50 protein-coding genes (2 of these 50 cut by a window edge) are annotated in these 57,671 nt (G+C 53.7%); 33 read left to right on the top strand and 17 right to left on the bottom strand.

Going from position 1 to position 57,671, the window contains the following annotated elements; all coding sequences use genetic code 11:
- The 3 genes from ACYVHX_RS02965 to ACYVHX_RS02955 all read right to left on the bottom strand — a co-directional run.
- Nucleotides 1–900: the 5' portion of a RagB/SusD family nutrient uptake outer membrane protein gene (locus tag ACYVHX_RS02965; protein ID WP_460670100.1), read on the bottom strand. The gene continues 594 nt to the left of window position 1, outside the view; the window shows 900 of its 1,494 coding nt (coding positions 1–900); it begins with the start codon at nucleotides 898–900; its stop codon lies beyond the left edge, outside the window.
- Between the two features lie 11 nt (nucleotides 901–911).
- Nucleotides 912–3,965, bottom strand: a complete 3,054-nt coding sequence (locus tag ACYVHX_RS02960) for a SusC/RagA family TonB-linked outer membrane protein (RefSeq protein ID WP_460670417.1) — start codon at nucleotides 3,963–3,965, stop codon at nucleotides 912–914.
- A gap of 297 nt (nucleotides 3,966–4,262) precedes the next feature.
- Nucleotides 4,263–4,514 carry a hypothetical protein gene (locus ACYVHX_RS02955; RefSeq protein ID WP_460670099.1) on the bottom strand — a complete coding sequence of 84 codons (252 nt, stop codon included), beginning with the start codon at nucleotides 4,512–4,514 and terminating at the stop codon, nucleotides 4,263–4,265.
- Between the two features lie 364 nt (nucleotides 4,515–4,878).
- On the opposite strand from ACYVHX_RS02955, the gene ACYVHX_RS02950 reads away from it, so the two are divergent.
- The gene (locus tag ACYVHX_RS02950) at nucleotides 4,879–5,436 is read left to right on the top strand and encodes an RNA polymerase sigma factor (protein WP_460670098.1); all 558 of its coding nucleotides are present in this window, start codon (nucleotides 4,879–4,881) and stop codon (nucleotides 5,434–5,436) included.
- Nucleotides 5,437–5,481: 45 nt separating this feature from the next.
- Nucleotides 5,482–7,245, top strand: a complete 1,764-nt coding sequence (locus tag ACYVHX_RS02945; RefSeq protein ID WP_460670097.1) for a glycoside hydrolase family 9 protein — start codon at nucleotides 5,482–5,484, stop codon at nucleotides 7,243–7,245.
- Here ACYVHX_RS02945 and ACYVHX_RS02940 read toward each other — a convergent pair whose 3' ends face one another.
- Nucleotides 7,246–8,262: a zinc-binding alcohol dehydrogenase family protein gene (locus tag ACYVHX_RS02940; protein WP_460670096.1), complete on the bottom strand. Its 1,017-nt coding sequence runs from the start codon at nucleotides 8,260–8,262 to the stop codon at nucleotides 7,246–7,248.
- On the opposite strand from ACYVHX_RS02940, the gene ACYVHX_RS02935 reads away from it, so the two are divergent.
- Entirely contained in the window at nucleotides 8,261–8,479 is a 219-nt protein-coding gene (locus tag ACYVHX_RS02935; RefSeq protein ID WP_460670095.1) for a hypothetical protein, read from the top strand. The two genes, ACYVHX_RS02940 and ACYVHX_RS02935, sit on opposite strands and share 2 nt — an antisense overlap.
- A gap of 227 nt (nucleotides 8,480–8,706) precedes the next feature.
- Nucleotides 8,707–9,855, top strand: coding sequence for a fatty acid desaturase family protein (locus ACYVHX_RS02930; RefSeq protein ID WP_460670094.1), 1,149 nt, complete (start codon nucleotides 8,707–8,709; stop codon nucleotides 9,853–9,855).
- Between the two features lie 26 nt (nucleotides 9,856–9,881).
- Here ACYVHX_RS02930 and ACYVHX_RS02925 read toward each other — a convergent pair whose 3' ends face one another.
- Together ACYVHX_RS02925 and ACYVHX_RS02920 are read right to left on the bottom strand one after the other, a co-directional pair.
- Nucleotides 9,882–13,796 carry a putative Ig domain-containing protein gene (locus ACYVHX_RS02925; RefSeq protein ID WP_460670093.1) on the bottom strand — a complete coding sequence of 1,305 codons (3,915 nt, stop codon included), beginning with the start codon at nucleotides 13,794–13,796 and terminating at the stop codon, nucleotides 9,882–9,884.
- Nucleotides 13,706–14,977, bottom strand: a complete 1,272-nt coding sequence (locus ACYVHX_RS02920; RefSeq protein WP_460670092.1) for a putative Ig domain-containing protein — start codon at nucleotides 14,975–14,977, stop codon at nucleotides 13,706–13,708. The genes ACYVHX_RS02925 and ACYVHX_RS02920 overlap by 91 nt, the downstream gene beginning before the upstream one ends.
- A 234-nt stretch (nucleotides 14,978–15,211) precedes the next feature.
- Here ACYVHX_RS02920 and ACYVHX_RS02915 point away from each other — a divergent pair, with 234 nt between their 5' ends.
- Both ACYVHX_RS02915 and ACYVHX_RS02910 read left to right on the top strand, forming a co-directional pair.
- Nucleotides 15,212–16,495 carry a M20/M25/M40 family metallo-hydrolase gene (locus ACYVHX_RS02915; protein WP_460670091.1) on the top strand — a complete coding sequence of 428 codons (1,284 nt, stop codon included), beginning with the start codon at nucleotides 15,212–15,214 and terminating at the stop codon, nucleotides 16,493–16,495.
- A 196-nt stretch (nucleotides 16,496–16,691) separates the two neighbouring features.
- Nucleotides 16,692–17,441: a hypothetical protein gene (locus ACYVHX_RS02910; protein ID WP_460670090.1), complete on the top strand. Its 750-nt coding sequence runs from the start codon at nucleotides 16,692–16,694 to the stop codon at nucleotides 17,439–17,441.
- A gap of 83 nt (nucleotides 17,442–17,524) precedes the next feature.
- Here the strand turns inward: ACYVHX_RS02910 and ACYVHX_RS02905 are convergent, their stop codons facing one another.
- Complete coding sequence (locus tag ACYVHX_RS02905; protein WP_460670089.1) at nucleotides 17,525–18,598, bottom strand: ScyD/ScyE family protein; 1,074 nt, start codon at nucleotides 18,596–18,598, stop codon at nucleotides 17,525–17,527.
- Between the two features lie 735 nt (nucleotides 18,599–19,333).
- On the opposite strand from ACYVHX_RS02905, the gene ACYVHX_RS02900 reads away from it, so the two are divergent.
- The 4 genes from ACYVHX_RS02900 to ACYVHX_RS02885 all read left to right on the top strand — a co-directional run bounded on the left by ACYVHX_RS02900 (nucleotide 19,334) and on the right by ACYVHX_RS02885 (nucleotide 23,199).
- The gene (locus tag ACYVHX_RS02900; RefSeq protein ID WP_460670088.1) at nucleotides 19,334–19,981 is read left to right on the top strand and encodes a response regulator; all 648 of its coding nucleotides are present in this window, start codon (nucleotides 19,334–19,336) and stop codon (nucleotides 19,979–19,981) included.
- Nucleotides 19,982–20,105: 124 nt separating this feature from the next.
- Complete coding sequence (metF, locus tag ACYVHX_RS02895; RefSeq protein ID WP_460670087.1) at nucleotides 20,106–21,065, top strand: methylenetetrahydrofolate reductase [NAD(P)H]; 960 nt, start codon at nucleotides 20,106–20,108, stop codon at nucleotides 21,063–21,065.
- A gap of 70 nt (nucleotides 21,066–21,135) precedes the next feature.
- Nucleotides 21,136–22,653, top strand: coding sequence for a glycoside hydrolase family 32 protein (locus ACYVHX_RS02890; RefSeq protein WP_460670086.1), 1,518 nt, complete (start codon nucleotides 21,136–21,138; stop codon nucleotides 22,651–22,653).
- Nucleotides 22,654–22,767: 114 nt separating this feature from the next.
- Nucleotides 22,768–23,199, top strand: coding sequence for a nuclear transport factor 2 family protein (locus ACYVHX_RS02885; protein ID WP_460670085.1), 432 nt, complete (start codon nucleotides 22,768–22,770; stop codon nucleotides 23,197–23,199).
- Between the two features lie 163 nt (nucleotides 23,200–23,362).
- On the opposite strand, the gene ACYVHX_RS02880 is transcribed toward ACYVHX_RS02885, so the two are convergent.
- Complete coding sequence (locus ACYVHX_RS02880) at nucleotides 23,363–23,689, bottom strand: HesB/IscA family protein (RefSeq protein WP_460670084.1); 327 nt, start codon at nucleotides 23,687–23,689, stop codon at nucleotides 23,363–23,365.
- Between the two features lie 186 nt (nucleotides 23,690–23,875).
- Here ACYVHX_RS02880 and mce point away from each other — a divergent pair, with 186 nt between their 5' ends.
- On the top strand, nucleotides 23,876–24,280 hold the full coding sequence (gene mce, locus ACYVHX_RS02875; protein ID WP_460670083.1) for a methylmalonyl-CoA epimerase: 405 nt from the start codon (nucleotides 23,876–23,878) through the stop codon (nucleotides 24,278–24,280).
- Nucleotides 24,281–24,488: 208 nt separating this feature from the next.
- On the top strand, nucleotides 24,489–25,865 hold the full coding sequence (locus tag ACYVHX_RS02870; RefSeq protein ID WP_460670082.1) for a cystathionine beta-synthase: 1,377 nt from the start codon (nucleotides 24,489–24,491) through the stop codon (nucleotides 25,863–25,865).
- A gap of 43 nt (nucleotides 25,866–25,908) precedes the next feature.
- Here the strand turns inward: ACYVHX_RS02870 and rsgA are convergent, their stop codons facing one another.
- From rsgA to ACYVHX_RS02855, 3 genes are read right to left on the bottom strand one after another with little or no spacing between them, the layout of a single operon-like run.
- Complete coding sequence (gene rsgA, locus ACYVHX_RS02865) at nucleotides 25,909–26,835, bottom strand: ribosome small subunit-dependent GTPase A (protein WP_460670081.1); 927 nt, start codon at nucleotides 26,833–26,835, stop codon at nucleotides 25,909–25,911.
- A gap of 43 nt (nucleotides 26,836–26,878) precedes the next feature.
- The gene (locus ACYVHX_RS02860) at nucleotides 26,879–27,262 is read right to left on the bottom strand and encodes a GxxExxY protein (RefSeq protein ID WP_460670416.1); all 384 of its coding nucleotides are present in this window, start codon (nucleotides 27,260–27,262) and stop codon (nucleotides 26,879–26,881) included.
- A gap of 41 nt (nucleotides 27,263–27,303) precedes the next feature.
- A complete protein-coding gene (locus ACYVHX_RS02855; protein ID WP_460670080.1) occupies nucleotides 27,304–28,563 on the bottom strand; it encodes a 3-deoxy-D-manno-octulosonic acid transferase in 1,260 nt (419 codons plus the stop codon).
- Between the two features lie 55 nt (nucleotides 28,564–28,618).
- Here ACYVHX_RS02855 and ACYVHX_RS02850 point away from each other — a divergent pair, with 55 nt between their 5' ends.
- Together ACYVHX_RS02850 and ytxJ are read left to right on the top strand one after the other, a co-directional pair.
- Nucleotides 28,619–28,918 carry a phosphoribosylpyrophosphate synthetase gene (locus tag ACYVHX_RS02850; RefSeq protein WP_460670079.1) on the top strand — a complete coding sequence of 100 codons (300 nt, stop codon included), beginning with the start codon at nucleotides 28,619–28,621 and terminating at the stop codon, nucleotides 28,916–28,918.
- A 65-nt stretch (nucleotides 28,919–28,983) separates the two neighbouring features.
- Nucleotides 28,984–29,322 (top strand): bacillithiol system redox-active protein YtxJ, encoded by a 339-nt coding sequence (ytxJ, locus tag ACYVHX_RS02845; RefSeq protein ID WP_460670078.1) that lies wholly within the window; start codon nucleotides 28,984–28,986, stop codon nucleotides 29,320–29,322.
- Nucleotides 29,323–29,422: 100 nt separating this feature from the next.
- Here the strand turns inward: ytxJ and folB are convergent, their stop codons facing one another.
- The 3 genes from folB to ACYVHX_RS02830 all read right to left on the bottom strand — a co-directional run bounded on the left by folB (nucleotide 29,423) and on the right by ACYVHX_RS02830 (nucleotide 31,794).
- A complete protein-coding gene (folB, locus tag ACYVHX_RS02840; protein ID WP_460670077.1) occupies nucleotides 29,423–29,773 on the bottom strand; it encodes a dihydroneopterin aldolase in 351 nt (116 codons plus the stop codon).
- A 92-nt stretch (nucleotides 29,774–29,865) separates the two neighbouring features.
- Nucleotides 29,866–30,768 carry a DivIVA domain-containing protein gene (locus tag ACYVHX_RS02835; RefSeq protein ID WP_460670076.1) on the bottom strand — a complete coding sequence of 301 codons (903 nt, stop codon included), beginning with the start codon at nucleotides 30,766–30,768 and terminating at the stop codon, nucleotides 29,866–29,868.
- A gap of 123 nt (nucleotides 30,769–30,891) precedes the next feature.
- Nucleotides 30,892–31,794, bottom strand: a complete 903-nt coding sequence (locus tag ACYVHX_RS02830; protein WP_460670075.1) for a WD40 repeat domain-containing protein — start codon at nucleotides 31,792–31,794, stop codon at nucleotides 30,892–30,894.
- Nucleotides 31,795–31,927: 133 nt separating this feature from the next.
- Between ACYVHX_RS02830 and ACYVHX_RS02825 the strand changes: the two genes are divergently transcribed.
- A complete protein-coding gene (locus ACYVHX_RS02825) occupies nucleotides 31,928–32,557 on the top strand; it encodes a 4'-phosphopantetheinyl transferase family protein (RefSeq protein WP_460670074.1) in 630 nt (209 codons plus the stop codon).
- A gap of 14 nt (nucleotides 32,558–32,571) precedes the next feature.
- Here ACYVHX_RS02825 and ACYVHX_RS02820 read toward each other — a convergent pair whose 3' ends face one another.
- Nucleotides 32,572–32,772, bottom strand: a complete 201-nt coding sequence (locus tag ACYVHX_RS02820; protein ID WP_460670073.1) for a DUF4177 domain-containing protein — start codon at nucleotides 32,770–32,772, stop codon at nucleotides 32,572–32,574.
- 40 nt (nucleotides 32,773–32,812) lie between these two features.
- Entirely contained in the window at nucleotides 32,813–33,685 is an 873-nt protein-coding gene (locus ACYVHX_RS02815) for a transglutaminase-like domain-containing protein (protein WP_460670415.1), read from the bottom strand.
- A gap of 290 nt (nucleotides 33,686–33,975) precedes the next feature.
- Between ACYVHX_RS02815 and galE the strand changes: the two genes are divergently transcribed.
- The 13 genes from galE to ACYVHX_RS02750 all read left to right on the top strand — a co-directional run bounded on the left by galE (nucleotide 33,976) and on the right by ACYVHX_RS02750 (nucleotide 49,504).
- A complete protein-coding gene (galE, locus tag ACYVHX_RS02810; protein WP_460670072.1) occupies nucleotides 33,976–35,010 on the top strand; it encodes a UDP-glucose 4-epimerase GalE in 1,035 nt (344 codons plus the stop codon).
- A gap of 4 nt (nucleotides 35,011–35,014) precedes the next feature.
- Nucleotides 35,015–36,073, top strand: a complete 1,059-nt coding sequence (rfbB, locus tag ACYVHX_RS02805; protein WP_460670071.1) for a dTDP-glucose 4,6-dehydratase — start codon at nucleotides 35,015–35,017, stop codon at nucleotides 36,071–36,073.
- Nucleotides 36,074–36,166: 93 nt separating this feature from the next.
- Nucleotides 36,167–37,027 (top strand): glucose-1-phosphate thymidylyltransferase RfbA, encoded by an 861-nt coding sequence (gene rfbA / locus ACYVHX_RS02800; RefSeq protein ID WP_460670070.1) that lies wholly within the window; start codon nucleotides 36,167–36,169, stop codon nucleotides 37,025–37,027.
- Between the two features lie 415 nt (nucleotides 37,028–37,442).
- Complete coding sequence (locus tag ACYVHX_RS02795; protein WP_460670069.1) at nucleotides 37,443–37,880, top strand: hypothetical protein; 438 nt, start codon at nucleotides 37,443–37,445, stop codon at nucleotides 37,878–37,880.
- Nucleotides 37,881–37,909: 29 nt separating this feature from the next.
- Nucleotides 37,910–38,572 (top strand): hypothetical protein, encoded by a 663-nt coding sequence (locus ACYVHX_RS02790; protein WP_460670068.1) that lies wholly within the window; start codon nucleotides 37,910–37,912, stop codon nucleotides 38,570–38,572.
- Between the two features lie 170 nt (nucleotides 38,573–38,742).
- Nucleotides 38,743–39,144 carry a hypothetical protein gene (locus ACYVHX_RS02785; protein WP_460670067.1) on the top strand — a complete coding sequence of 134 codons (402 nt, stop codon included), beginning with the start codon at nucleotides 38,743–38,745 and terminating at the stop codon, nucleotides 39,142–39,144.
- An 18-nt stretch (nucleotides 39,145–39,162) separates the two neighbouring features.
- Nucleotides 39,163–39,849: a hypothetical protein gene (locus ACYVHX_RS02780; RefSeq protein ID WP_460670066.1), complete on the top strand. Its 687-nt coding sequence runs from the start codon at nucleotides 39,163–39,165 to the stop codon at nucleotides 39,847–39,849.
- A gap of 112 nt (nucleotides 39,850–39,961) precedes the next feature.
- A complete protein-coding gene (locus ACYVHX_RS02775; RefSeq protein ID WP_460670065.1) occupies nucleotides 39,962–40,771 on the top strand; it encodes a sensor histidine kinase in 810 nt (269 codons plus the stop codon).
- 192 nt (nucleotides 40,772–40,963) lie between these two features.
- Nucleotides 40,964–41,638, top strand: a complete 675-nt coding sequence (locus ACYVHX_RS02770; RefSeq protein ID WP_460670064.1) for a response regulator transcription factor — start codon at nucleotides 40,964–40,966, stop codon at nucleotides 41,636–41,638.
- A 272-nt stretch (nucleotides 41,639–41,910) separates the two neighbouring features.
- Entirely contained in the window at nucleotides 41,911–44,670 is a 2,760-nt protein-coding gene (locus ACYVHX_RS02765) for a 2-oxoglutarate dehydrogenase E1 component (RefSeq protein ID WP_460670063.1), read from the top strand.
- 58 nt (nucleotides 44,671–44,728) lie between these two features.
- Nucleotides 44,729–46,369, top strand: a complete 1,641-nt coding sequence (odhB, locus tag ACYVHX_RS02760) for a 2-oxoglutarate dehydrogenase complex dihydrolipoyllysine-residue succinyltransferase (protein ID WP_460670062.1) — start codon at nucleotides 44,729–44,731, stop codon at nucleotides 46,367–46,369.
- Nucleotides 46,370–46,500: 131 nt separating this feature from the next.
- Nucleotides 46,501–47,916, top strand: a complete 1,416-nt coding sequence (lpdA, locus tag ACYVHX_RS02755; protein WP_460670061.1) for a dihydrolipoyl dehydrogenase — start codon at nucleotides 46,501–46,503, stop codon at nucleotides 47,914–47,916.
- A 226-nt stretch (nucleotides 47,917–48,142) separates the two neighbouring features.
- On the top strand, nucleotides 48,143–49,504 hold the full coding sequence (locus ACYVHX_RS02750) for a M20/M25/M40 family metallo-hydrolase (protein WP_460670060.1): 1,362 nt from the start codon (nucleotides 48,143–48,145) through the stop codon (nucleotides 49,502–49,504).
- Between the two features lie 91 nt (nucleotides 49,505–49,595).
- On the opposite strand, the gene ACYVHX_RS02745 is transcribed toward ACYVHX_RS02750, so the two are convergent.
- On the bottom strand, nucleotides 49,596–49,922 hold the full coding sequence (locus tag ACYVHX_RS02745; protein ID WP_460670059.1) for a nucleotide pyrophosphohydrolase: 327 nt from the start codon (nucleotides 49,920–49,922) through the stop codon (nucleotides 49,596–49,598).
- A gap of 187 nt (nucleotides 49,923–50,109) precedes the next feature.
- Here ACYVHX_RS02745 and ACYVHX_RS02740 point away from each other — a divergent pair, with 187 nt between their 5' ends.
- The 5 genes from ACYVHX_RS02740 to ACYVHX_RS02720 all read left to right on the top strand — a co-directional run.
- Nucleotides 50,110–50,712 (top strand): RNA polymerase sigma factor, encoded by a 603-nt coding sequence (locus ACYVHX_RS02740; protein WP_460670058.1) that lies wholly within the window; start codon nucleotides 50,110–50,112, stop codon nucleotides 50,710–50,712.
- A gap of 93 nt (nucleotides 50,713–50,805) precedes the next feature.
- On the top strand, nucleotides 50,806–51,822 hold the full coding sequence (locus tag ACYVHX_RS02735; RefSeq protein ID WP_460670057.1) for a FecR family protein: 1,017 nt from the start codon (nucleotides 50,806–50,808) through the stop codon (nucleotides 51,820–51,822).
- On the top strand, nucleotides 51,819–55,409 hold the full coding sequence (locus ACYVHX_RS02730; RefSeq protein ID WP_460670056.1) for a SusC/RagA family TonB-linked outer membrane protein: 3,591 nt from the start codon (nucleotides 51,819–51,821) through the stop codon (nucleotides 55,407–55,409). The genes ACYVHX_RS02735 and ACYVHX_RS02730 overlap by 4 nt, the downstream gene beginning before the upstream one ends.
- An 11-nt stretch (nucleotides 55,410–55,420) precedes the next feature.
- Entirely contained in the window at nucleotides 55,421–56,863 is a 1,443-nt protein-coding gene (locus ACYVHX_RS02725; protein WP_460670055.1) for a RagB/SusD family nutrient uptake outer membrane protein, read from the top strand.
- 208 nt (nucleotides 56,864–57,071) lie between these two features.
- Nucleotides 57,072–57,671: the 5' portion of a spore photoproduct lyase family protein gene (locus tag ACYVHX_RS02720; protein ID WP_460670054.1), read on the top strand. It continues 498 nt past the right edge of the window; 600 of the gene's 1,098 nt are visible here — the first part of the coding sequence; the start codon lies at nucleotides 57,072–57,074; the stop codon falls past the right edge of the window.

Here is a 57,671-nt window from a genome sequence, read left to right as displayed (position 1 = left end):
GGCCGTGTTGGCAAAACCGGTAATGGCACCGGCCGAAAGCCGGGGCGCGAACACATACGCAAAGTTACTCCATTCGCCGAGGTCATTGCCACCCTGGTATTGAATCTCGAAGATGGATTCAGGGCCGTTTTTCTTGGCCGGATTGAAGTTGTCCGCATACAGCGGGTTCAACGAATACCCGGTGATCTGCTTCAGCGTCGTGACGGCATCGGCGTATTTTTTCTGCGTCAGCTGAGCTTTGCCCAACATACCCAGGGCCGCCCCTTTCGTGATCCGGCCAGACTGACCCGCCGGATACGTCGCCGGCAGCAGCGCCACGGCTTCTTTCAGATCTTTTTCTACCTGCGCCCAGATTTCAGCTTGCGGAGACCGGGCCAGATCAAAAGCGGCATCCGGTTTGTCCAGCGTTGAGGTCACCAGCACCACATCTCCGAAATACTGAACCAGGTTGAAATAGAAATACCCCCGGATAAATTTCAATTGCCCTTCGATGGGACCTTTTACGGCGGCATCCAGGGTGCTGGTGGCCAGTTTTTCCAGCGTATAATTGGTATTATACAGCGCTGAATAATACTGGTTCCAGACGTTGGAAATCTCGCCATTTCCCTGGTTCACGGTCGAAAATTCAAAGGCTTCCCAGCCAGCCGCGCCCCCGCGGTCGAGCGGGTTGAAGTCAAGCGTGGTGTTATCCGACGGAAATTCTTGGAAAATATAAGCCGTGCTGGTAATTCCCTGCAACTGACCGTAGACCCCGTTCAGGGCTTGCAGAAACTGGGTTTCGTCTTTGTAAAACAGGTCGGAACCAATCCGGGTGGGGTCGGTCGTCACCAGAAATTCGTCTTTGCACGAAAACTGAGTCAGGCAAAGAAGAAGCGTACCTATTGCGGTTATTTTTTTCATTGTCGTCACAATTAGAAGTTCAATTTAATACCAGTCGCCCATTGTCTCGGAACCGGGTACGATTCGTCGTCATTGTTCAATTCCGTACCCCCACGGACGCCCGCATCCGGGTTGTTACCCGGGTACTTCGTGAACAGCAGCAGATTGTTGGCCGTTACGAAAATCCGGGCGTCGCTCAGGAAGGATTTGAATCTGGGGAAGGTGTAGCCCAGCGTAACGCTTTTCAACCAGGTATAGCTGGCGTCATACACATACCGTTCGCTACTTTCGCGCGACCATTTGAAGTAGCTCGTGCCACCCTGCGAGTTTTTCGCGTCGGGATTGGAACCCGGATTCTGGGCCGACCGCCAGCGGTCTTTCGCTTTGTCGAGTACGTTGAAAACGCCGTCCATGTTCATGGTTGAGGCTTCGATATTGCGATACACATCAAAATCATGGGCGCCCAAAAACAGGATGTTGAAATCGAATCCTTTGTAGTCAGCCGCCACGGTCCAGGCCCAGGTAAAGGCGGGGTTCGGGTTGCCAATTTCCACCATATCCTGCGTGTCGTACGAAATCACACCGTCGCCGTTGGCATCAAAGAACTTCATCCCACCCGGAATCACACCGTCCTGTTTCGGCCAGGCGTCGATTTCGGCCTGCGTATTGAAAATGCCCATTTTCCGGTATCCGTAGATCATCCCAATCGGCCGACCCACTTTCTGTACGTTATAACCGCCGTAGAAGCTGCCGTAGTAAAGCATGTCGTTGGCGCCTTTGATGGCCAGAATTTTGTTGCGGTTGAAGGTGATGTTCGGGCTGGTCCGGAAGTTAACCTGGCCAATGCTGGTCCGGAATTCGGCCCCGATTTCGACCCCTTTGTTCTCTACTTTTCCGATGTTCGCCAAACTGGTTGTAAATCCGGAAACCGACGGAATCGAGATCGGAAGCAGCATGTCGTTGGTAATCTTCTTGTAGTATTCGAGGTTCAGCGTCAGTTTGTTGTTGAACAGCGCCACATCCAGACCGATGTCCAGCTGGTTGGATTTCTCCCACTTCAATTCCGAGTTGGCGAATGAGCTGATCACTTTACCGGCCGCAAACGCATTGCCCAGAATGTAGTTGTTGGCACCAACGAAGGCCAGACTCGGGTAGTTACCGATCTCGTTGTTGCCCGTTACCCCCCAACTGGCCCGGAGTTTCAGGTCGGTCAGCCAGTCGGTTTTGGGCATGAACGATTCTTCCGTAATCCGCCAGCCGATGGAAGCCGCCGGGAAATCACCGTACTTGTTTTTGGCACCAAACCGCGAGCTGCCTTCGCGCCGGTACGAAGCCGACAACAGGTATTTGTCTTTGAACGAATAGTTGACCCGGCTCAGGAACGCCAGCATGGTCCAGCCTAATTCGTAGGAGTTGGACGACCGGATTGAAGCCGCACCCAGGTACGGGACCAGGTCATCGGGGAAGGTGTTACCCGAGCCCGTAAAGCCGCGTATCCGTTCCTGCTGCGCCGTGTAACCCACCAGGGCTTCAACGCTGTGATCCGTTCCAATTTTTGGGGAATAGGTCAGCAGCTGATCCAGCGAATAATTGACCAGTTCCTCGGTGTTGTCCGATGCCGTCGCGATGCGTGGGGGAGCACCGGCGGTGCCGGAAGCCACCGGCAATCCGATGGTTGACGGGATAAACTCCTTGTACGTGTTGTTGTTCAGCTTGATGTTGGCCGAGGTTCTGAATTTGAAATTTTTCAGGAACGACACTTCCAGGAAAGCGTTGGACAACACGTCGGCGATGCTTCTCCGGCGCGTCGTATTCTCGAGCACAAACAAGGGGTTGGGAAAGCCAAAAACCCCATCCACACCGTTGCTATACGGTTTTAGCGAGCCGTCAGCGTTGTAGGGCGTATCGCGGGGATCCATGAGCAGCGCACCGCCGACGAGGTTACTCCGTCCGTCCGTAACAGCACCATTCTGTCTCGTATAAGTTCCGTTAATGTTCAGACCGACGTTGATGAATTTGTTGACCTGACCACCCAGGTTGGAACGCACCGAAATACGGTCATAATTCGTTTCCTTGATCGTTCCGTTTTCTTTGTAGTATCCCACTGACAGCAAGGCCTTGATCGGACCCGCGCCCGACGAAACCGTCAGGTTGGCATCGGTATAAGGTGCGTTATCCCGCATGATCAGGTCAAACCAGTCCGTCGAATATTTGGTCTGTTCCGGAAACCGGTAGCCGATGGGCACTTCGTCGATGGACGGCTCCCGGTTTTGCAGAATCCGGATCTGGTCCATGAAAATGTCTTTCTTGAACTGCGCAAATTCTGGGCCGGTCAGCATTTTCACCCGGCGCGACATCGGCACACTCTGAATACCGTAGTCCAGCGCGAAATTGACGCTTACTTTGCCTTCTTTGGCATTTTTAGTCGTGATGAGCACTACCCCGTTTGAGCCCCGCGCTCCATAAATAGCGGTTGATGCGGCATCTTTCAGGACCGAAATGCTTTCGATATCGTTCGGGTTCAGGTTCTGGCCTACGCTGGTACCGACCGCAAAACCGTCGATTACGTACAGCGGGTTACTGCCGGCGCCCAACGAGCTGATCCCCCGAACGCGTACTTCGAAAACGCCACCCGGCGTACCACTTTTCTGCTTGACCACCACCCCGGCGGCCCGGCCCTGCAGCAACTGGTTCATGTTGTTGGCGGGTTGTTCACCAATGTCCTTCATGTTGATGACCGATACAGCAGAGGTGATGTCCTGTTTCCGCTGCGAACCGTACCCGACCACCACCACCTCATCGAGCGAGCGATCGCCAACGGCGAGCTGAACATCGACTCGGCTGCGGTTTCCGACGGCTACTTCCTGCGACAGATAACCAACGAACGAGTACACCAGTGTGGCATTACTTTCCGGAACATCCAGCCGGTAACCGCCGTCAGCCGCGGTGGTGGTGCCGCGGGTGGTGCCTTTCAGCACGACGCTAACGCCCGGCAGGCCGTCGCCTTTTTCGTCTTTAACCGTGCCGGTCACGGTCCGGTCGAGGGCCGCATTTCCGCGGGCATACAGGCTGGTAACGGCCAGCATCAGCAGGCAGAGCGGAATAAGCGAAAACTTCCTTAAGACACCCGTAAGGGGTAGAAACTGTAAGTGTTTTTTCATTGCTTTTTTGTTAAATCATTCGAACATGAATACGTTTTTCGGTTTGTCAATGACTTCATTCTGAGGCTTTCACGAATGAACGCGAGGGGTGCAAATCAAAACCGGCGGGCCAGTTGATGAACCGGACGGTTATTCGGGTGGTTGAGGACGGATAACAAGCGGGGTCATAGGTAGTTGGTTTAGTGAAACGTAAGGGTAAAGGCTGTGGTTGATTCGGGTCTGTCAGTCGTTCTGGGGCCACCATTTAAAGGAAAGCGGGGGATCGGTCGCTTTTTCGGGCTGCATTCGCTGTTGAATACGCGTCCAGAGTTTCTCCTCCAGCTGGGATTGCGGGGAGTCGCCCGTCTTTGGGTCCTGATCGAGCATTTCATACCAATAATCCATCATCTGTTTTTCCTCGGAAGAACAGGTGCCATCCATGTAGCGTTGGAGCAACTCCAGAAATTCATGGCGATCCGCGGGCATTCGTAGCAAGCAGGAAAAGTTGGTTTAGGACAACGGGTACTTACTAGATACGTCAACTCATCAGCAGAAAACCGCAAATCATTCAGATAAATAGATGAATAATTATATTTTCAGAGCTAGTAAGTACTACTAATTCTTTCTATTGTTCTATACGGGATTTGAATTATGAGCTAACCGGATTTTCGAGGGCAAAGCAGAGAAATAGGAATATAGCAAGGCACTGTTGCGCGATTGGTGAAAGCTTAAAGGTTTAACGCAGGTAAGTACAGGATAGCCCGTAGCACTAAAATGGGAATCTTAGAATAATAATTTATTCTTTTTGAGGAGTACCGTTCGCAAAAAGAAGAATACAAACCCACTCTAGCGACCTTCTATGGAATACTCGGTTCTAAGCGATGCCGTATTGGTGAAACGTCTCCAGTCTGGTGATGAAGAAGCATTTCAGGCCATTTACCACAAATATTGGCATCCGCTTTTTGTTGTAGCCCGGAAGAAGCTCTATTCGCAGGAAAATGCCGAGGAACTGATTCAGGATCTGTTTGTCGATCTGTGGGAACGCCGGGCCACGATTCAAATCGAGGACCTGAAGAAGTATCTGTTCGGAGCGGTGAAGTATAAAATTCTGAACCAGATCAAATCGCTGCTCATCAAGCAGAAATACGAAAATTTTAAGAATACCAGCCTTTCGGACTTCGACTGCCGCACGGAAGAACTGCTGGCGTACGAAGATTTGAACTCGGCGCTCGAAAAAGGCATTGCCCATCTGCCCGACAAAACCCGGCAGATTTTCCGGCTAAACCGCCTGGAAAACCAGTCGGTTCGGCAAATTTCGGCCTCGCTCTGCATTCCCGAGCGCACCGTCGAATACCACATCATGCAATCGTTGCGCACACTTCGCTCGCATCTGAAAGAATATGTAGGGGCGGTTTGACGGTTTTTCCGTTATTTCAGGGCGTGTAAACGTGCCCGCTCCCTTATGTTCTTCCGAATCACTCTTGCTTTTGCCATCAGCCTTTGCGCTTTTCTTGCCGGAAACGCCCAGCAACCCGCTCCGGCCATCCGCCTGAACCAGATCGGTTTTTACCCGAATGCCGCCAAACTGGCCATTGTGACGGGCGATGCTTCCGGCGAGTTCCGGGTGACGACGCCGGATTTGAAGAAAGTCGTTTTTAAAGGGACCCTCAGCGAAACGCGCCGGAATGCGGTTTCGGGAAAAACCGCCCGCACCGCCGACTTCTCGGCCCTCAAAACCGGCGGTACTTTTGTCGTGGTCGTTCCCGGCCTGGGCCATTCGCATCCGTTTGAGATTAAAACCGGCATCCACCGGGCCCTGGCAATTGGTTCGCTGAAAGGATTTTATTACCAGCGGGTTTCCGTTGATTTACCGGCGACCTACGCCGGCCAGTGGAGCCGTCCGGCGGGCCACGTCAGGGAAGATACGCAGGTGCTCGTGCATCCGTCGGCGGTGTCGCCCAATCGCCCCGCCAATGCGGTTTTGTCGTCGCCGGGGGGCTGGTACGATGCCGGGGATTACAACAAATACATCGTCAATTCGGGCATCACCACGGGAACACTGCTGGCCCTTTACGAAGATTTTCCGCAATTCTGCCGGAAACTGCAACTCAACATCCCCGAAAGCGGCAATACAATTCCGGATATTCTGGACGAGTCGCTCTGGAACCTGCGCTGGATGCTGACCATGCAGGACCCGGCCGATGGCGGTGTTTACCACAAACTGACCAACGCCCGGTTTGACGGGATGGTGATGCCGGACAAGGCCACGAAGGAGCGGTATGTGGTGCAGAAAAGCGTGACGGCCGCGCTTGATTTTGCGGCTGTGATGGCCCAGGCCGGACGGATTTTTAAACCATTCAGCCGGGAGTTGCCGGGCTTGTCGGATTCGTGCGTGACGGCGGCTGTTCGGGCTTGGGCGTGGGCGAAGAAAAACCCGGATCAGCTGTACCGCCAGAACGCGATGAACGAAACGTTCGACCCGGATGTGGTCACCGGCGAATACGGCGACCGCGACGCCAGCGACGAGTGGATCTGGGCGGCTGCCGAATTGTACGTCACCACCCGGGATGACGCGTATTACCGGGCGGTTAAGCTGTTTCCGGACGATAAAATGCCCTTGCCGTCCTGGGCGCAGGTCCGGTTGCTGGGTTATTACACCCTGGCCCGGTTTGAAAAAAAACTGAGTCCGCTGGGGCAAAAGGATCTACCGCAACTCAAAAAACAACTGACCGGTTTTGCCGATGAACTCATTCGGGATGTTGACAAACAGGCGTACCAAACCGTGATGGGCAAGTCGGCGCGGGACTACATCTGGGGCAGCAGCGCGGTGGCGGCCAATCAGGGTATTGCGCTGATTCAGGCGTATCGGCTGACGAACGACAAAAAATACCTGCGCCACGCCCTGACCAACCTGGATTATCTGCTGGGCCGCAACGCCACCGGTTTTTGCTTTGTGACCGGTTTTGGCGACCAACCGGTGATGAATCCGCACCACCGGCCCTCGGTGGCCGACGGCATCGAAGCCCCCGTTCCGGGACTGCTGTCGGGTGGGCCCAACGGCAACGCGCCCAAACAGGATAAATGCGAGGGGTATACGGCCACATCGGCGGACGAAATGTTTATCGATGCCTCCTGTTCGTACGCATCCAACGAAATCGCCATCAACTGGAACGCCCCGCTCGTGTACCTGGCCGGGGCGCTGGAAGCCTTGCAGGCCAATCTGTAACTACGGCATTTCCACCATCGCCTTGATGACGCCGTTGGCCGGATCGAGCCAACTCGCAAACTGGTCTTTTACCTGACCAAACGGCACCCGGTGGGTGATGTAAATAACCGGGTCGATCAAGCCCTGTTTCAGACAGTTCAGGACGTGTTCAAAGTCCTGGCGGGTGCCGTTCCGGCTGCTCATCAGGGTGGCTTCCCGCTTGTGAAATTCCGGGTGGCTCAGGCAAACGTCCCCGCGTTGCAAACCAACCAGCACAAACCGCCCGCCGTGGGCCAGGTACTGAAACGCCGTGTTGATCGCTTTCTGGTTGCCGGTGGCATCGATCACGACCGTCGGCATGTCGCCGTTGGTGATCGTGCGGAGCTGTTCGAACACGTCCGCCGAGCGGGCGTCAATCGTGTGCGGCACCCGCAGCTTTTCCTGGCAAAACGCCAGACGCGACTCGTTAATGTCCATAGCAATGACCTGTCCGCCCGCGATTCGCGCAAATTCCATCACGCCCAGGCCGATGGGACCGGCCCCGATCACCAGCACGAATTCGCCGGCTTGAACGTCGGCCCGCCGGATGCCGTGGGCACCGATGGTCAGTGGTTCGGCCAGCGCCAGTTCGTCCAGACTCAGGCCGTCGCCGGGCAGCAACGCATACGTCGGCACGCTCAGGTAGTCGACCATGCCGCCATCCATGTGAACCCCCGCAACCCGTAACCGGGCGCAGCAGTTGGTTTTTCCCCGCCGGCAGGCCACGCAGGTTCCGCAGTAAAAATACGGCATGATCGCTACCGGGTCGCCAATCTGAAAACCGGGAGCGTCGTCAAACTCCACCAGTTCGCCCGCCAGTTCGTGGCCCAGAATCCGGGGGTATTCAAAAAAAGGCTGCGTTCCTTCAAAGGCGTGAAGGTCAGTTCCGCAGATGCCGATGCGCTTGATTCTAACAATGGCGTGACCCGGTTTTAATTCCGGTTTTTCGCCGGGCCGGTAGTCAAACTGGCCGGGGGTGGTGCAAACTAAGGTGTTCATGGTTGTTCAAGGCCGTATCCTTGCCGTCTCCGTTGCGGTTTTTTGCGGCACGTTCAGTGAGCGGGCATTCAAGTTGTCTGCAAAGGAAAAGCAAAATCGGGGAAGAAACCTTGCCGATCTTAGCCGGGTAGTCGGTTATTTTAACATCTTTCCGGCTGGTCCGTCCCCGCTTGGTTCGGCAAAAGCGAAAGGACGCATTTCCGATTCCGGTTTTTAGCGATACACAGTGTAAGTATGCGCCTGACAGTCAGATAATTAAATTTAAATTATCGTTCGGCTTAAAATAGTTACAATATATATCACGCAGATAAAGTATAAATTACGGTTTTTCAGCGTTTTGTATACAATGTCAATATACAAGATTAAATAGCACATTTTTGAATCAGGGGAGCGAATCAGTCGTCACGGTTGACAGGTGCCTTGTAACCCGGAAACTGAACTAAGATGACGGCAAACGTAAAATTTCTCAACCGGGACAAATCGACCTTCTTTCCGGTACTTCGCACGCGAATCGAACAGCATTTTCAGGAGAAAGCCCTTTGCAAATCCGGCGGCTCGCCGATTTTGGGGAAGGCGATTTTCATGCTCAGCCTGTATCTGGTTCCTTACCTGCTCATTCTGACCAATGTACTGCCGGCCTGGGCGATGCTCATTCTGGCCGGCGTCATGGGCGTCGGGATTGCCGGGGTCGGCATGTCGGTGATGCACGATGCCAACCACGGCTCGTTTTCGTCCTCGATCTGGGTCAACAAACTCTTTAGCGGAAGTCTGTATCTGCTGGGCGGCAATGTGTACAACTGGAAAGTGCAGCACAATACCCTGCACCACACCTACACCAACATCGACCAGCTGGACAGCGACATTACGGGCAAACCTTTCCTGCGGCTTTGCGATCAGCAGCGGCTGCACAAAATACACCAATACCAGCACTGGTACGCTTTCCTGCTCTACGGCCTGATGACGTTTTCGTTTCTGGTGAAAGATTTCCGGCAGGTGGGCGAATTTAACCGGAAAGCCAAGTCGAAAGTGACCAAGCCCTTTTCGGCGCGCGAAATTCTGATTCTGCTGTTCAGCAAGCTGATGTACGGCCTGTTTATTGCCGGTTTGCCCCTGTTGCTGACCGATATCACGTTTGGGCAGTGGCTGCTCGGGTTTCTGCTGATGAATTTTGTGGCCGGTTTTGTGCTCAGTGTTATTTTTCAACTGGCGCACATTGTCGAGGAAGTGCATTCGCCGATCCGGAACGACGAGGGAAACATCGAAAATGCCTGGGCGATTCACCAACTCGAAAGTACCGCCAATTTTTCGGGCCACTGGCTGATGTCGTGGTGCATCGGCGGACTGAATTACCAGATTGAACACCATTTGTTCCCGTCGATCAGCCACATCCATTATCCGGCCATCGCACCGATTGTCCAGGCCACGGCCGAGCAATACGGCCTTCCGTATTACCAGAAATCATCGATTTTCGACGCTCTGGCTTCGCACATCGGGATGCTGAAAAAACTGGGCAAGCAGGCCGAACAAACCGTAGAAAGTTCATCCGTCGTTTGCAAAACCCAGCCGGTTTTTAGCCGTTCCCAACAGATTTAATCCGCTGAGAACGGCCTGATTACGTTTTACTGCTTCACTATTTTCAGCGTCTGCACCCGGCGGCTTCCTGCAATCCGCAGCACATACAGACCGGCCGCCTGGTTGGTAAACTGCAACCGGGTTTGCTGACGTTGCTGATTAACTTCCAGCCAGGTGTCGGAAATGGGGTGCCCGTTCAAATCGGTCAGCTGAAACCGCAGCGTTTCACCCTCGGCATCCTGAATTTCCGCGTCGAACTCATTGCCCACCACGGGGTTTCCTAAAACTGTTACTTTCCAGCGTTGGCGGTCTTCGGCCGAAGGAGCCGTCAGGCGAAGGGCGTTCGGGCAGGTCAGCGTTTTGGGCGCCCATTTCAGGGTATAATTCGAGTTGAGCACGTTGGCCGTGATGACGTGTGGATTGCCGTCTTTCAGGCTTTGTGGCGTCGGGAAGTAGTAGACGTGCTTGCCGTTGCCTTTGCCCGCGTCCCGAATATCCGACCGGAAAATATCGGCGGGAACGGAACCCAGACTCTGCCCATCAGCGAAGAACTCGACCGAAACCGGCGTATTGGGCTGGCTGGCGTCCCAGGCCCAGCCCCGGAACGAACCGCATTCCACCTTATCCAGAAATCCTTCAAAATTTCCGCTGACCGGCGGGTTGCCCGGATTCGGGTCTGGGTTCGGATTGGGGTTTGGGTCAGGATTCGGATTTGAACTGGAACACTGGAGCGTTTTGGGTCCCCATTTCAGCACGTAGCCGCTGTTCTGAACTTTGGCCGTAATGAGATAAGGCTGACCGGTTTTCAGCGATTCGGGCGTGGGGAAGCTGTAGGCGTGGTTGCCGTTGCTTTTTCCGGCGTCTTTCAAATCCTGGCGGTAGAGGTTGGCCTGCGTGCTGCCGATGCTCTGACCATTGGCGAAGAATTCGACCGAAACCGGGGCATTGGGCTGACTTTTATCCCAGACCCAGCCGCGAATCGAACTGCACTCCACTTTGTCCAGATAACCATCAAAATTCCCACTAACCGCAGGCGGCTCCGGTTGCTGACCCGGCGGAACGATGGTCACGGTTAAGCTGGCGGGCAGACTGACGCAGGTTCCGATCTTGCACACGGCGGTATAAACGTAAGTCGCCAGCGCATCCGTCGGCACGGTAATCGGGCCGGTTCCCGACAGTAGCGGATTCGTGCGGAGCCACGACAGTTCGCCGGTGCAGTTCGCAGCGCTCAGCACCACGTTCGTTCCCTGCGCAAAAGTGACGCTGGTCTGGCCGTTGTACAGATCCGGTTTCAGCGCCGTCGGGCTTTCAAAAGCCCCCAGGTCGATGGTGCTCTGCTGAACCCGGTTTTGGCCCGCCATATCCCTGTCGAGCGTATTCGCCGAATTCAGACCCACATTAATCGCTGGCGAACAGGCCGTCAAGCGAAAATTACCGCTGCCAGCGTCCACAAATTGGGGGTTCTGGTCGACGATGTTATGCCCCCCATCGACATAAGCCGTGCCGGCTTCAAGCAGGGAATGCTGGATTTGTACCGTAATGCCGGATTCGTTGCGGATGGAATTCGTGCCGCCACTGTTCCACAGGATGCAATTGGTCAGCCGGGGATTGACATTAGCGGCCAGTCCGTAATTATAAAGCGTTTGGCCCGATGGGGCGCTGTTGTTATAAAAGGTACAGTTGATCAGGAGAGGCATGGCCGAACCACCGTTGGTTGCGTAGTTGAGGATGGCTCCGCCGATGCTGTTGGCAATGTTGTTGCTGAAGGTACAATTAACGATCGTTGGGCTGCCTCCATAATTTGCGATAGCGGCTCCCGCATTGGCTCTGTTTTCGGTGAAGCAGCAATTCCGGATGGTGGGACTGCCGCCGTCGTTCAGAATGCCACCGCCTGCCGGGTTTCCGGCAGGTGCATTTCCTCCCGTAATCACAAAGCCGTCCAGGATCGCCGAATTTGAGGCATCAACCGTATAAATGACATGGTATACGTTATCCGTATAATCACCTTCGATGCCAATATCACCGCTGAGAACAGTAGGATGCAAGGCCGGATTGCGTTGTTCCGGCGTTCCGCCCCCTGCCGGAAATCCGCCCAGTAAAACGACCTCATCCAGTAAGGGGTAACTAAAACCGTTTTGCGCCTTATAAACTCCCTGAGCGACCCGTATTTCCGCCGGTCGGTTCTGACCGGCTACATTAATAGTTGCCTGGACTGAGCCTGACGCATTGTCCCAACTGCTGCCGTCCTTGCTACCCGCGCCGGTTTCCGTCACGTAATAGATTTTCGGGCCAAATGCCTGGCGGAGCGTGTTGTAACAGATCAGGTTTTTGGGCGCGCCTTTTAACGTGTACGTCGTGTTCAGAACCCGGGCGCTGATGCTGTGCTGCTGACCGTCCCTCAAACTTTGCGGTACCGGAAAGCTGTAAGCGTGTTTGCCGTTGCCTTTGCCCGCATTTTTCAGATCGTCGCGGTACACATCGGCCAGCGTGGTGCCAATCACCTGTCCGTCAGCCAGAAACTCAACGGTATACGGCGTGTTGGGCTGGCTGCGCTCCCAGACCCAGCCGCGTATGGAACCGCACTCCACTTTGTCCAGATACCCGTCGAAGTTGTTTCCGCTCACCGTCGGCGCATTTACGGTCAGGTTAACAAGCGTTGACGTGGTCACATTCTGGTTGTTTTTTGCCGCATAGCTTAACACAAAGGTCCCCGTTGCGGTCGGTGTTCCGCTGATTTTGCGGTTCCCCGCGTCGAAGTTCAGGCCCGCGGGCAGGTTCGTCAGCGAATACGTGAGCGACAGATTCTGCGGATTGACAAAAACCGGCAGCGTGGCGCTGAACGGTACACCCGCCGTGGCGGTTAGCGGAGAAATCGCCGGAGCCGTTACCGCGTTGTCGGCGCAGGCCAGAAATTTCGGACCGTCTTTCAGGACGAAATCCGTGTTTTCAATCCGGGCTTTGATCACTCGTGTCGCGCCGTTTTTCAGGTTTTGCGGCACCGGAAAGCTGTAGGCGTGGTTGCCGTTGCCTTTGCCGGCCTCTTTCAGATCCTGGCCGTAGAGATTTGCCAAAACCGTACCGACCACCGCATCGTCCGCCAGAATTTCCACCGAAACCGGGTCGTTGGGCTTCGATTTGTCCCAGGCCCAGCCGCGAATCGTGCCGCACTCCACTTTGTTCAGGTACCCATCGAAATTGGCGGAGGGGGTGTTCGGCTGCACGTTGGAAACGTTGGAGATGCTCAAATTAACCGGGACCAGCAGGCTTTTCTGAAAACCGTAGATGGCCACGTAGTTAAACTTGAACGTGCCCAAAACCGGGGGCGTTCCGGTGATCCGGCGGGTTTGCGGATCAAAATTCATCCAGACCGGCAGTTTGATATCAGTCGGCGATTGTCCCGGGCAATTGGTACAGTTCAGTTTCAGGGCTTTAACCTCCCGGTTATCCGCATCGACGAAGGGCGGCAACTGGAGGTTGAACGACTCATTAATTTTTACGGTCAGATTCGGAACTGTGGGCAGAGCCGGTTTTTTATATTCCCGAACCGCGATTCGAACGGGTGTCATGCCGGTATGTCCTTTGCTGTCGTCGGCCAGATAATAGAGAAGGTATCCTCCGTAGTCCAGCGCATTGACCGTTAATTTCCGGGTGCCTGCTTCAAAATTCATCCAGAAAGGCAGGTTGCCGGAGTTGCCCTGGCAATCGTTGCAGTGCAGCCGCAGGTTCTGAATCGGATCGCCGTCGGGGTCCGTAAATGCGGGCAGCGTTACGCTGTAGGTTTCACCGTATTCCAGGATTTTGTCGGCTACCGTCGGGGCGGTATTGGGGACAATGAAGAACGCAATTTCGGTATCCGTTCCGTTGCTGTATCCTAGATTCCGGGCCGTATATAATAACTTGAAATCCGTTGCGTAGTTAGGCGTTTTTCCGCTAATGGTGCGGGTGTTGGCATTATACTGCATCCAGGAAGGAAGATTGGAATAGGAACCGGATTCGCTGAAACAGTCGCACTCCAACTGGTAGGAAATCGGGTCGCCATCCGGGTCGGTGAAAGCTGGATGCTAAATGGCGTATTTTCTTTTATGACAATGCTGGGCAGCAGGGGCGCTACCGGTGGCAGGTTGGGCTCCACCACGATTGAAAAATCGGTACTCGTGAACTGGCTTCGGCTTTCGTTCCGGCCCGTGTAACGGATAAGGTAGCGGCCAGGTTTGGTGGGGGTGCCGGCAAGGGAACGCGTTAGCGCGTTGAACATCATGCCCGGGGGAATCGAGTATCCATTGGCATCATACAGAATGGCATCGCCTTCCTGATCGGTAAAAACCGGAAGTTGAACGGAAATGTGCTTGCCCTGCTGGATCTTGATGGGCTGAATCACGGGGGCGACAGCCGGTTGATTTAGCACCGAATTGGTGCTTTTGCCGGAAACAGTAACCGCAAATTCGCCCCACGAACCCGTTTTGCGAGCCTGATCATAGGCCGAATACAGCACTTTGATCTGCACGATTTTGTTCGGAGCTTTTCCGCTGAGGGTCCGGGTATTGGCATCGAATTGTATCCAGTTTGGCAAGGCGGAATGCGAACCGGATTCGCTGTAACAGTCGCAGGATAAATTATAGCTCAGCGCGCTGCCTTCCGGACTGGTAAACGCCGGAAGTTTAAAACTGAAGATTTGGTCTTCTTTGACAATCCGGTTGGGTAAAACGGGCACAACCGGGGGAAGGCTGGGCTCCACAATTACGGAGAACTCCGTCTCGGTGTATTCGTTTTCGTTTTCCGTTTTCCCCATATAATCAACTGGGTAAATGCCTGCGTTTGTGGGGGTTCCGGCCAGCGAACCTGTCAAAACATTATACATCATCCCCGGCGGAAGCATCGGCTCATGAACGTAATAGCGAATCGGGTCACCTTCGGGATCGGTAAAAGTGGGGAGCTTAACGGCAATAAACTGGCCTTCTTTGATTCGAATGGATTGGATCACCGGCGCGATCGGTGGCAGATTCAGGGCCGCGATAGCCTTAGTTTGGAGCGGGCGGAGCACAGCCGCCCGCCTTTTTTGAACAACCGGATCAGCCGCCGGGCGGTTTGCGAACGCGTTTAGACTCAACAAACCGAGCAGAAGAAGGAATAGATTTCGTTTCATCAGTGTGTATTTGTAGTATGCAGGAAATGAGAGGCTTAAAATTATCCTGCTGGGGCCAAGCCACCGGACGGATGCTGCACCGCCGGACGAAAAGCGTACCTTACCCGACCAAATGCGGGTCTGAAAGCACGAATGATTGAATGGTAACCGGAAAAGAAAGGCGGTTTTTGGCTCGAAAGGCGGTTTTTTGAAAAAGGCTGCTTAATTTGAGAATGAACCTGATGATTGCCCGAAATGACAAAGTTTTACCTTCTTGCGGTTGCCTTACTGGGCCTTTCGCCGGTGAGCTGGGCCCAGTCGCTGTCGCCCGTTGAGAAAAAAGTACTCGCCACCGTTCGGACCAACCACCCCGAAACCGAGAAGTTTCTGGAAAAAACCGTCAACATCAACAGCGGAACGCTCAACCTGGAGGGCGTCCGGCAGAATGGCAAACTGCTGGCGGACGAGTTTGAAAAGCTGGGGTTCAAAACCGAGTGGGTAAGGCTGCCCGATTCGCTGAACCGCGCCGGGCATCTGGTCGCCACCCGGCAGGGCAAGCGCGGCAAAAAACTGTTTTTGATCGGCCACCTCGATACGGTTTTTGAGAAAAGCCTGCCGTTTGAACCCTTCACGCGGACCAACGATTCGACCGCTACGGGCCAGGGAACCAATGATATCAAAGGCGGTAATGTGCTAATTCTGTCGGCTTTGAAAGCCTTGCACACGCACGGTTTGCTGGACGACGTATCCATTACGGCTTATTTTACCGGCGACGAAGAGAGCAGCGGTGGCCCCGAAAGCCGCCGGGATTTCATCGAGCGGGCCAAAAAGTGTGACATCGCCCTGGCCTTTGAAGGAGCGCAGGGCCTGAACGTCGTGACCACCGGACGACGCGGTGCCAGCAGCTGGACACTCAACGTCGTTTCGCGGACCGGCCATTCGTCGCGGGTGTTCTCCGATCTGGGCTACGGAGCCATTTTTGAAACCGCCCGGATCCTGAACGAGTTTCGGCGCGTATTGGGGCAGGAACAGTATCTGACCTTCAACCCCGGTTTGATCGTCGGCGGTTCGGATGTGAAGTATGACGAAAAATCGGCCCGGGCCGAAACAACCGGCAAAACCAACATCGTGGCGCCGTCGGCGCTGGTGAAGGGCGATCTGCGGTTTATTTCGGAAAAGCAGAAGGAAAGCGCCCGCGCCCGGATGCGCGAAATTGTGGACAAAAGCCTGCCGATTACCAAAGCCACCATCACGTTCCAGGACGGGATTCCGGCGATGGAACCTTCGGAAAAAAATGAAAAGCTGCGGGCCCTGGTCGATCAGATCAGCCGCGACATGGGGCTGGGGCCGGTCCGGTCGGGCGATCCGGGTTCGCGCGGAGCGGGTGACGTGTCGTTCGTGGCCGAATTCATGCCCTGTCTTGACGGTCTGGGCGCATCGGGCCGGGGTGCCCACAGCATCGAAGAAGATATTAACCTGAAACAATACCCGTTCCTGATTCAGCGGGCGGCCCTGCTGCTGTACCGCCTGACGCGTTGAGGATTTACGGTATACTGTTTACGGTTTTCGGTATCCGGTTTTCGGCGGGCCGTCGCTGCGGTTTTTCGCGCACCAATAGCCGTAGATTGAATCGTGAATACTGAATTTCGAAAACCGTAAACCGAAACCCGGATACCGAAAACCGTAAACCATTTACCCCGTACCGGGTTTATCGGATGTCCACACCCGTCAACCGATGAACCGAATCTCTTTTTCCCAGGCGATTACGACGATTTTACTGCTCCTGATGGTGCTGCCCGCAAAAGCCCAGTTTCGGCTGGATCTCGAATCGGGGGTCGTGCTCGGAACGGCGTATACCGACGTCCGGATTCCGAATCAGGGCGGTACGCTCGTTGATCTTTCAAAGGAGCTGAGTGCGAATCCCGTTGTATTTTACCGGGCACGGGTAGGATACACTTTTGCCAATCGACACACAATTTCGGCTTTGTATGCCCCGCTGACGGTTCGTTTTCAGGGGCAATTTGATCAGGATGTGAACTACAACAACCTGGTTTTTCCGGCCAATCAGCCCACGACGGCGTATTATAAATTCAACTCCTACCGGTTGACGTATCGCTATGATTTCGTTGTTCGCGAGCGCTGGCGGGTGGGCGCGGGTTTTACGGCTAAAATTCGGGATGCCGACACCCGGTTTGAGAACGAAGTAAACCGGGCCAGTTACGACAATGTCGGTTTTGTGCCGCTGCTGAATTTTTACGCGGCTTACTCACCCAGTGATCGCTGGACGGTTTTGCTGGAGGGCGACGCACTGGGCGCCAAGGCGGGCCGGGCCGAAGATATTTTTCTGGGAGCCGCGTATAACATCAGTCCCAAACTGGGTGTCAAGCTGGGTTACCGGGTGGTGGAAGGTGGCGCCAACACCGATGAAATTTACACTTTCACCTGGATCAATTACGCATCGGTGGGCGTGCTGCTGACGCTTTAAACCGCAAAAAACCGGTTTTGACCACCAACAAAAAGCGGCAGACCCATTTCACCGGGTCTGCCGCTTTTTGTATTCAGGCTGGCTTATTTCGTCGCCATTACTTTTACGATCTTGCCAACTTTGTCCGCATTATAAACGACATAATACGTGTCAGCCGTCCGGCTGGGCAAAATATCAACGGGATTGTTGGGTCCAACCATAACCAGGGTGGTGCCCGCATCGTCACCGCTGGCAATCCGGCCATTGATAGGAGGACCGGCTGCGAATCCGAATTCGGTAACGATGGGTTTCCCGCCGGGCGTCAATGCAATGTCCGTCAAGCCTGTAAATCCGGTCTTATACGTAGTTACCGTTCCGGTAGCCCCGTTGGGAGTTACGTGGAAAACAGAGGCCAGGCCCTGGTGGAAGGGAGCTCCGGTTAAGGAAGTAACCCAGAATTTCGTGCCGTCAAACACAATTCCGGTTGGTACGACATCGCCCGAAAATGGTTTTGGACTTCCGGTTATATCCGGGAACGTGGCATAAACACTCAAAGCGCCCGTGTCTTTGTTCCGGCGAATGACGGCGTTGGCACCCGCATCAACGATGTAAAGATCGCCTTCTGGTCCGAACGTGAGATTATACGGGTTGGAATCTTGCGGGGTATTGAGGGGCGGGTTCTGGGCGAAAATGAACTGGCGGATGTCCTGTCCGGTCAGCGTACTGGCCGCAATCGGGGCCGTAGTTCCGGGTACAAAATTCGACACATCCACGATGTAGAGTTTATCGTCGACCCCGTGCAGGATGTACAATTTTCCGTCTTTGTAAATCAGGTGGTTCAAGCCTTCCGGTCCACCCTCCGGACTCTGGGCGGAAAGAAAGCCCGTAATCGCCGGGTAAATCGCTCCGGACGGCGTAATGACCGAAACCTGACCGCTGGCCGGACTTGCCGTGCCGCTTCCGGCTTCCGTAATCCAAAGGAATCCTCTGGGATCTTCGGTTACGCCAATCGGCGACATCAGATTGGAGGCTACCGGATCACCTGTCACCGCGAGAGTCTGCGGATTGGGAAAACTGTGATCCTGAATCTTGACCAGGCAACTGCTGACCGTAAAAAGCAAACTGCTTACAATGGTCAGGGATAACAAGGTCCGAAATGTAGAACGCGCAATGGTCATAAGAAAAATAGTTAGAGTGAATATTAAGCGGGATTGGGGAACAAAAGCGGGTATTTAATGAGCGGTTGCAAGTTAGCGCAGCCCGGGATTACCGGTAGCGAATATTTACTATATGGTGACATTTTTTCAGGATGGAGCAGCCATTTTCGGGCATGAAGGGGTTAGCGGTTTACTACCTGGGTATTTCTGGCACAAATTATTCAAAATGCATACGTAGTATCCGTTAATTTATTTGACGGAGGCATTCTCCCGGTTTCGTTGGTGAGGAGCAAACCTCCGGACGCGAATCCGGTGCGGGCTTGTTCCGTTTTCTGCTGATCTGCCCGGCGCCCGTTATCAGGAACCTTGCCGCTCAGCGGGGGTAAATCGGCCGGCACAAACGTACGGGATGCGGCTCAGATAGACTATAACGCTTGTTCCCAAAACCATAACGCGTGTTCCAGAAACCCTCAAAAATGGGAAAAACCGCCGATTTGCCGCTGGGTGCAACGGGAACGAAAGGTTTGTCGCGCGGGCCTGAAGAAAAAGGCCAGTTGCCGGTCAACGGGCGGACTCAGATCAGGAACTTTCTGTTGAAAGACTACAATCCGCCTTTACCGAACAGGCCGGTTCTGATTAGCCGTTCGATAAATACCTGCCGGCTTAAGTAAAATTACCATTTGAAAATAGGAGAATAGTACTTGGATTAAAATCTGATTTTTCTAACTTTCAGGGTCTTACATAATCTCTGCTAATGTGAAAACTTCTATCGCTATCGTCGACGACCATCGGCTGTTCGTTCAGAACATGGCTGATCAAATTCAGAAGTCCGAGAATTATGAGGTGGTTCTGATTGGCCGGAACGGGCGCGATCTGATCCGCTACCTCAGCCGCAACACCTGTCCGGATGTTGTTCTGCTGGGCGTGCTGATGCCCGAAATGGATGGGTATGAAACCGTGACGTATCTGCAAAAACATTGCCCAACCGTCCGGGTGCTGGCCTTGTCGACGATGGACCGCCGGGAAAACATGATCCGGATGCTCCGCAACGGCGCGCAGGGTTACCTGCCCAAAACGTGTTCGGCCACCGAACTGCATCAGGCGCTGGATGAGCTTTGCACCAAAGGCTATTCGTACGCGGGCGTGATGACCAACCAGCTCATCCGCAACCTGAACCCGACCGGAAACCGCCTGCCATCGGAATACTGGACCTTCAGCAACCGGGAGCAAACGTTTCTGAAAATGGCGTGTAGTGATCTGACCTACGCCGAAATTGCCGACCGGATGTGCGTCAGCGCCCGAACCGTCGATGGCTACCGCGAAGCGATCTTCCAGAAAATGCAGGTCAAAAGCCGGGTCGGCATGGCCCTCGAAGCGGTTCGCTGGGGGTTGGTGCAACTCTAAACCGATTATCTCCGATTTTCCCGTATTTTTGCATCGTGTACGGCTGGGTGGTAACTACAGCCGTACGCGGTTTTCTGTCGGCGCTGGAGCAGCCAGGCCGGTCTACGGTTCCAACCAAACACCCATGGCTAAAGTATCTGATCACATCCGTCAGGCAAACGGAAAAACGATCTTTTCAATTGAAGTAATTCCCCCCATCAAAGGCGACAATCTCAAAAACCTGCTGGACAATATCGAGCCGTTGATGGAGTTCAAACCGCCTTTCATCGACGTCACCTACCACCGCGAAGAGTACATCGAGCGCCCGGAACCCGACGGCACCATCAAAAGAATCATTACCCGCAAACGGCCCGGAACGGTCGGAATCTGCGCGGCAATTCTGCACAAATTTGGCGTTGATCCGGTGCCGCACGTGCTCTGTGGTGGTTTTACACGGGATGAAACCGAAGACTTTCTGATCGATTTGAACTACCTGGGCATCGACAACGTGCTGGTGTTGCGGGGTGATCCGGCCAAACCGTTCGATACGTTCAAACCCAAAACGAACGGCTATACCTACGCCAGTGAACTGGTGACGCAGGTGGCCAACATGAACCGGGGTATTTATCTCCACGAAGGCGAAAGTGCCATGACCCCCAGTAGTTTCTGTATTGGTGTGGCGGCTTATCCCGAAAAGCACTTCGAAGCCCTCGACCACGACACGGATTTCAAGTATCTGAAGCTGAAGATCGACAAGGGAGCCGACTACATCGTCACGCAGATGTTTTTCGATAACCAGAAATACTTTGACTTCGTGAAACGGTGCCGGGAAGCCGGCATTACCGTGCCGATTATTCCGGGGCTGAAACCGCTGAGCACCCGCAGGCAGTTGCAGGTGTTGCCGCGTTTATTCCACCTCGACATGCCCGCCGATTTTGTCAAGGCGGTGGAAGCCTGCGAGAACGACACCCAGGCGCGGCAGGTGGGCATCGAGTGGTGCATCCAGCAGGGCCGGGAATTAACAAAAGCGGGTGTTCCGGGTTTGCATTTTTATACGATGGGCAAATCGGATAATATCGTTAAAATTGCCCGGGAGATTTTCTGATGGCCCAGCCAGGTGACCGCTTACGTCCAGCCTCCGGCTAAAAACCGCCCTCTAAACCCGCAACCCAACCATGAAACTCTCGTTTATTGCCCTAGCTTTGAGCCTGATTGTCAACGGCCTGACGGTTTTTGCGCAGGACACGGCCTACAGCCAGCCCTTCCGCCCGCAGTATCATTTTTCACCCCGCATCAACTGGACCAACGACCCGAACGGGCTGGTGTATCACGGTGGCGAATACCATCTCTTTTACCAGTATAATCCGAAAGGCATTCGCTGGGGACACATGACCTGGGGCCACGCCGTGAGTCCGGATTTGTTTCACTGGAACGAACTGCCGCCCGCCATTGCCGAAGATGACAAAGGCATGATTTTTTCGGGCAGCTGCGTGGTGGATGCGAAAAATACGAGCGGTTTTGGCAAAAACGGGCAGGTGCCAATGGTGGCGATTTATACCAACCACCGCGCGGATAATCAGAGCCAGCACCTTGCCTATAGCCTGGACAAAGGCCGGACCTGGACAAAATACGAGAACAATCCGGTGATTGACCTCAAACAAAAGGACTTCCGCGACCCAAACGTATTCTGGCACGAACCGTCCAGGCGCTGGATCATGAGCGTGGTGTTACCGACGGACAAAAAGGCCCTCTTCTACAGTTCGACGGATCTGAAGCAGTGGACCAAAACCGGCGAGTTTGCCTCGGCCGATTCGCCCGGAAACATCTGGGAATGTCCGGCCCTGCTGGAAATGCCGGTGGTGGGCTCCAAACGTACCAAATGGCTGCTACTTATTTCGATCGGGGCCGGAACGCCCGCGGGTGGCTCGGGAATGCAGTATTACATCGGTGATTTCGACGGCAAGGCGTTCCGCAGTGATTTCAAACAGGGCGATGTGCGGTTTGTCGATTACGGCAAGGATTATTACGCGGCCATTACGTACAACAACACGCCCCGCAAACTCAGCATCGGCTGGCTCAACAACTGGCAATACGCCAACGATCTGCCGACGAACCCCTTCCGGGGCGCCATGACGCTGCCGCGCGAGTTGAAAATTGTTCAGACCAAAAAAGGCTACGAACTGCGGCAGGAGGTGGCCCGGGACATTCGTCCGCTTACCTCGGACAGTTTCCAGTGGCGGGGCCTGGACACCAAAGAACTGAACCGGAGTCTGGATTCAAACCGCATCAAAGGTGATGTTTACGTGCTGACGCTGGAAGCCGAACTGACCGGCGGAAACGCGGGCGATCTGGGCGTGAAAGTGCGAAAAGGTTCGGGCGAAGAAACCGTCATTGCCTACAACACCGCGAAGCAGGAAGTGTACGTTGACCGTACCCGGTCCGGAAAAACCGCCTTTAAGAAAGAGTTTTCGGGGCGGTTTTCGGCCCCGCTGAAACGGGAAGACAGCCCGAACGGGCGCATCAAAATGCAGCTATTTGTGGATCGTTCGTCGGTGGAAGTATTTGTCAACGACGGGCAGGTAACCCTGACGAATCTGATTTTTCCGAAACCCGACAGCCAGGGCTTCGAATTTTTTGGCGACGGTTTTCGGGCCGTTACCATCCGGAACATTGAGTCGGTCTGGCCGGAATAATTGCTAACGGTCTTGGATGGGGATTATATGGATTAAAAGTGGAATTCAATAATCAGTAAAGTAATCCGGGTTACTCCTTTAATCCGTGTAATCTCCGTTCAAGATCCTTCTCCTATGAAATCCTTCCTTCTTTTTACCAGTCTGTTTATCAGTTCCTTCGCTTTCGCGCAAAACTCGGCCGATGAAAAAGCCGTTCTCGAAGTAGAAAAACAACGGTTTGACGCGCAGGTAACCCGAAACTATGCGGTTTTGGAAAAAGTATTGGGCGACGACCTGATCTACAACCATTCCAACGGCAATCAGGACGGCAAGCAATCGTATATCCAGTCGCTCAAAGATGGGAAACAAACCTACGAATCCATCGGGATTCAGGAGCAGAAAATCCACTTGTACGGCAACACGGCGGTTATCAGCGGCATTTGTCTGGTGAAAGCCAGCAACAACGGACAAACCATCAACTCGAAACTGCGCTACACCGACGTATACATCAAAAAAGGCACTCAGTGGCAGATGGTCGCCTGGCAATCGCTGAAATTGGCGAATTAATCTGGGTAACCTCAGTTCAAGACAGAATAGATAAAAAAAAGCACCGCGTGGAAGCCGACGGTGCCTTTAAACAATCCTAATCAAGAAATATTTTCTAGAGGGACGAAAGGAGAAACGTATTGTAACTGTCCGTTCGTCCTTTCCTGCTTTTTTCTTTCAATTCTTATACTGAAAAACTCTCTCCGCAGCCGCAGGTCCGGCTGGCGTTGGGGTTTTTAAACTGGAACCCTTTGCCGTTCAGGCCGTCGGAAAAATCCAGTTCGGTGCCAGCCAGGTAAAGCAGGCTCTTGCGGTCGACGTAAATCTTAATGCCTTTGTCTTCCACGATGTGGTCGTTGGGCTGTTGCGACGTATCGAATTGCAGATCGTACATCAGCCCGGAGCACCCGCCACCCTGAACCGCCACGCGAATGGCATAATTGTCGTTCAGGCCATCTTTCTGGCGGAGTTCAATAATTTTATCTTTGGCTTTATCCGTTACCGAAACCATGAGAATGTGTTGTATTTGGTCACTAAGGTAAAAACCGCACACCGAAAAGAAAAGTTTCTTCAAAAACTCCGCCTAACTCGGTTCGTCTCTGTGCAACTCTGCGAAATAACTGGTTAACTTGTGCAAAAGAACACGTGCTGTTTCGCGGAGGGAAGCGAAGAGTAGCGGAGTCAAGCGGAGGAAGTCATGACGAATGTAGAGCATATTGGCATTGCGGTGAAGAGCCTGGCGGTTTCCAATGCTTTGTTTGCGAAATTGTTGGGTGAAAAACCGTACAAGTCTGAAACCGTCGAATCGGAGGGCGTGACGACTTCCTTTTTCAGGGTAAACCAGACCAAGATTGAACTGCTGGAAGCCACCCGGCCCGACAGCCCGATTGCGAAGTTTCTGGAAAAAAAGGGCGAAGGCATCCACCACCTGGCGTTTGAGGTCACCGATATTTACGCCGAAATCGAGCGCCTGAAAACAGAAGGCTTCACACCCTTGAACGAAACGCCCAAACGGGGTGCCGACAACAAGCTGGTTTGCTTTCTGCACCCGAAGGAAACGAACGGCGTGCTGGTGGAGTTGTGTCAGGAGATGAAGGAGTAAAGGGAGGAAAGTGTAAAGGGAGGAAGGGGAGAATTACAACCAGCCGTTTCAACTGTGGCAAATAAGCGATCATTTAAAAAAAGCGATGTGGGGTGTAGAAAACAGGTGTTCCTGCCGACTTTGACGAACTGGCGAAACAATCCCGCTCGTTCAACCATTTCCACCGGCAAGTCGTTACCTTTTTAGAAAACCACGAAACCACACAACCATGAAGTATTACAATTCCATCATCGATACCATCGGCGACACGCCCCTGGTGAAGCTGAATAAAGTGACGAAGGGTATCCGGGGGACGGTTTTGGCGAAGGTTGAATACTTCAATCCCGGCAATTCGGTGAAAGACCGGATCGCCATTCGGATGATCGAGGACGCCGAAAAGGCCGGCATCCTCAAACCGGGTGGTACCATCATCGAGGGAACCAGCGGCAACACCGGTTTCGGGCTGGCGCTGGCGGCCATTGCGAAAGGCTATAAGTGCATTTTTACGATGGCCGATAAACAGTCGAAGGAGAAAATTGATATTCTGCGGGCGGTGGGCGCCGATGTGGTCGTGTGTCCGACGAACGTGGAGCCCGACGATCCGCGCTCGTATTACTCCGTGGCCAAACGCCTGAACCGCGAAATCCCGAATTCGCTGTATCCCAATCAATACGATAATCTATCGAACACGGCGGCCCATTACGACACGACCGGCCCCGAAATCTGGCGCGATACGGAAGGAGAAATCACCCACTTTGCCGCGGGGGTCGGCACGGGCGGCACCATTTGCGGAACCGCCAAATTCCTGAAAGAACAAAAACCGGGTGTGGTCACGGTCGGGATTGATACCTACGGTTCGGTGTTCAAGAAATACAAGGAAACCGGTATTTTCGACGAGCGTGAAATTTACCCGTACCTGACAGAAGGCATCGGCGAAGATATTCTGCCGCAGAATGTCGATTTCAGTCTGATCGACCATTTTGTGAAAGTGACCGACAAAGATGCCGCCATCATGGCCCGGCGGTTGTCGAAGGAGGAAGGTTTGTTCGTCGGCTGGTCCTGCGGATCAGCGGTGCACGGGGCGCTGGAATGGGCGCGTGACAACCTGACCGACGACGACGTCATGATCATTATTCTGCCCGACCACGGCACGCGCTACCTGGCCAAGATCTACAACGATGCCTGGATGAAAGACCACGGTTTTCTGGAATCGCGCGAATTTTCGACGGCCCGCGACATCGTCCGCAGCAAAAACGGCAAAGGAATGCTGACAACCGTCGGCCAGGAACTGAAAGTAGGCGACGCGATCCGGCTGCTCAACCAGCACAGCATCTCGCAAATACCAGTGACCGATGCCAGCGGGGAAATCGTCGGCAGCCTAACCGACTCGACCATTCTCGGTAAACTGATCGAAGACCCGACGGTGAAAGACCTGAGCGTTGGCGAAGTCATGGACAAACCGTTCAAATTCGTCGCCCTCGACAACACCGTGGATGTGCTGTCCTCGCTCATCGACCGCGACAACAAGGCCCTGCTCGTCCGCGACGAAAGCCAGCAAGTCTACATCATTACCCAGGCCGATCTGCTGGCAGCGATAACGAATTAAGAATGATTCGGTATGACGGGGCCGCCCCGTCATACCGAATCATCTATCGCCTGTTGTCTTCCCCCGACACCATGCCGAGGTAGCTCCAGTAGCGGCTTTCGGCGATTTCGCCTTCGTTGACGGCTTCTTTGATGGCGCAACCCGGTTCGTTGATGTGCAGGCAGTTGTGAAACCGGCACTGGTTCAGTCGGTCGCGCATTTCGGGGAAATAATGGCTTATTTCTTCTTTTTCCATGTCGGCTAGCCCCAATTCCTTGATGCCGGGCGTGTCGATGATGAAGGTATTGGGCGCAATTTCGAACATCTCGGCGAAGGTAGTGGTATGAACGCCCTTGTTGGCAAAGGTCGAAACCTCATTCGTGCGGAGTTGCAGATCCGGAGCCACGGCGTTGACCAGCGACGATTTGCCGACGCCGGAATGCCCCGATAACAGGTTAATTTTCTGATCGAGCAAATCCCGAAACGCATCGACGTTTGCGCCTTCGGTGGCCGAGGTTTCCAGGCAGGCGTAGCCGATGGTTTCGTACAAATCGATGATTTCGCGCTGGTAGTCCAATCCCTCTTCCTTCAGGATATCGGCTTTATTGAACACCAGCGTCGTCGGGATGCGGAACGATTCGGCGATGACCAGAAACCGGTCGATGAACCCCAGCGAGGTGCGCGGAAAGGCCAGCGTAACGATCAGCACGGCCTGGTCGATGTTGGCGGCCAGAATGTGTCCGTGGGCGGTTTTGTGGACCGATTTGCGGATGATGTAATTCTCGCGGGGCTCAATGCCGGTGATGACGACGGTGTTTTCAATCTCATCTTCCAGTTCGTACTGCACGCGGTCGCCGACGGCAATCGGATTGGTAACTTTCAGCCCCTGAATCTTGAATTTGCCTTTCAGCCGGGCGCGGTAAATGTGTCCGTCGGTGTTGCGGACTTCGTACCAGGAGCCGGTAGAGCGTATGATTAAGCCGGTTTGCAAAGTTGAGGTTATGGGATTGTTACACAGGATTGCTCAGAGTGCATCAGAGGTTATCAGAGATTTTAAAAGCAGGATTGATAACCCGACGGACTCCATCTTTTAACAAATTAACACGAAAATTGATTAGTAAACCTAAATGAAAATGACCCAATTTTAGATAGGTTAGCGTTTGGGCGAAATGGACATCCGTTAGTGCTTCGACGGTTTTTAGCTCAACCACAACGTTTCTTTCTACCAATAGATCCATTCGATAACCGTGGTCCAGTTTTTTTTCTTTATACACAATCGGCATCGGTTTTTTACGCTCAACATATAAACCCGTTTTGGTCAATTCATACGCCAAACATTCCCGATACGCCGATTCCAGCAAACCCGGTCCCAATGCCCGATGGACCTCAATCGCCGATTGGATGATCTTCTGAGAAATTTGATTTAAAAGAATCTCTGATGCACCCTGGTTTTCTATGATTACCTCTGTGTAACAACCTTTGCTACAATCTCCATCACTTTAGACGTAGCCCCCGTGTTCCGGGTAACGTAATCACCGGAAACCGCAGAAGCCTTCGCCAGAGCCGCCGAATCCGCGTAAAACCGCCGGAAAACCGCTTCGAGTTGAGCCGGGTCCGACACCGGAAAAGCGCCCCCGGTTTTCGCCAGATCGACGGCTTCCTGAAATTTTCCGTAGTTGGGACCGAAAAACAAGGGCATCCGAAAAGTGGCCGCTTCCAGAATGTTATGCAGGCCTTTCCCAAACGCCCCGCCGATGTACGCAAACTCGCCGTACTGGTAGAGCGACGACAGCATCCCGACGTTGTCGATGATCAGGTTGTTGGCGGAGCGGAGGAGCGCAGGCGGGCGGGATTGCGCTTCCGAAAACCGGACGGTCTGACCGGGGAGCTGACTCCGCCACCGTTCGATTTCGTCGTCGTGGATTTCGTGGGGCGCGATGATGACCTTCAGCGGCTGGTCAAACCGGTTCAGAAACGGAAGCAGCACCTGCAGGTCGGCCTGCCAGGCACTTCCAACCACCAGCAGGGGTTGCTCGTTTTTGAAGTCCCGGGCAATCGGAATGTCTTTGCGGGCGTCGGCCACCTGTTTCACCCGGTCGAAACGGGTGTCGCCCGCCAGCGTCACGTTCGTCACGCCAATGCGGTGAAGCAGATCGACCGACTCCTGATTCTGCACCAGCAAATGGTCGAAAAACCGCAGGAACGAGCGGTAAAAACCGCCGTACGGTTTGAAAAAGAGCTGATCGGATCGGAAAATCGCCGAAAACGCCAGGGTTGGAACCTGCCGGTTTTTCAGTTCCCGCAGGTAATTGTACCAGAACTCATACTTGATAAAAAACGCAATTGCCGGCTGGACGAGCTGGACGAACTGCCGGGCGTTCTCGGGCGTATCGAACGGCAGATATAAGACAAAATCGGCGCCGGCGTAGTTTTTCCGGACCTCGTAACCCGATGGCGAAAAGAACGTGAGCAGAATTTTGTAGCCGGGATACTGCTGCCGGAACGCTTCCATCACCGGTCGGCCCTGCTCAAATTCGCCCAGCGACGCGGCATGAAACCAGGCAATCGGTGCGGCATTATCGGCTAATTTTGCGTTTATTTGCCGAAACCATCCGTCGCGCCCCCGAACGGCCAGCCGGGCTTTGGGATGAAACCGGGCTGCGAGCTGAAGCGTAGCCTGGTAGAGTCGGATGGAGGTGTTATAAAGTGCAGCGCGCAAGCGGATGAAGCATTGGTTCGAAGGTGCAAAACTACAAACTTAACGCATACCCCCCATGCAAACGTACGATACCCTCGTCGAAGCCCTCGATGATCTGACGAAGAAAGGCTACACGCTCGACTTTAATCTGGCCGAAAACTGCCTTGTTTGCCGGGGTGCTAATCTGGAACTCCGGCCCGAAGAATTTGAAATTACGGAAGTCTACCGGTTTGAAGGCATGAGCGATCCCGACGACAATACGGTTTTATACGCCATCGAGTCGAAAAACGGCCAGAAAGGAACGCTGGTCAATGCCTACGGCCCGTATGCCGATGCGATGTCGAGCGAAATGGTGGAAAAATTAAAAATTGAATGATCCGGTTCGAAACTTTTCCAGTTCAATATGGCTTATATGCACGTAGTTACGTGTGAACAAGCATCATGAACTGGAACAAACTGCAAGACAACGCCCAATTAGCCCAAATCAAACAAGAGTCGGCCGAACAGCCGGTTTTGATTTTCAAACACAGCACCCGCTGCTCCATCAGTTCGACGGCCCTGAGCCGCATGGAACGCAACTGGAGCGATTCGGCCGGAATCAAACCGTATTACCTGGACCTGATTTCTTTTCGGTCGGTATCCAATCAGGTGGCCGCTGATTTCGGCGTCGATCACCAATCCCCGCAGGTTTTGCTGATCCACAACGGCGAGTGCATTTATGATGCATCTCATTTTGACATTTCGTTCGATGAACTGAAACAGCAGGCTGTATCGGTATAATCCAAAAATATCCTTTGGAAAAGCGTTCGGGTCTTCAGCAGACTGGGCGCTTTTTTTATGACCGGTTTTCGACGATGAGCTGGCCTGGGTCCGAAATCGCCTACCCCCGCAGCGTAATTTTCGCGCGGTGGCAAACGCCCCCAATGGGCGGATTGAATTTCGAAACGCTGACCTCGATGGTGTCGATCCGGGGGTACTGCTTGCGGATTTCGACAATGATGTTGTGGGCAATGTGTTCGAGCAGGCGGGCCGGTTGCTGCATGGCCGCGTGCGTGATGTTGTACAAATCTCCGTAATTCACCGTCGTGCTCAGCCGGTCGAGCCGGGCGGCTTCGGTCAAATCGGCAGTAACGGTAATGTCAACGGAGTATTTGTTGCCAATCTTCTGTTCTTCGTCGTAGAAGCCGTGGTAGGCAAAAAATTCAAGTCCTTCAAGCGAAATGGTTCCCATAACAGCGAATCGACGGTTTTTCGTCTTTTCCAACCGGTAAAAGTTTCGCCCAAAAGTAGAACGAAAAAGCGGACCCGGGTCCGCTTTTCTGGTTAAATCTGATCAAAAAACGATCCGGCTTCCTTTTTTCTTTCGTCCGGGTTTGTTTCTTCCGAAACCGCCTGGGGTTCTGTCGATTCAGGCTCGTCAGTTTTCGGTTCCTGCTCACCAGTCCGTTCCGTAACGGGCAATCCGGCCTCGGCGGCTTCGGCTCCCTGAGCGGTCACCGGATCGCCAACGGCGGTTTCGTCAGCGGCTGTATCGGGGGCGTCCGCAGGGGTAGCCTGAGCGTCGTCGGTGGTCTCAACGTGCAGGGTTTCCGGATCGACCAGGGCGGAATCCCCGTCGGCGGGTGCCGTTCCTTTGGTGGCCGCGGGCTCGTTTCCGGCGTGTAAGGCGGTTACTTCGTCAATTTTCGATTGAATCGACTGCTGGTTGAATTTTTTCTCAAACCGGTCCACGTTATCGATGGCGCTGGTGGCCAGCGTCCGGATCTGTTTGATCAGCCCTTCCTTGTATTTTTCCATGGCCTTGAAGTCGTGTTCCATCGACTTCAGGTCGTTCAGGATATTTTCTTTGATATAATGGGCCTGATTTTCAGCGTCCTGTACCATCAGCGTCGAGCGCTTGCGGGCGTCGGCCAGCACTTCGTCGGCTTTTTGTTTGGACTCGCTCAGGTATTTTTCGGCGGCTTTGTTGGCCTGATCCGTGATCTGCGTACTGGTATCGTCGGCGGTTTTTAACGTTTTGAACAGCGTCATTTCGACGTCCTTGAACTTGCTGAGTTCTTTCTCGGCCAGCTCAAGCTGCATTTTCAGCATTTTACTTTCACTCGTGACGCGTTCCCATTCCTGCGAAAGAGACGCCAGAAAAGCGTCCACCTCGTCGGGGCGGTAGCCGCCGAATCCTTTCTTTTCAAATGTATGCTGCCGTATCTCGATGGGCGTTATTTTCATGGTTGAAAGGTTTATGGTGCCATAACGGTCACTTTTCTGCTAAAAGTAAAGTTATCCGACCGAAAATATCAATTTTTTAGTCTGAAATTTGTGAAAATGCTAAAAAGTAGGCCAATCATTTAGTTACCGGGTCAATTCCCAGACAGAAATCAGACGGTCGTCGCTGGCCGAAATCAGTTGCTCCTGAAACGAACTCCAGAGTAACTTATTAACCGACGTGCCGTGTCCGGCGTGCCGGGCGCGGTCGATCACTTTCAGCAACCGGAAGGTGTCGGCATCCCAGACTTTGATGGATTTGTCCATGCTACACGTAGCAAATAACGCGCCATCGGGGCTGTAGCAGAGGTGGTTGATGGCGAATAAATGGGCGGCCACGTCCGTTTCCAGGCGGTATTGATCGGCCACGTTCCAGACTTTCAGGTGGGCATCACGGCTCCCCGAGAGCAAAAACCGGCCATCGGGCGAATACTGCACCGTGAAAACCGAGTTGGTGTGGGCCGGAATAGTGCGCTTGAGCGTCAGCAAGTCCGCATCAAACACACGGATGCCATGGTCGCTGTAGCCCACGGCTACTTCCCGGCTGACGGAATTAATGGCGATGCAGCGGGCACTTTTTTCGCCCGCTTTCAGGTGTTTCCGGACAGTAAATTCCGTTTTATCCAGCACCGCCAGCACCCCATCGGACTGGGCCACCCAGGCCGAATTCTCAAAAAACCGGATGTCGAAAATGGCCGCCGAGGTGATCTGCGCCGACCGGACTTCCTGTTTCTGAACCGGGTCGATGATGTGAATCCCGTCGTAATTCTGGCCGACCCAGAGCTGGCGGTGTTCCGGATCGAACGCCAGGGCGTAGATGGAAGCCGGAATGCGGGCCAGGAGCGTTCCCAGGTCTGGCTTGTCCAGTTGCCAGCGAACCACCAGCCCGTCGGCACCGGCCGAAAAAAACTCGGTCGGCGAGGCCCCCGCATCGAGTGTGTACACGCCGTCGCGGTGACCGGCGAAGGTATCAATTTTATGGACCTGCATTCGCTATTGTTTCTGCAATGATAAATGTAAAATGCCGAATGTTGGTGGTAAAAGTGCCGAAGCGGTTTTTACTTTATCATTTAACATTCGGCATTTTACATTTATCATTACACCCTCAAACCGAAAACCGGATATGTCCGTTTACCAAACCCACCGACTCGGGGCCAACTGCACCGCCGTATTGTGGCAAATTGAGGAAAGTGAAGACGAGCTGCGCCCGTTGCTGACGCTGACGGTTCCCGAACAGATGGAGTTGCTGGAAATAACGCACCCGGCCCAGCGCGTCGAGTGGCTGGCGTGTCGGGCGGCTGTGCGGGCGCTGGTGGAACCGTTCTGGCCGTACGCGGGTCTGTACAAGGATGCGTACGGAAAACCGCATCTGATTGGATTAAAAGCGCACATCTCCATTTCGCACACCGCCGGGTGGGCGGCTGCCGTTCTGCACCATTCCAACGCCGTCGGGATTGATATTGAACCGTTTCGGGAGCAGTTTGTGCGGGTGGTGCCGCGCGTGTTGTCCCGCGAAGAAACCGCCCATGCCAACGGCGATCTGCACCGGCTGGCGGTTTACTGGTGTGCCAAGGAAGCGCTTTATAAACTCTACGGAAAACGCCAGCTTACGTTCCGCGAACACCTGCACGTTGAGCCGTTTGCCGATGGCGCCGGACTGTTGACGGGCCACGTTCGCTTGCCGGACGACGTGCGGGAGTTGCAGATTCATTATTTTGAAACCGGGCCGGGTATGCTGGCCATTGCGTTCTAAAGTCCTGGCGGGTTTTAGAACGCAATTTCGCGTTTCAGAATGATAAAGGCCGATTGCGTCTGGCCCTCGTATCGATTGGTGGCTAGCGAAGACGCTATTTCCCAGCCTTCTGCGCCCAGTTCATTCAGCTTTTCAACCAGTTCTTGGCTGTTTACGTTGCCGCCCCAAAAACCGCCCGTTGGCACTTCCAAAATTCTGTACTCAAATTTTTTCATACCGAATTTCCATCAACGGTTGCCCGGCAAACCGGCGGATTCATTTGTTTGTATAATCCGACAGGGGCGGGGTGGCGTCTTCGTCGTGGAGGGCGTTCAGCAACTGCTCCACTTCCTTCACCCGGCCGGTATCACCGATTTTTTCGAATGCCAGCATCAGATTCCGCAGCACCCGCCGGATAATATCCTGATTCGTACAGGGTTGGTAATACGTATCGGCCGGTTTCAGGTTCAGTTGCCCAATGTAATGATCGATGTCTGATTTCGAGAACACCAGGCCACGGTTGAACACGTTGATGTAAAACTGCGTGTGATCTTTCTTATACGTCAGAACAAATAGACTCGGCAGATTAACCCCATAAACCGGTAGGTCGAGTTGCTGGGCGATCATCATGTAAATGACGCAGAGCGAAATGGGATTGCCGCGCCGACTTTCCAGCACGACGTTGATCATCGAGTTCGACGGCGAGTGGAAGTGCTTGGTGTTGGCGGCAAACTTCAGTTTGTTGAAAAAAACCGTATTTAACGTCTTGATCTGGTCGATCGGGTGCATGTCCGACTTGCCTTCCAGCCACACGTCCAGGTACAACTGCTTGATTTCCTGCCGGATTTTTTCGAGCGACAGGTCCGGATACTGGTAGGTCGCCACAATCCACAACCCTTCCAGCAGGTCGATGCCGCCGGTTTCTTTCCAGACGGTAATCCGTTCCAGAACCGACTGGTACTGCAGGTCGTGAATCAGTTCTTCAATTTTCTTCTGATGAATTGGATTAAAACTATCTTCCCATTCACTTTCCAGAAACGGAATCAACTGGCCGCCCAATTCGCGGATCTTCTGCTCAACGTGTTCGGTGATTTCCTGGTCTTCGTCGTCCAGTAGCGAAATCAACGCTTTTATTTCGTTATCGTTTATCATGCCACTCCAGTGATTGGGAATCTTCGGTTTCGACAGCCCGACAACTCGGCGTCCGGTCGCTAAGACGGCCTGACCCGAAGATAAAAACTTATTTTTAGAAACCTACTGAATTTTATACTTTTGCCCGATCAGAAGCGGGCGAACTTCCACTTTTTAACACTGTTTCACGAAAAATGATTTGCTCGTCCCTCGAATCAAAAGATAAATTAACCGACATTATCGGCCCATTTTTTGCTTGAGATCCCGCAGACTCAACGTTTGAAATACGCCTAATAGACCATCACCCAATGAAAATTTTAGTCACTGGCGGAGCCGGCTTCATTGGTTCGCATACGGTTGTTGAATTACTGAACGCCGGCTACGAACCCGTTATTATCGACAATCTTTCCAATTCAAATCGCTCGGCCCTGGCCGGCCTGCGCCAGATTCTGGGCCACGACGTTCCCTTCTACGAAGCCGACTGCAACGATTCCGAGACGCTGAATGCCCTTTTTGAAAAAGAAAAATTTCAGGGAGTCATTCATTTTGCCGCCTACAAGGCCGTCGGTGAATCGGTTGCCGAACCGCTGAAGTATTACCGCAACAACCTCGACTCAACCCTGCTGCTGCTGGAAACCATGCAGAAACACGGGGTGCCGAACCTGGTTTTTTCGTCGTCCTGCACGGTGTATGGCCAGCCCGAACACCTGCCGGTGACGGAGAAAACGCCCCGCTTGCCGGCGCAATCGCCGTACGGCAATACGAAAGCCATTTGCGAGGATATCATTCGCGATACGGTTCACGCCAAAGCACCGGTAAAAGCCATTTCGCTGCGGTATTTCAATCCGATGGGCGCCCATCCTTCCGGACTGATCGGCGAATTGCCGCTGGGTGTACCGGGCAACCTGGTGCCGTTTATTACCCAGACAGCCGCCGGAATCCGGGAAAAGCTGACGGTTTTTGGTGATGATTACGACACCCCCGACGGCACCTGCGTGCGGGATTTTATTCACGTGGTGGATCTGGCAAAAGCCCACGTTCAGGCCCTGCGTCTGCTCGATTCCCGCCAGGAAACCAGCTTCTACGACGTTTTCAACGTGGGAACCGGCAATGGCAATACGGTGCTGGAACTCATCCGTACGTTTGAAGAAGTCAATGGCATCAAACTGAATTACACGATCGGGCCGCGCCGTTCGGGCGATGTTGAGAAAATCTACGCTCAGGTTGATAAAGTAAACAACGTCATGGGCTGGCGGGCCGAAAAAACATTGGGCGAAGGCCTGCAGGATGCCTGGCGCTGGGAGCAAAATTTACAAAAGAAATCTTCAACTGTTTCGGAATAACAGCATGTCTAAGAAAATTCTGATTACCGGCGGAGCCGGTTTTATTGGTTCGCATGTCGTGCGGTTGTTTGTGACCAGCTACCCGGATTACCAGATTGTAAACCTGGATAAATTGACTTACGCCGGTAACCTTGCCAACCTCTCGGATATTGAGGACGCGCCGAATTACACGTTTGTGAAAGGGGATATTACGGACGCTGCGTTTCTGGAGCAACTGTTTCAGGAACAGGGTTTTGACGGCGTGATTCACCTGGCGGCCGAGTCGCACGTCGATCGCTCGATTACGGACCCGATGGCGTTTGTGATGACCAACGTCGTTGGAACGGTCAATCTGCTGAATACCGCCAAAAATAGCTGGAAGGCCGATTTTAGCGGGAAGCGGTTTTACCACGTTTCGACCGATGAAGTGTACGGTTCGCTGCACAATCCGGAGGACTTCTTTCTTGAAACGACGCCCTACGATCCGCAATCGCCCTATTCGGCCTCCAAAGCCGCTTCCGACCATTTTGTGCGGGCGTACGGCAACACCTACAAGCTGCCGATCGTCCTGTCGAATTGCTCGAACAACTACGGCCCGAATCACTTTCCGGAGAAGCTCATTCCGTTGATGATTCATAACATCCAGACCAACAAACCCTTGCCGGTTTACGGGAAAGGAGAGAACGTACGGGACTGGCTATACGTCATCGATCACGCGCGCGCCATCGACACAATTTTCCACCACGGCCGGGACGGCGAAACCTACAACATCGGCGGTTTTAACGAGTGGAAAAACATTGATCTGGTAAACCTGCTGTGCGGCATCATGGACCGGAAGCTGGGCCGTCCCGAAGGCACTTCCGCTCAACTGATTACGTACGTGACCGACCGGGCGGGCCACGACCTGCGCTACGCCATCGACGCCCACAAGCTGATGAACGAACTGGGCTGGCAACCATCGTTGCAGTTTGAGGAAGGGCTGGAAAAAACCGTCGACTGGTTCCTGGCCAACCAGGAGTGGCTCGAAAACGTCACCTCCGGCTCCTATCAGAAGTATTACGATTCGATGTACGAAAACCGATAACAATTGTGAATGAGCGAATGAGTGAATAGCTCCGCAGGAAGCAAAAAATGGCGTAGCTATTCACTCAATCGCTCATTCGCTCATTCGAAAACCATGAAAGGCATTATCTTGGCCGGGGGCTCCGGTACTCGTCTGCATCCGTTGACGCTGGCCGTCAGCAAGCAACTCATGCCGGTTTACGACAAACCGATGATTTACTACCCGCTGTCAATTCTGCTGCTGGCCGGAATCCGCGAAATTCTGATCATCTCGACCCCGCACGATCTGCCCCACTTTAAAAAACTGCTGGGCGACGGCGCGCAGGTGGGCTGCACGTTCGAGTATGCCGAACAACCGCTGCCAAACGGGCTGGCGCAGGCTTTCGTGATTGGGGAGGAATTCATCGGCGATGATAAGGTCGCCCTGATTTTGGGCGATAATATTTTTTACGGTTCAGGGCTTTCCCGGCTCCTGCAGGCCAACAACGATCCGGACGGGGGCGTGGTGTTTGCCTACAAGGTGAACGATCCCGAACGCTACGGGGTGGTGGAGTTTGATGGCGACAAAAAAGCGTTGTCCATTGAAGAAAAACCGCAGGCACCGAAATCGAACTATGCCGTACCCGGTTTGTATTTCTATGACAATGAGGTAGTTAAGATCGCCAAAGAGTTGCAGCCCAGTCCGCGCGGGGAATACGAAATAACCGATGTTAACAAAGTCTACCTGGAGCGTGGCAAGCTGAAAGTGGGTATTCTGGACCGGGGAACCGCCTGGCTGGACACCGGAACCTTTGCTTCGCTGATGCAGGCGGGTCAGTTTGTGCAGGTGATCGAGGAGCGCCAGGGAATGAAAATCGGTTCCATTGAAGAGGTCGCTTACCGCATGGGCTACATCGACGCGGCCCAGCTCAAAAGCATTGCGCAGCCTTTGGTCAAAAGCGGCTATGGACAATATCTCCTGAATTTGTTGAAATAAAGGAAAACCGGAGGGAAGGGAGGAAAGAAGCTACGAATTCTTTACTCCCTTCGTCTTTTCCTGCTTTGCTATTCCCTAAAAAAAAAGCCCGGACAACGTCCTGGCCTTTTCCAAACCTAACCTATGAGATGAGAAAATCAGCTCGTCCTAAGGTAGGACTCGCCAACTCTCTGCAAATGTGCAGGGAAGTTACTAAGAAATTTAAATAAGCGACTCCTTATTTGTAAAAAAAGGGGATTGGGCGTTCCTGATAAGGGATTATGCGTATTTATGTGCGTAGTTTTACCTGTTTTGTCTGCAATAACTGTTTGATTATTAGTCAGTTATTAAATCGGATGTCCTTCCTTCGCTTTGTATTTTCCTTCGCTGCTTCCTACTTTGGATGGACTATCTATAAACTCTCATCCAAAAAAACATGACTGACGACTCAAAAGAACCGTACCGGGGGGACGCGGGCAACTTCATTCGAAACCGGGATGCCGAGACGCTGACCCGCCGTTTTCGCCAGTATAAGGAAGAAAAACACGGTTTTCGTAAGGGCTCCTATACCCGCGCCGAGTTTTTTGGCATTAACCGGATCAACGAATTACTGGGCTACGACAATTGCGTCGGCGTTCGGATTTACTACGGTTTAGGCCAGGACAAGGACGAAAATGGCGACCCGAAACCACGACTGGTGCTGGCGGCTGTGGACTCAGAAGGGAAAGACATCTTTCTCGGCAGTCTGACTCGTGATCAGGAGTTTAAAAGAGGGTCGGAGGGCAATGATAGCGACGACCCAACCGGGATGAAGGATATGCCCGTCGGCCGGGAAGCATTGGCGGATGGGCATTTATGTCCGGACCGTTGCTGAGATACCTATGACTTTTCCTTTCCATAAGGATGGACCGTTTGCAAGAGCTTGCGTCAACTTATCCACTCGATTTTATCGCGGATTTCTTCGATTTAATTGTTTTAGCTGTCGGACTTTATCAGTTTAAAAATTTAAGAAGGGAAATGAAGTTTTTTGTCGGGTATTTTATATGTACCCTGATTAAAGATTTCATCTCCCTTTATTTTGCCTATTATAAATGGTCGAACTTTTACATTTATAATATCTATACTTTTTTTGAAATCCTATTCATTTCCGCTGTCTATCTGTCGGTTTTTGCCAATCCGGTACAAAAAAGAACGGTTCTGCTAGTTGGTATTATATCCTTGTTGTTTAACGCTTTATTTTTTTCTTTCAAAGAGCTGTCAGCCGTTAATTTTACAGTTTTCAGAATTGCGACCATCATCATGGTTCTGTTGCACTTTGTAACGTTACTCTCTGAAATGAGGATAAAGAAGATAGCCGTATACAGTATGTTCTGGGTAAGTGCGGGCTTATTAATTTACGCTACCGGCACTTTATTTACGTTTTTATTTATTAAGTATTTGTATACGGTATCACGCGAAACGCGCAATCTCTTTATTGATTCCACGCAGATTTTTTATATTTTATTTTGTTTGTTATCACTCGTTGGACTCTTGTTTAGCAAATACGATAAAGAAAATATTGTTTGAGTTTATTGTCTTTTAGTAACCTGATTAGGGTACTTGCTTTGTCGGCGGTTTTTCAAATTTCTTTCCGTTCACTCAAAGCTTGGATCCAATAATTGTTTTCCACCGGAAGCCGATGCACTTTTGAGGTACGATTGATTGCATCATTTCACGTTATAACCGCTTTTTGACCTATGAGTGGAATTACCAGCCGGGCCGGACGCTTCATTTCGGAGCAGGAAGCCAGTGAATTTAAAGGGGCCTACCAGCAACGGAAGAAAGAACAACAGATCCCGGACGCCGATACGATTCGTTCCGAATTTTTTGGCAGCGATAATCTGCAACAGATCCTCAACCAGCCGGGCTGCGTTGGCATCCGGGTTTACCACGCCAAACGCCGGGAAAAAGTAAACGGCAAAGAGCAGCTTTTGCCGCGGGTTGTGCTGGTCGGCGTCGACGAAAACGGCAAAGAAATTCTGGAGTTATCCGTACCCGCCGAAGCCGGGATGAAGGATATGCCGGCGGGCCGCGATGGGCAACTGGCCGACGGCCCATTGTGTCCGCCCGAGTGTAATAAAGTCGGTAAAGGAGGTTGACCGGAGCGTAAGGTGAGTATGATTGATCATCCCTACATTAAGTTAATTTTAAAGTACCCGGATTCTTTTTTACCAGACCTGTTCCTGATTCTGGCGATTGGGACCGGGCTGGTAAATTACAACTTTCTTGATAAAGCGGGGCGCTGGTTATTGCGTATGCTGCTGCTGACGCTGGTCATCAGCCTGATTCAGATTCACGATGCCGCCTACCGGCAGAATAATCTCTACCTCTTCAACCTGATTTCGTTAATCGAAATGGGGTGTTTTGCTGCCGCATACCACCTTGAGTTAAAAGCAAAACGCCATCAGACGATTGTGCTGACCGGTTTGAGCCTGTATTTACTGGCTTTCATCTTTGATTTCAGCTGGACGAAAATTGCCGGTATTGCGCTGGGTACGCAGCGAATCGTCATGATTTTTTACGCGCTCCTGTATTTTCACCACATCCTGACAAAGATGCAGATTCAGAATTTACTGATCCATTCGATGTTCTGGGTGAGTGCCGGTGCCATTGTGTATGCTGCCGGAACCTTGTTTGTCTTTCTGTTCATAAAGGTGACGCTGGGCGACCTGAGTTCGAACGGCAGCTACTATTTATACGTCACCATTGTCCGGACGTTCTCTGCTTTTTTCTACATCATCCTCCTGATCAGCTTCTGGCTTCGTCGGCGCGAGAGCAGGCTGAGCGACCCGTTGACCGTTTAATACATGGTTCTTGCGGAAATGGTGGCAGAGTTTTATATTTCGCCAAATTGATTTATTATAATTCCCCGTGTATGGGAACGTACTTGGCTTCTGACTCGCTGTGAACGAGGACATGAAATTATATATCGCCGTCGGAACGGCCGTTTTGCTGGTGATGGCGATTTTCATTATCGTCTTCGTCGCCTATTACCAGCAAAAACAGATTCGTCAGCAACTCATTCTGAAAGAATGGCAGGAGAAATACCGCAAAGGCCTCCTTGCCGCCACCCTCCAGGCCCAGGAACACGAACGCCGGCGCATTGCGCAGGATCTGCACGATGAAATCGGGACCATGCTGTCCGTTACCAAATTGAGTTTGAATCAGTTAAGTCGAACCGTAGAACACAGTGATCCGGGTTCGACGGTTCTGGTGCAGAAAACCCGCTCGCTGCTCGACGAAACCATCGCCAACGTTCGGCGTATCAGCCGCGATTTGGTTCCCACCACCCTCGAACGCTTTGGGCTGGTGTCGGCGCTGGAAGAACTGGCCGAAAAAGCCAGCAACGGCGAAGTCCACGTCGAATTATCGTGTACGGATAAAATGCCGGCCCTGCTTCCGCAACTCGATCTGACCCTGTTTCGCATTGCGCAGGAGCTGATCAACAATGCCATCAAACACGCGAACGCGCAGAACATCATTATTGATCTGCATTGCCAGCCGGGCGGTATTCTGCTGTCGGTGATCGACGACGGACGCGGGTTTGATCTGGACGAAATTATGAAGGATAAAAAGCGCGGCCTGGGGCTGCGTAACATCGAAAGCCGCCTGAACGTCATCGATGGCCACGTTACGTTTGATGTGGAGGAAGGCCGCGGTTCCCGCATTCACATCCAGGTTCGCAACCTGAAACCCGAAGTTGAAGTCGAAGTCGAAACGGTTTAACGGCTACATGAGTTAAAAATGGTTGACGGTGTTAAATGGCTGAAAATGGCTCAATAGTTAAACACGGTTTTTAATGGAAAGTGAAAGAAGTCCAGTAGCCATCAAACCATCCTCCAGCACTAAAACCGTATTTATCCAGTATAGCTGTTAACCCATTTTCGGCCTTTGAGCCATTCATTTCTAACCCTTACCATGAAAAAGATCAAGATTGCTTTAGCCGACGATCATAATTTATTCCGGAAAGGAATGGCTTCGGTATTGAGTCAGGTGCCGGATTTTGAACTGGTGCTCGAAGCCAGCAACGGGCAGGAACTGATCGACAAGCTGACCCGCCGGATGCCCGATGTGGTGCTGCTGGATCTGGAAATGCCGGTTATGGACGGAATTGCCACCACCGAATACATCCGCGAAAACCATCCCGATGTCAAAATCATCATGCTGACCATGCACGACGAAGACCGCTTCGTGTTGCACCTGCTCGAAAAAGGCGTCAGCGGTTACGTGCTGAAAGATGCGGATCTGGACGAAGTAGAGAAAGCCGTTCACCGGGTGATGGACGACGGCGTGTACCTGAACGACTTTGTCTCCAAAGTGATGCACCGGAAAATGGTCAACAAAACGACGGTGATCAAGCAACCGCCGGCTTCATCCAACTCGACGCTCTACAACAGCAAGGTGCTGTTGTCGGAGCGCGAAAAAGAAGTGCTCAAGCTAATCTGTGAAGGGCTGTCAACGGCCGAGATCAGCGAAAAAATCTTCCTCAGTCCGCGCACGGTCGAAGGACACCGCCTGCGGATTCTGGAAAAAACCGGGACGAAAAATACGGCGGGCATGGTGGCCTACGCGTTCAAAAATAATTTAGTTTAAGAAAGGATTGAAAGGAGGAAGGGAGGAGAGAATGAAAGAAGCGACAACGGTTTCTTTTCTGCTTTCGTCCCTTCCTCCTTTCAATCCTTTCTTCCTCTCCTGCTTTCAATCCTTTTCCCCTTCCTCCTCTCCTCCTTTTTTCAACTTATTTCGGGTCAGCATCGTTAGCAAAAGAAAACCTGGTACGATTCGTAAAGAATTGAATAAATAGTAGACAATCTTTCTATTTGAATCCTTTAACTTTGCCGATCGAACATGGGTGATCCCGAATTATGGACAGATTCTCGTATATAGCTAATTCTGAAGCAGCTTACATAGACGATTTATACCGGGCTTATAAACAGGACCCGGGCTCGGTGGATGGCAGCTGGCAAAAATTTTTTGAAGGTTTTGAATTTTCTCAATCGTACGGCGAAAGTGGCAATGGCAACGGGCACAACAGCGACGATCAGGCAACTACAAAACCCGTTATTGATACCAAACACGCCGAAAAGGAAGTATCGGTCGCCAGTCTGATCAAAGCCTACCGCTCGCGGGGGCACCTGCTGGCCAAGACGAACCCCATCCGGGATCGCAAAGACCGCAACCCCCGGCTGGGTCTGGAAGATTACGCCCTGTCGGAAGCGGATCTCGATACGGTTTTTGAAGCGGGCGACTTGCTGGGAATCGGGCCGAGCTCGCTGCGGAAAATCATGGAATCGCTGGAGAAAATCTACGCGGGCACCATCGGGTTCGAGTACATGTACATCCGGGAGATCGACGTGAAAAACTGGCTGCGGAACAAAATTGAGAAAGAAGCGCTGGTTTTCGACCCGACCATTGAGGAGAAGAAGCGGATTCTGGAAAAGCTGAACGAAGCGACGGTTTTTGAAAACTTCCTGCATACCAAATACTTAGGCCAGAAGCGGTTTTCGCTCGAAGGCGGTGAAACCACCATTCCGGCGCTGGATGCCATCATCAACTACGCCGGGGAACTGGGCGTGGAAGAAGTGATGATCGGGATGGCGCACCGGGGCCGTCTGAACGTGCTGGTGAACATTCTGGGCAAATCCTACGAAGACGTTTTCAGCGGTTTTGAAGGCAACGTGCCCGATCAGGTGTTTGGCGACGGCGACGTAAAGTACCACCTCGGTTATTCCAGCCTGATCGAAACTTCGTCCGGCAAACCGATCAGCCTGAAGCTGGCGCCTAACCCCTCGCACCTCGAAGCCGTCAACCCGATCATTGAAGGGTTTGTGCGGGCGCAGGCCGATGAAGAATACGCCGGTAATTTTGACAAAATTCTGCCCATCCTGATCCACGGCGACGCGGCAGTGGCGGGTCAGGGCATTGTCTACGAAGTCACGCAAATGGCGAAACTGGCCGGTTATCAGACGGGCGGAACCCTCCATTTCGTGATCAACAACCAGATCGGTTTCACCACCGATTTTGAAGACGCCCGTTCGTCGATCTATTGCTCGGATGTGGCCAAGATTGTGGATGCTCCGGTTTTCCACGTTAACGGCGATGATCCGGAAGCCGTCATTTTCTGCGCCAAACTGGCCATCGAATTCCGGGAAAAGTTCAACCGGGATGTGTTTATCGATATGGTTTGTTACCGTCGGTACGGGCACAACGAATCGGACGAGCCGAAGTTTACGCAGCCAACGCTGTACAACGCCATCGACAAACACGCCAATCCGCGCGAGATTTATAACAAAAGCCTGATCGAGCGGGGCGAGGTCGATGCCGAACTGGCGACTAAAATGGACGCGGAGTTCAAGAAAGAGTTGCAGGACCGGCTCGATATGGTGAAGCAAAAAGCCGCCATTCCGTACAAACCGCTGCGGCTCGACCGCGAGTGGGCGGAGCTGCGGGTGAGCGAGCCGAAGGACTTCGATCAGTCGCCCGAAACCGGCGTTCCGCTGGAAACACTCGAAAAGATCGGCAACGCGCTCGTCACCGTGCCGAGCGGTTTCAAGCCGTTGAAGCAGATCGACAAACTGCTGAAAGACCGTCGGCAGATGTTGACGGAATCCAGGCAGGTCAACTGGGGAACGGCAGAATTGCTGGCCTACGGTTCGATTCTGCTGGAAAATAAAGTGGTTCGTTTGAGCGGGCAGGATGTGCAGCGCGGAACGTTCTCGCACCGCCATGCGGTTTTGCACGATTCTGAGACCAACGAATCCTACAGTTCACTCGACCACATTGAGGGCAGTCAGCAGAAAATGCAGATTTACAACTCGCTCTTGTCGGAATACGGGGTGCTGGGCTTTGAGTTCGGCTATTCGATGGCGGCTCCGCACGCGCTGGTGATCTGGGAAGCCCAGTTTGGCGATTTCTCGAACGGCGCGCAGGTGATCATCGACCAATTTGTTTCGTCCTGTGAATCGAAATGGGGCCTGATGAACGGGTTGGTGATGCTGTTGCCGCATGGCTACGAAGGCCAGGGCCCGGAACATTCCAATGCCCGTCCGGAGCGGTATCTGCAACTTTCGGCCGAATACAACATGGTCGTGGCCAACGTCACCACCCCGGCTAACTTCTTCCACCTGCTGCGTCGGCAATTGACGTGGCCGTTCCGGAAGCCGCTGATCGTGATGTCACCAAAATCTTTATTGCGTCACCCACAAGTAGTTTCACCGCTGGAGGACCTTACCAAAGGAACGTTCAAGGAAGTATTGCCGGATACGTACGCAACGGGCAAGAAAGTAAAACGGGTTTTGCTGTGTACGGGTAAAATCTATTATGAGCTGCTCGAAAAACAGCAGGCCGACAAGCGGGAGGATGTGGCCATTGTTCGCCTGGAGCAGTTACATCCGTTTCCGCAAACCCAGTTGGATGCCGTTCTGGCGAACTACAGCAAGACGGCCGAACTGGTTTGGGTGCAGGAAGAACCGTCGAACATGGGCGCCTGGACGTACCTGCTGCGTTCGGCACTGGATCTGAAATTACGCGGTATTACCCGGAAAAATAGTGCCTCGCCCGCTACCGGTTATTCGAAAGTACACAGCCAGGAGCAGGCTGATATCATCCGCCGGGCGTTTGAATAAGAGTTTACGGTTATCCCATGCTACGCACGGATGACTGACAACCGAAAACTATGATAAAATGGCAATAGAAATGAAAGTTCCCCCGGTTGGGGAGTCGATTACGGAAGTTACCGTTGGCGCGTGGCATAAGAAAGAAGGCGATTCGGTGAAAAGAGACGAGGTGTTGTGTGAACTGGAATCCGACAAGGCTTCGTTTGAATTTCCGGCCGAAGCCGACGGCGTATTGCACATTATGGCGCAGGAAGGGGATGTGTTGCCGATCGGTGCGGTTTTGTGTACCATCGAGTCGGCGGGTGCTTCCAACGGCGCAGCGCCGGCTCCCAAACCCGCAGCGCCCGCCGAACCCAAACCGGCTGAAAAACCGGCCGCTCCGCAACCCGAAGCCGCCAAACCCGAACCCGCCCCGCAACCGGCTGCTACGCCGGAACCGGCAGCGGCCCCGGCCGGAAAAACCGTAGAAATGAAAGTGCCGCCAGTGGGCGAATCGATTACGGAAGTAACGATCGCTTCCTGGAATAAAAAAGATGGGGATCAGGTGGAGCTGGACGAAGTGCTCTGCGAACTGGAATCCGACAAAGCTACGTTTGAATTGCCATCCGAAGCCGCCGGAACGCTCCGGATTGTGGCCGAAGCCGGTTCAACCCTGGCGATTGGCGCGGTAATCTGCCGGATTGAAGTCGGTGCGGGCGCGGCTCAACCCGCTTCGCAGCCCACGGCACCGGCCCAACAACCGGCGTCCCAGCCTGCGGCTTCGCAACCCGCCGAACAGGGCTATGCCGCGAATCATCCCTCGCCGGTTGCTGCCAAAATTCTGGCCGAGAAAGGCATCGACCCGAAAGAAATAAACGGCACCGGCATTGGTGGCCGGATTACCAAAGACGACGCGGTGAAAGCGGAAAAAACCGCCCCCGCCCCGCAACCGGCCGCAACGCCCGCTCCGCCCAAACCAGCACCGGCTCCGGCAGCCCCCGCTCCGGCGGCTGGTTCGAGCGACGGAAACCGGGAGCAACGGCGCGAGCGGATGACCTCGCTGCGGAAAACCATCGCCCGGCGGTTGGTGGCCGTGAAAAACGAAACGGCCATGCTGACGACGTTCAACGAGGTCGACATGAAGCCGATCATGGATTTGCGGGCCCGGTACAAAGACAAATTCAAGGAGAAACACGCGGTGGGACTGGGCTTCATGTCGTTCTTCGCCAAAGCCATTTGCATCGCTTTGCAGGACTTCCCGAACGTCAACGCGTCGATCGACGGCGATTCCATCGTTTTTAACGATTTCTGCGATATTTCCATTGCGGTTTCGACCGAGCGGGGACTGGTCGTGCCGGTTATTCGCAATGCCGAAAGCATGGATTTTGCCGGTATTGAGAAAGAAATCATCCGACTGGCCGGTCTGGCGCGGGACAATAAACTGACCATCGAGCAAATGTCCGGCGGAACGTTCACGATCACCAACGGCGGTATTTTCGGCTCGATGCTGTCGACGCCGATCATCAACGCACCGCAGTCGGCCATTCTGGGAATGCACAACATCGTCGAGCGTCCGGTGGTCGTCAACGGCGAAATTGTCATCCGTCCGATCATGTACGTGGCCTTGTCGTACGACCACCGCATCATTGACGGAAAAGATTCCGTGAGCTTCCTGGTTCGGGTGAAACAGTTGCTCGAAGATCCGGCCCGGATTCTACTGGGCGTATAATTGAAATATCGTAGGACGGATTGTGAAAACCGTCTTTGCTGCAGGCCCAGGTGCTTGGTATCAGAGACGACTTTATAGTCCGTCCTACGTTTGTGTATAGCTAACTGACTGGCAAAACGATCTCCAATTCTATGCAATACGACGTTATCGTCATCGGCTCCGGGCCGGGCGGCTATGTGGCCGCGATTCGTTGCGCCCAGCTGGGCATGAAAACCGCCATTGTGGAAAAGTACAAGACGCTGGGCGGAACCTGCCTGAACGTCGGCTGCATTCCGTCGAAAGCCCTGCTCGATTCGTCGGAGCACTTTTACAATGCGGCCCATACCTTCGCCGAACACGGAATCAAACTGAACGATTTGCAGGTTGATCTGCCGCAGATGATCAGGCGGAAAGAAGGCGTTGTGGAGGCCAACGTAACCGGAATTTCGTTCCTGATGAAGAAGAACAAGATTACGGTTCACCAGGGATTCGGTTCGTTTGTGGATGCCAACACCCTGAACGTGAAAAAGGATGACGGCAGCGAGGAGCGGATTACGGCCAAAAATTTCATCATTGCCACCGGCTCGAAACCATCGTCGTTTCCGTCGATGCCCATTGACAAAAAGCGCGTCATTACGTCCACGGAAGCCCTGACGTTGCAGGAAGTACCGAAACACCTCATCGTGATTGGCGCGGGTGTGATTGGTGCGGAACTGGGGTCGGTGTACGCCCGCATTGGTTCTAAGGTGTCGTTCGTAGAATTTGCCGATTCGATGATTCCGACGATGGACAAAACGATGGGCAAAGAATTGCAGAAAGCCGTTAAAAAGCTCGGTGCCGATTTTTACTTCAGTCATAAAGTAACCAGCGTCGAGAATACCGGCGATGGCGTGATTGTGAAAGCCGACACTCCCAAAGGCCGTGGCGACGGACCGGAACAGATTACGCTCGAAGGCGATTACTGCCTGGTGTCGGTTGGCCGTCGTCCCTACACCGACGGACTGAATCTCGAAGCCGCCGGACTGGCCGCTGACAACCGCGGGCGCATCGAGGTGAACGATCACCTGCAAACCAGCGTGCCGACTATTTACGCCATCGGTGACGTGATTCGCGGGGCCATGCTGGCGCACAAAGCGGAGGAAGAAGGGGTATACGTGGCTGAAACGCTGGCCGGACAAAAACCGCACGTTAATTACCGGCTGATTCCGGGCGTGGTGTACACCTGGCCGGAAGTGGCCAGCGTGGGTTTCACGGAAGAAGAATTAAAAACCGAGGGCCGGACCTACAAGGTCGGTTCGTTTCCGTACAAAGCCCTGGGCCGCGCCCGCGCGTCGATGGACATAGACGGACTGGTGAAAGTGCTGGCCGACCAACAAACCGACGAAATCCTGGGCATGCACATTATTGGGGCCCGGGCCGCTGACATGATTGCGGAAGGCGTCGTAGCGATGGAATACCGGGCGTCGGCCGAGGACATTGGCCGGATTTCGCACGCCCACCCGACCTACACGGAAGCCATCAAAGAAGCCTGCCTGGCCGCGACCGAAAACCGGGCGATTCATATGTAGTCCGGTTTTCGGTATGCGGTTTTCAGGTTGCGGTAGGTGGCGCATTCTTGAACGGTTTCTGATGCCGCCCGGTGCCGACCAACACCGAAAGCACGCGCCAGCCACCGTAATCTGAAAACCGCATACCGAAAACCGTTTTGCAATCATTAGGACTTATAAACAATAATGCCCCCGGCTTTGGAAATAAAGCCGGGTTTTTCTTTTTTTAGGAAATGCCCTTCATCCCATGAAAAAACTGCTACTGGCTTTCTGTCTTTTCGCGACCGGCGCTCAAGCCCAATCGACCGATTCGGTTACGATCCGAAAAATCTACAACGAAATTCTGACCAACAGCCCTTCGTACGAGTGGCTCCGGCACCTGACGCAGCAGATTGGGCCGCGCCTGAGCGGTTCGGCGGGGGCGCAAAAAGCGGTTGACTGGTCAAAGCAATTGATGGAAAAGCAGGGCTTCGACCGCGTGTTTTTGCAGGAGGTGATGGTGCCGCACTGGGTGCGCGGGGCGAAGGAAGTAGCCTATATCCAGAACGGCCGGCAAAAAACAACGGTGCCGATTGCGGCTTTGGGCGGTTCGATCGCAACACCCTCCAAAGGCATTGCAGCGCAGGTTATTGAAGTGAAAAACTTTCAGGAGTTGCGGGAGATGGGCGCGGAGAAGGTGAAAGGCAAGATTGTTTTTTACAACCGCCCGATGGACCCGACCAAACTGAACACCTTCGAAGCCTACGCCGGCGCGGTCGATCAGCGGGGGAATGGCGCGCCGGAAGCGGCCAAACTCGGCGCGGTGGGCGCGATTGTCCGTTCGATGACAACGGCAATGGACGACAATCCGCATACGGGCAGTATGCGCTACGCGACCGGCGTTCCCCTGATTCCGATGGCGGCCATCAGCACCAACGGGGCCGAACGGCTCAGCCAAGCCCTGAAAGAAAATCCGGGTCTGACGTTTTACTTCAAGCAGAATTGCGAGTCGCTCCCCGACGTCAAATCGTACAATGTCATCGGTGAACTCAAAGGCTCGGAAAAACCGGATGAGATCATTGTCGTGGGCGGCCACCTCGATTCCTGGGACATAGGCCAGGGGGCACACGACGACGGTTCCGGCTGTGTGCAGTCCATTGAGGTCCTGCGGGCCCTGAAAGCGTTGGGAATCAAGCCGAAGCGGACCATCCGGGCCGTGATGTTCATGAACGAGGAAAACGGTTTGCGCGGAGGAATTGGTTACGCGGATTACGCCAAAAAGAACAATGAAAAACACATGGCCGCCGTCGAATCCGACAACGGCGGTTTTACGCCCCGCGGTTTTGGCATTGTCGGCACCGCTGAGCAACGCGCGAAAGTAATGCCGTGGAAACCGTTGCTGGCGCCGTACGGTCTGCACGAAATTGGAGCCGGCTCGGGGGGGGCCGACATTGGCCCGCTGGCGCAGCTGGGTACGGTTTTGTTTGGGTTCAAACCGGATTCGCAGCGGTATTTCGATTTCCACCACGCGGGCATCGACCGCTTCGAGGGCATCAACAAACGCGAACTCGAACTCGGCGCAGCTTCGATGGCGGCTCTGGTGTATTTGCTGGATCAGTATGGATTGTAGAAGAAGAATGATTTCGCGGAGTAAATCAGAGATGAGCAGAGGCTCCGCTTCACTTTGAAAAACTCCGCTCAACTCCGCGAAATAACTCTTTCTACCTCAACTTCTCATTATCCAGGTGCCGCGTTGCGTCGCGGCTATTCTTTTTCTCTAAATTCTTCTGGAAAGCCGCCGTCAGATCGACGCCGGTTTGGTTGGCAAGGCAGAGGAGCACCCACAACACATCGGCCATTTCGTCGCCCAGGTCTTTGGTCTTGTCCGATTCCTTTTCGGATTGTTCGCCGTACCGCCGGGCAATGATGCGGGCCACTTCGCCGACTTCTTCGGTTAGCATGGCCATATTGGTTAGTTCGTTGAAATAACGGACGCCGACGGTTTTGATCCATTCATCGACGGTTTTCTGGGCTTCGTGGAGCGTCATAAAGGTGCGTAGTTTGGCGCAAAGCTATTTCATTTGCTGGTGACGACCAAGGGCGTCGTGGACCCCTGCCTGGTTCCGGTTTTTGGCGGTTCCGGCGCAAATTAATCCGTTAATAATACCAATTTTTGCGGGAATGGGTTAAGTTTGTCAGGCAACGGCCTTTATGGGTTACGTAGCAGCAAGATTGATGAACCACCGGCCCGCTTCTTCGAATGACCTCATAATCTGGAACGCTTTCCGCGAGGGCAGCGAATCGGCGTTTGCGGACTTGTATTCAACCTATTACCGGCATCTGCTCAACTACGGCCGGCGGTTTGGCGCCGACGCAGCCACCACCGAAGATACCATCCACGATGTTTTTATCGACTTGTGGAAGTACCGCCGGACCCTGGTGCAGCCGCAATCGGTGCAATTTTACCTCCTGAAAGCCTTTCGTAACCGGCTGGTTCGGCAACTGGCCGATCAGCACCGCTTTGCCGAAACCGATGTGGAAGAACAGTTTGGCCTCCTGGCCGCCGAGCCTTCGGTTGAAGAACGACTGATCGAGGAGGGCCTGAGCCGGGACCAACACGCCCACATTCAGCTTGCGTTTAAAACCCTGTCGCCCCGCCAGCAGGAAGTCCTGTATCTGCGCTATTTCACCGACCTGGGCTACGACGAAATCTGCGCCGTTATGGGCATCACCTACCACACCGCCCGCACCCAACTCTACCATGCCCTGACCGCGCTTCGCAAACGCCTGGAAGCCAACTGGCCGGTTTTGCTGCTGCTGGTGGAGCTGGCTGGCTAGAGCGCCCGAAAAAAATCTAAAAAATTTCTTTCTTTTTCCTACTACAAAGTTCCGGCTGTCGACTCTTACGGTTGATTGTCCCTTATGCACGGCATGAAACCGCTGGATTATTACGCTACCCTTGAAGCCATCGACCTCGCCCGCGACCCCGATTTTCGGGCGTGGGTCCGACACCCGTCACCGGCCCGGAATCAATTCTGGGATTCGGTGAAAGCGCTTTATCCGGAGCAGCAGGCCACCCTTGAGCAGGCCCGTTTGCTGGTCATCGGGCTGGAAGCAGGCTGGCAGGAAGTTTCCGAATCAGTGGTTCAGCAGTCGTTCGAGCGACTGCGGCAGAAGCAACTGGACCGGCAACCGGAACGCCGGCGCCGGTTTTTTCGACCGGTTTTTTACCGCTATGCCGCTGCGGTTTCGCTCCTGCTGGTGGGCGGCTGGTGGCTGTCCAATCGCACTCCGGCGGAGGTGGAATACAAAACCGCCTATGGGCAGATGCAGACCATCACCCTGCCGGATGGTTCGGTGGTGACGCTAAACGCCAATTCGACCCTGAGCAGGACGGCTGACTGGCAAACCGCCGGGCGTCGGGAAGTTCGGTTGACGGGCGAGGCTTTTTTTGATGTCAACAAAAAACCGGCGGGGCAGCCAATGCCGTTTGTGGTGCACACGGGGGCGGCCGACGTGGTGGTGCTCGGAACGCGCTTCAACGTCAACACCCGTCACGCCCGGATGCAGGTGGTTTTGCAGGAAGGAAAAGTCAAGGTCCAGTTGCGGCAGCAACCCGATGTGGTGATGCAGCCGGGGGATTGGGTTGAAGCCACCCAAAATCGGGCCACGGTTCGCCGGGCGCGGGTCAACACCCGGCACTACATCGCCTGGCGTGACAACCTGCTGGTCCTGAACGACGAACCCCTGGGTGAAATCGTGCAGCGCCTGAAGGATCAGTACGGCCTGACGATCGCGATTGCCGACAAAAGCCTGCTTCGGGAACAATTTACGGGGACGGTTCCGGCCAGCCAACCCGACTTATTGCTTCGGCTGATTGCCGAAAGTTTTCGCTTACAAATCAGTAAACAGGAAAATCAGATTGTGCTATCCAAATTAAACCCATGAAAAATCCATTACCTACCCTAGTTCGACTGGCGGTTTTGGGCGTGTGGTGTCTGACGACCACGGCCGAAGCGCAGATGATGGCGGCTTCGTCGATTCGCCAGCCCAACCGTCTGAATCGGGACTTGTTCCGTTCCGGGCAAACTGCCAATCCGGCCGTTCGCACACTGAGTGATGTGTTGCAGGAACTGGAACGGAAATACGGCATCACGTTCGCGTTTCAGAGCAAAACCCTGCGCGACAAAACCGTAAACATGCCGTTACCCGCTTCAAACGACCGCGAAGCGGTTTTGAAAGCCGTGCTGAAACCCAACAACCTGACGTTCCGCAAAGTAGACGAGCGGTATTATGTGATCGTTGAAGCGGACCAGCCGACGAGTCAGTTGCCGACCTCGCAGGACGACAATCAGTTGGTGCAGAACCGCACGGGAGCCTTGCCGGATGAGCGCCTGAACCTGGCTATGCCGGCGGCAATGGCGATGCGGCAGTCGGTGGAAGTGGCGGTTCAGGAGCGCCGGATTTCGGGCCGCGTAACGGCGGAAGAAAACGGCGACGGTTTGCCGGGGGTCAGCGTGGCGCTGAAAGGTACGACGCGCGGCACCACCACCGATGCCGATGGCAACTATGCGGTTTCGATTCCGAACGAAGGCGGTACGCTGGTGTTCAGCTTCATTGGTTACCTCTCGCAGGAAGCGCCCGTTGGCAGCCAGTCGACGGTGAATGCGGTTTTGAAACAGTCGGATCAGACGCTGAGCGAAGTGGTGGTGGTGGGCTACGGAACGCAGCAGAAACGCGACGTAACCGGCTCTATTGCGTCGATCAGCACCAAAACAATCAAAGACCAGCCGGTTCCGAACATTGTGGAAGGGTTGACGGGCCGCCTGCCGGGCGTTTTGATTCAGCAGAATACGGGCGCACCGGGCAACAGTCCCGCCATTAAAATCCGGGGTCTGGGTTCGATCAGTGCCGGAAACGGGCCGCTGGTGGTTATCGACGGGCAGCCCCTGAATTCGGGCGATCTGGCCAACGGCGGTGGGTTGAACTTGCTGAATCCGAATGACATCGACAAAATCGACATCCTGAAAGATGCTTCGGCAACGGCCATCTACGGTTCGCGCGGGGCCAATGGCGTGGTGGTGGTAACGACCAAACGCGGCAAATCCGGACAGGCGCGTCTGAATTTCGATTACTACACCGGTATTCAGCAGATTACCAAAAAGATGGACATGCTGAATTCGCAGCAGTTTGCCGAATTTTCGAAAGAAGCGTTCAATAATGCGTATCTGGAGCGGGTTGCGGGGGCTAAAATCACCGATCCGAACAGCGCCCGGGCGTCCGGACAACGGTATCGGTACCCGCGCGGGGAGATTGCCGGTGTCAACTTCGACGATCCGGGCAGCTTGCCGACCTACGATTATCAGGACATGATTTTCCAGAATGCCCCCATCAGCAGCTACCAGTTGTCGGCAACGGGGGGCAGCGACAAAATTCAGTACATGGTGTCGGGGAATTACCTGAAGCAGGATGGCGTGGTCAAACGCTCGGGGATTGACCGGTATACGGTTCGGACCAATATCGACGCGCAGATTACGTCCTACCTGAAAATGGGCGTGAGCCTGAGTCCGTCGTTTTCGGTGGAAGATCAGGTCAATACCGACCGCCACTGGGCCGACAACGGAATTATCAATTCGGCCCTGAGCCTGCCGCCGTTCATTCCGATTTACCAGCCGAACTCCACGGTTTACAACTCGCAGGCTTTTTACGCAGCGCCTTACGACTGGCCGGGGATCACGAACCCGGTGGCCAATATTTACGAAGTCGACAACAAAATCCGGACGACGCGCCTGCTCGGCAATGCCTACGCGGAAGTGAAACTGCCGTTTAACATTCTGTACCGGGGAACGATTGGGGGCGATGTGCGGCATTTGCGGCAGAACTATTACAAAACGTCGGCCTTACCACTCAACCAGCTGCTGCCCCCAACGCCCAACTCGGCCTTCGCTGAAAACGCGCAGGAGCTGAACTGGGTCACCAGCCACACGCTGACCTACAACAAACAGATTGGCGAAGCGCACCGCATTGAAGTGCTGGCTGGGTTGGAAAGCCAGAAAAACGATTTCGAGCGCACCCGGATCGACGCCAACAACTTCCCGAACGACATTGTCCGGACGGTGAACGCCGGAACGATCATCGGAACGCAGTCGGCCCGCAATCTGCGCGATCAGTGGTCGCTGGCGTCGTATTTCGGCCGGGTGGCCTATTCGTTCAACGACCGGTATTTGTTCAATGCGTCGTTCCGGCGCGACGGTTCATCGCGGTTTGGGGCCAACAACCGCTGGGGAACGTTCCCCTCGGCGTCCGTGGGCTGGCGGGTTTCGGAAGAATCCTTCCTGAAAAATAACCGCATCGTTTCCGAACTGAAACTGAAAGCGAGCTACGGGATTTCGGGCAATAACGCCTTTACCAGCAATTATCCGTCAATTGGGCTGTTGGGAGCCCTCAATTATGTACTGGGCAATGCCCTGGCCAACGGCCTGGCGGTCAATACGATCGGGAATGATAACCTGACTTGGGAAAAAAGTCGGCAAACCGACATCGGTCTGGAACTGGGTATCCTGAACAACCGGATTTTCCTGACGGCGGATTACTACAACCGCATCACGACTGATCTGTTGCTGGCCGTGCAGGTACCAACGCTGACCGGTTTTTCTTCCGCCGTGAAGAATATCGGAAAAGTGGAAAACAAAGGATTGGAAGTGGCCCTGAACACCCGCAACCTGACCGGCGAATTTAGCTGGACTACGGATCTGAACTTCTCGTTCAACCGCAACAAGGTGCTGGCACTCGGGCCCACGGGCGACCCCATCCGCAGCGGAACGGGCGTTGGCGAATCCAACATTACGATGATCGGCCAGCCGCTGGGCAGTTTTTACGGGTATCGCCAGCTCGGCGTATTCCGCGATCAGGCCGATCTGGATTCGTATCCGCACTTTGCCGACTCCCGGCCCGGTGATGTGAAGTACGAAGACGTGAACGGCGACAGCAAGGTGGATGCCAACGACCGGACGCTGATTGGCAACAACCAGCCGGATTTTATCTACGGAATTACCAACACGTTTAGTTACAAGGGGATCGACCTGGGCATTGTTATCCAGGGCGTTCAGGGCTCGAGTATTCTGAGCCTGTCGCGCCGGTTTTACGAAAACCTGGAAGGAAACGCCAACGCGCTGACGACGGTGCTCAACCGCTGGCGGTCGCCGGAGCAGCCGGGTGACGGCACCACGCCCCGCGCCAACACGCGCACGACGGGAAACAACAACGCGATTTCGTCGCGCTGGATCGAAAGCGGCAGCTACTTCCGCATCCGGAATATTACGGTGGGCTACAATTTGCCCAAAACGCTGATTCAACGGGCCAAACTCCAAAGCCTGCGGGTGTATGGCGGGGTGCAGAACGCCCTGACGATCTCGAAATACCTGGGCTACAACCCGGAGGTGAGCGGTTACGAAGGCCCGCTGACCGGCGGTGTCGACTACGGCAGTTATCCGCTGGCGCGTACCTACACGATTGGCGTAAACATTGGTCTTTAATTCTGAAATCCATGAAACGGAAATATCTAGTTGTCGCCTTACTGAGTCTCGCCCTGACGAGCTGTAAGGACGAATTTCTGGCTTTATCGCCCATTTCGCAGGCCAGCACCGCGACGTTTTACAAAACCGGTTCCGATCTGCTGAATGCCCTCAACGGTGCTTACGGCGCCCTCCAGTCGGGCGGGCAGTACGGCCAGTATTACATCGTGTCGGAAGTACCGTCCGACGACACGCGTCCGGTTTTATCCGGGTCGGTAACGGATCAGGACGAGTTTGACAAGTTTTACCTGCGAACCACCAACCCGGTTCTGTCGGCCCGCTGGAGTGATGGTTATAGTGGAATTTACCGCTGCAACGCCATTATCGACCGGAGCACGGGCATTACGATGGACGAAACGCTGAAAAAACGGATCGTCGGCGAAGCCAAGTTTTTGCGCGCGTTGATGTATTTCAACCTCGTTCGGGTGTTTGGCGATGTGCCGCTGGTGGTGAAGGAAATCATCGATCCGCAGGAGGGATACGAATACGGACGCGCACCGGTGGCCGATGTGTACGCGCAGATTGTCAAAGACTTGACGGATGCCGAAGCGGCTCTGGACGCCAGTTATACCGGTGCCAACATCGGCCGGGCCACGCGCGGAGCGGCCAAATCCCTGCTGGGAAAAGTGTATCTGACCCAGAAAAAGTACGCCGAAACCGCCACGAAGCTGAAAGAAGTGATCGACGCCGGAACGTACGATTTGCTGCCTACGTACGCTGCGGTTTTTCAGGCGGCTAACAAGAACCACAAAGAGTCGGTTTTTGACGTGCAGTACAAGAAAGGAAGCATCGGCGAAGGCAGCGGTTTTGCCAATGCCTATGCCCCCGAAAACTCCGGCAACGCAGTGATTCAGTTTGGGGGAGGTGGTAACAACCAGCCGACGCCGGATCTGATTGCGGCTTACGAACCCGGCGACTTGCGGAAAGACGTTTCGCTGGCGACCAGCTACACCAACGCCAGTGGCGCGAAAGTGGATTACAATTTTGTTCGGAAATACCGCGACGCGCCCGTTATCAACGGCGATTCGGAAGACAACTGGCCGGTGTTGCGCTACGCCGACGTGCTGCTGATGTATGCCGAAGCGCTGAATGAAACCGGAAAAACCGCCGATGCGCTGCCGTTCCTGAACCGGATTCGGACGCGGGCGGGTCTGGCGCCCAAAACCGCCACCGACGCGGGTACCCAGGCGGCTATGCGGCTGGCCATCGAGCAGGAACGACGCATCGAACTGGCCTTTGAAGGCCACCGCTGGTTCGATCTGGTCCGGACGGGCCGGGCGCTGTCGGTTTTGCAGGCCAAAGCAACGGCCATCGGTATTAAAACGAACCTGACAGAAAATAACCTGGTTTTCGCCATTCCGCAGAGCCAGATCGACATTAATACGTCGAAAATCAAGCAAAATCCGGGCTATTGAGAACGGCAAAAACCGGTTTGCAAAACGGAGATCTTTTTACAGGATCTCCGTTTTTTTATGCGTTCAGAATTATTTTTTATCGTATTTATAAGCTGAAAAATAAATTATATATGGTTGAATATCAGCGGCTTGATTATTGGATTTGCGACTAATTTTTGAATTTTATGACCCTGAAACGTGTTCTTCCTATGAGCACAAACGCTTCTTCATGGTCACTCAACAACCCTTACCTACTGAACGCCTAATCGCTGCGTCGTCTTACGCGCCTACGTCCCGCCTGTGGATGCCCCGGCAGGTTTTGTTTACGCCCGACGCCCTGGAAGAGCCGTTCGGCCAGCGAATCTACGAACGGGTTTCGGAACTGGATCTGCCCATCGAGATCCTGAAAAATAACCGGATAACGGGGCTTCGTGGGGCCGATGCGCGCGAAACCTACCGGAATGCCAAAAACACGCTGGCGGTGGTCAAGGCTCCGGCGGGGGCGTTTCGGCTGCAACCGATTCCGCCTTCGGCCGACTGGCAGGTGAATCTGGCGGAGGGTTGTCCGGCCCATTGCCAGTATTGTTATCTGGCGGGAAGTTTACAGGGGCCGCCCGTCACGCGGGTTTTTGCCAACCTGCCGCACCTGCTGACCAACACGGCGGCTTACGAACAACCCGGAAAAGTAACCACGTTTGAAGTGAGTTGCTACACCGACGTTATTGGGATCGAACACCTGACGGGGAGTCTGGCCGAATGCATCCGGTATTTTGGAAACCGGCCCGACACGCAATTGCGGTTTGTGACCAAGTACGATCAGGTCGATTCG

This window comes from Larkinella ripae (assembly GCF_054780775.1).
The sequence above is the reverse complement of the archived record's forward strand: the minus strand, read 5'-3'. Positions and strand labels throughout refer to the sequence as shown.

Excerpts from the sequence above, each read along its gene's own strand:
- ACYVHX_RS02960 (WP_460670417.1), bottom strand. The coding sequence starts at position 3,965 with ATGCTGGCCGTTACCAGCCTGTATGCCCGCGGAAATGCGGCCCTCGAC.
- ACYVHX_RS02950 (WP_460670098.1), top strand. The coding sequence starts at position 4,879 with ATGGAATACTCGGTTCTAAGCGATGCCGTATTGGTGAAACGTCTCCAG.
- ACYVHX_RS02945 (WP_460670097.1), top strand. The coding sequence starts at position 5,482 with ATGTTCTTCCGAATCACTCTTGCTTTTGCCATCAGCCTTTGCGCTTTT.
- ACYVHX_RS02935 (WP_460670095.1), top strand. The coding sequence starts at position 8,261 with ATGGTTGTTCAAGGCCGTATCCTTGCCGTCTCCGTTGCGGTTTTTTGC.
- ACYVHX_RS02940 (WP_460670096.1), bottom strand. The coding sequence starts at position 8,262 with ATGAACACCTTAGTTTGCACCACCCCCGGCCAGTTTGACTACCGGCCC.
- ACYVHX_RS02930 (WP_460670094.1), top strand. The coding sequence starts at position 8,707 with ATGACGGCAAACGTAAAATTTCTCAACCGGGACAAATCGACCTTCTTT.
- ACYVHX_RS02925 (WP_460670093.1), bottom strand. The coding sequence starts at position 13,796 with ATGCAGTATAATGCCAACACCCGCACCATTAGCGGAAAAACGCCTAAC.
- ACYVHX_RS02920 (WP_460670092.1), bottom strand. The coding sequence starts at position 14,977 with ATGAAACGAAATCTATTCCTTCTTCTGCTCGGTTTGTTGAGTCTAAAC.
- ACYVHX_RS02915 (WP_460670091.1), top strand. The coding sequence starts at position 15,212 with ATGACAAAGTTTTACCTTCTTGCGGTTGCCTTACTGGGCCTTTCGCCG.
- ACYVHX_RS02910 (WP_460670090.1), top strand. The coding sequence starts at position 16,692 with ATGAACCGAATCTCTTTTTCCCAGGCGATTACGACGATTTTACTGCTC.
- ACYVHX_RS02905 (WP_460670089.1), bottom strand. The coding sequence starts at position 18,598 with ATGACCATTGCGCGTTCTACATTTCGGACCTTGTTATCCCTGACCATT.
- metF (WP_460670087.1), top strand. The coding sequence starts at position 20,106 with ATGGCTAAAGTATCTGATCACATCCGTCAGGCAAACGGAAAAACGATC.
- ACYVHX_RS02890 (WP_460670086.1), top strand. The coding sequence starts at position 21,136 with ATGAAACTCTCGTTTATTGCCCTAGCTTTGAGCCTGATTGTCAACGGC.
- ACYVHX_RS02885 (WP_460670085.1), top strand. The coding sequence starts at position 22,768 with ATGAAATCCTTCCTTCTTTTTACCAGTCTGTTTATCAGTTCCTTCGCT.
- ACYVHX_RS02880 (WP_460670084.1), bottom strand. The coding sequence starts at position 23,689 with ATGGTTTCGGTAACGGATAAAGCCAAAGATAAAATTATTGAACTCCGC.
- mce (WP_460670083.1), top strand. The coding sequence starts at position 23,876 with ATGACGAATGTAGAGCATATTGGCATTGCGGTGAAGAGCCTGGCGGTT.
- ACYVHX_RS02870 (WP_460670082.1), top strand. The coding sequence starts at position 24,489 with ATGAAGTATTACAATTCCATCATCGATACCATCGGCGACACGCCCCTG.
- ACYVHX_RS02850 (WP_460670079.1), top strand. The coding sequence starts at position 28,619 with ATGCAAACGTACGATACCCTCGTCGAAGCCCTCGATGATCTGACGAAG.
- ytxJ (WP_460670078.1), top strand. The coding sequence starts at position 28,984 with ATGAACTGGAACAAACTGCAAGACAACGCCCAATTAGCCCAAATCAAA.
- folB (WP_460670077.1), bottom strand. The coding sequence starts at position 29,773 with ATGGGAACCATTTCGCTTGAAGGACTTGAATTTTTTGCCTACCACGGC.
- ACYVHX_RS02835 (WP_460670076.1), bottom strand. The coding sequence starts at position 30,768 with ATGAAAATAACGCCCATCGAGATACGGCAGCATACATTTGAAAAGAAA.
- ACYVHX_RS02830 (WP_460670075.1), bottom strand. The coding sequence starts at position 31,794 with ATGCAGGTCCATAAAATTGATACCTTCGCCGGTCACCGCGACGGCGTG.
- ACYVHX_RS02825 (WP_460670074.1), top strand. The coding sequence starts at position 31,928 with ATGTCCGTTTACCAAACCCACCGACTCGGGGCCAACTGCACCGCCGTA.
- ACYVHX_RS02820 (WP_460670073.1), bottom strand. The coding sequence starts at position 32,772 with ATGAAAAAATTTGAGTACAGAATTTTGGAAGTGCCAACGGGCGGTTTT.
- galE (WP_460670072.1), top strand. The coding sequence starts at position 33,976 with ATGAAAATTTTAGTCACTGGCGGAGCCGGCTTCATTGGTTCGCATACG.
- rfbB (WP_460670071.1), top strand. The coding sequence starts at position 35,015 with ATGTCTAAGAAAATTCTGATTACCGGCGGAGCCGGTTTTATTGGTTCG.
- rfbA (WP_460670070.1), top strand. The coding sequence starts at position 36,167 with ATGAAAGGCATTATCTTGGCCGGGGGCTCCGGTACTCGTCTGCATCCG.
- ACYVHX_RS02795 (WP_460670069.1), top strand. The coding sequence starts at position 37,443 with ATGACTGACGACTCAAAAGAACCGTACCGGGGGGACGCGGGCAACTTC.
- ACYVHX_RS02790 (WP_460670068.1), top strand. The coding sequence starts at position 37,910 with ATGGACCGTTTGCAAGAGCTTGCGTCAACTTATCCACTCGATTTTATC.
- ACYVHX_RS02785 (WP_460670067.1), top strand. The coding sequence starts at position 38,743 with ATGAGTGGAATTACCAGCCGGGCCGGACGCTTCATTTCGGAGCAGGAA.
- ACYVHX_RS02780 (WP_460670066.1), top strand. The coding sequence starts at position 39,163 with ATGATTGATCATCCCTACATTAAGTTAATTTTAAAGTACCCGGATTCT.
- ACYVHX_RS02775 (WP_460670065.1), top strand. The coding sequence starts at position 39,962 with ATGAAATTATATATCGCCGTCGGAACGGCCGTTTTGCTGGTGATGGCG.
- ACYVHX_RS02770 (WP_460670064.1), top strand. The coding sequence starts at position 40,964 with ATGAAAAAGATCAAGATTGCTTTAGCCGACGATCATAATTTATTCCGG.
- ACYVHX_RS02765 (WP_460670063.1), top strand. The coding sequence starts at position 41,911 with ATGGACAGATTCTCGTATATAGCTAATTCTGAAGCAGCTTACATAGAC.
- odhB (WP_460670062.1), top strand. The coding sequence starts at position 44,729 with ATGGCAATAGAAATGAAAGTTCCCCCGGTTGGGGAGTCGATTACGGAA.
- lpdA (WP_460670061.1), top strand. The coding sequence starts at position 46,501 with ATGCAATACGACGTTATCGTCATCGGCTCCGGGCCGGGCGGCTATGTG.
- ACYVHX_RS02750 (WP_460670060.1), top strand. The coding sequence starts at position 48,143 with ATGAAAAAACTGCTACTGGCTTTCTGTCTTTTCGCGACCGGCGCTCAA.
- ACYVHX_RS02745 (WP_460670059.1), bottom strand. The coding sequence starts at position 49,922 with ATGACGCTCCACGAAGCCCAGAAAACCGTCGATGAATGGATCAAAACC.
- ACYVHX_RS02740 (WP_460670058.1), top strand. The coding sequence starts at position 50,110 with ATGAACCACCGGCCCGCTTCTTCGAATGACCTCATAATCTGGAACGCT.
- ACYVHX_RS02735 (WP_460670057.1), top strand. The coding sequence starts at position 50,806 with ATGAAACCGCTGGATTATTACGCTACCCTTGAAGCCATCGACCTCGCC.
- ACYVHX_RS02730 (WP_460670056.1), top strand. The coding sequence starts at position 51,819 with ATGAAAAATCCATTACCTACCCTAGTTCGACTGGCGGTTTTGGGCGTG.
- ACYVHX_RS02725 (WP_460670055.1), top strand. The coding sequence starts at position 55,421 with ATGAAACGGAAATATCTAGTTGTCGCCTTACTGAGTCTCGCCCTGACG.